Annotated in this window: 51 protein-coding genes and 1 tRNA gene (1 of these 52 only partly in view); 36 read left to right on the top strand and 16 right to left on the bottom strand. The window is 71.6% G+C overall.

All coding sequences use genetic code 11. From position 1 onward, the window contains the following. Positions 1–555, bottom strand: partial view of an ABC transporter substrate-binding protein gene (locus ACWD38_RS17895; protein ID WP_450124485.1) — the 5' portion only. It extends 1,095 nt beyond the left edge of the window; only the first 555 of its 1,650 coding nucleotides appear in the window; it begins with the start codon at positions 553–555; the stop codon falls past the left edge of the window. A gap of 206 nt (positions 556–761) precedes the next feature. On the opposite strand from ACWD38_RS17895, the gene ACWD38_RS17890 reads away from it, so the two are divergent. The 3 genes from ACWD38_RS17890 to ACWD38_RS17880 all read left to right on the top strand — a co-directional run bounded on the left by ACWD38_RS17890 (position 762) and on the right by ACWD38_RS17880 (position 5,290). Further along, positions 762–2,117, top strand: coding sequence for an LLM class flavin-dependent oxidoreductase (locus ACWD38_RS17890; protein ID WP_184478609.1), 1,356 nt, complete (start codon positions 762–764; stop codon positions 2,115–2,117). A gap of 258 nt (positions 2,118–2,375) precedes the next feature. Beyond that, on the top strand, positions 2,376–3,602 hold the full coding sequence (locus ACWD38_RS17885) for an acyl-CoA dehydrogenase family protein (protein ID WP_450124484.1): 1,227 nt from the start codon (positions 2,376–2,378) through the stop codon (positions 3,600–3,602). Between the two features lie 449 nt (positions 3,603–4,051). Beyond that, positions 4,052–5,290, top strand: a complete 1,239-nt coding sequence (locus ACWD38_RS17880) for an ROK family transcriptional regulator (RefSeq protein WP_184478608.1) — start codon at positions 4,052–4,054, stop codon at positions 5,288–5,290. A gap of 81 nt (positions 5,291–5,371) precedes the next feature. On the opposite strand, the gene ACWD38_RS17875 is transcribed toward ACWD38_RS17880, so the two are convergent. Then, positions 5,372–5,965 carry a TetR/AcrR family transcriptional regulator gene (locus tag ACWD38_RS17875; protein WP_450124483.1) on the bottom strand — a complete coding sequence of 198 codons (594 nt, stop codon included), beginning with the start codon at positions 5,963–5,965 and terminating at the stop codon, positions 5,372–5,374. A gap of 84 nt (positions 5,966–6,049) precedes the next feature. Here ACWD38_RS17875 and ACWD38_RS17870 point away from each other — a divergent pair, with 84 nt between their 5' ends. Then, positions 6,050–6,178 (top strand): hypothetical protein, encoded by a 129-nt coding sequence (locus ACWD38_RS17870; protein WP_450124482.1) that lies wholly within the window; start codon positions 6,050–6,052, stop codon positions 6,176–6,178. A gap of 120 nt (positions 6,179–6,298) precedes the next feature. Continuing rightward, complete coding sequence (locus ACWD38_RS17865; protein WP_450124481.1) at positions 6,299–7,153, top strand: alpha/beta hydrolase; 855 nt, start codon at positions 6,299–6,301, stop codon at positions 7,151–7,153. A 99-nt stretch (positions 7,154–7,252) separates the two neighbouring features. Here ACWD38_RS17865 and ACWD38_RS17860 read toward each other — a convergent pair whose 3' ends face one another. Continuing rightward, positions 7,253–8,023 carry an SDR family oxidoreductase gene (locus ACWD38_RS17860; protein ID WP_184478605.1) on the bottom strand — a complete coding sequence of 257 codons (771 nt, stop codon included), beginning with the start codon at positions 8,021–8,023 and terminating at the stop codon, positions 7,253–7,255. A 130-nt stretch (positions 8,024–8,153) separates the two neighbouring features. Further along, complete coding sequence (locus ACWD38_RS17855; RefSeq protein ID WP_184478604.1) at positions 8,154–9,083, bottom strand: amidohydrolase family protein; 930 nt, start codon at positions 9,081–9,083, stop codon at positions 8,154–8,156. A 48-nt stretch (positions 9,084–9,131) separates the two neighbouring features. Here ACWD38_RS17855 and ACWD38_RS17850 point away from each other — a divergent pair, with 48 nt between their 5' ends. Together ACWD38_RS17850 and ACWD38_RS17845 are read left to right on the top strand one after the other, a co-directional pair. Continuing rightward, positions 9,132–9,623 (top strand): MarR family winged helix-turn-helix transcriptional regulator, encoded by a 492-nt coding sequence (locus ACWD38_RS17850; RefSeq protein ID WP_184478603.1) that lies wholly within the window; start codon positions 9,132–9,134, stop codon positions 9,621–9,623. A 71-nt stretch (positions 9,624–9,694) separates the two neighbouring features. After that, the gene (locus ACWD38_RS17845) at positions 9,695–10,981 is read left to right on the top strand and encodes a lactate 2-monooxygenase (protein WP_450124480.1); all 1,287 of its coding nucleotides are present in this window, start codon (positions 9,695–9,697) and stop codon (positions 10,979–10,981) included. Here the strand turns inward: ACWD38_RS17845 and ACWD38_RS17840 are convergent, their stop codons facing one another. Further along, complete coding sequence (locus ACWD38_RS17840) at positions 10,982–12,514, bottom strand: GMC family oxidoreductase (RefSeq protein WP_184478599.1); 1,533 nt, start codon at positions 12,512–12,514, stop codon at positions 10,982–10,984. Between the two features lie 254 nt (positions 12,515–12,768). Here ACWD38_RS17840 and ACWD38_RS17835 point away from each other — a divergent pair, with 254 nt between their 5' ends. The 10 genes from ACWD38_RS17835 to ACWD38_RS17790 all read left to right on the top strand — a co-directional run bounded on the left by ACWD38_RS17835 (position 12,769) and on the right by ACWD38_RS17790 (position 23,450). Beyond that, positions 12,769–13,467 (top strand): FCD domain-containing protein, encoded by a 699-nt coding sequence (locus ACWD38_RS17835; RefSeq protein WP_184478597.1) that lies wholly within the window; start codon positions 12,769–12,771, stop codon positions 13,465–13,467. 110 nt (positions 13,468–13,577) lie between these two features. Next, positions 13,578–14,444, top strand: a complete 867-nt coding sequence (locus ACWD38_RS17830) for an NAD(P)-dependent oxidoreductase (RefSeq protein ID WP_184478595.1) — start codon at positions 13,578–13,580, stop codon at positions 14,442–14,444. A 75-nt stretch (positions 14,445–14,519) separates the two neighbouring features. After that, on the top strand, positions 14,520–15,818 hold the full coding sequence (locus ACWD38_RS17825) for an MFS transporter (RefSeq protein WP_450124479.1): 1,299 nt from the start codon (positions 14,520–14,522) through the stop codon (positions 15,816–15,818). 232 nt (positions 15,819–16,050) lie between these two features. Continuing rightward, positions 16,051–16,938: a transketolase gene (locus ACWD38_RS17820; protein ID WP_184478590.1), complete on the top strand. Its 888-nt coding sequence runs from the start codon at positions 16,051–16,053 to the stop codon at positions 16,936–16,938. Beyond that, positions 16,935–17,927: a transketolase family protein gene (locus tag ACWD38_RS17815; protein WP_450124478.1), complete on the top strand. Its 993-nt coding sequence runs from the start codon at positions 16,935–16,937 to the stop codon at positions 17,925–17,927. The genes ACWD38_RS17820 and ACWD38_RS17815 overlap by 4 nt, the downstream gene beginning before the upstream one ends. A 520-nt stretch (positions 17,928–18,447) precedes the next feature. Then, positions 18,448–18,717, top strand: a complete 270-nt coding sequence (locus ACWD38_RS17810) for a hypothetical protein (protein ID WP_450124477.1) — start codon at positions 18,448–18,450, stop codon at positions 18,715–18,717. Continuing rightward, positions 18,710–19,345: a DUF6879 family protein gene (locus ACWD38_RS17805; protein ID WP_450124476.1), complete on the top strand. Its 636-nt coding sequence runs from the start codon at positions 18,710–18,712 to the stop codon at positions 19,343–19,345. The genes ACWD38_RS17810 and ACWD38_RS17805 overlap by 8 nt, the downstream gene beginning before the upstream one ends. A 22-nt stretch (positions 19,346–19,367) precedes the next feature. Then, entirely contained in the window at positions 19,368–21,728 is a 2,361-nt protein-coding gene (locus tag ACWD38_RS17800; protein ID WP_450124475.1) for an ATP-binding protein, read from the top strand. Positions 21,729–21,873: 145 nt separating this feature from the next. Next, a complete protein-coding gene (locus ACWD38_RS17795) occupies positions 21,874–23,037 on the top strand; it encodes an MFS transporter (protein WP_450124474.1) in 1,164 nt (387 codons plus the stop codon). Continuing rightward, positions 23,034–23,450 carry a Dabb family protein gene (locus tag ACWD38_RS17790; RefSeq protein WP_450124473.1) on the top strand — a complete coding sequence of 139 codons (417 nt, stop codon included), beginning with the start codon at positions 23,034–23,036 and terminating at the stop codon, positions 23,448–23,450. Before ACWD38_RS17795 ends, ACWD38_RS17790 begins: the two co-directional genes overlap by 4 nt. A gap of 1 nt (position 23,451) precedes the next feature. Here ACWD38_RS17790 and ACWD38_RS17785 read toward each other — a convergent pair whose 3' ends face one another. From ACWD38_RS17785 to ACWD38_RS17765, 5 genes are all read right to left on the bottom strand, one after another. Beyond that, the gene (locus tag ACWD38_RS17785) at positions 23,452–26,043 is read right to left on the bottom strand and encodes an ATP-binding protein (protein ID WP_450124472.1); all 2,592 of its coding nucleotides are present in this window, start codon (positions 26,041–26,043) and stop codon (positions 23,452–23,454) included. A 107-nt stretch (positions 26,044–26,150) separates the two neighbouring features. Then, positions 26,151–27,056, bottom strand: a complete 906-nt coding sequence (locus ACWD38_RS17780) for an NADP-dependent oxidoreductase (protein ID WP_184478576.1) — start codon at positions 27,054–27,056, stop codon at positions 26,151–26,153. A gap of 153 nt (positions 27,057–27,209) precedes the next feature. Next, the gene (locus ACWD38_RS17775) at positions 27,210–27,848 is read right to left on the bottom strand and encodes a Type 1 glutamine amidotransferase-like domain-containing protein (RefSeq protein ID WP_450124471.1); all 639 of its coding nucleotides are present in this window, start codon (positions 27,846–27,848) and stop codon (positions 27,210–27,212) included. Positions 27,849–27,879: 31 nt separating this feature from the next. Beyond that, entirely contained in the window at positions 27,880–28,056 is a 177-nt protein-coding gene (locus tag ACWD38_RS17770; RefSeq protein ID WP_450124470.1) for a DUF397 domain-containing protein, read from the bottom strand. Beyond that, positions 28,053–28,892: a helix-turn-helix domain-containing protein gene (locus ACWD38_RS17765; protein ID WP_450124469.1), complete on the bottom strand. Its 840-nt coding sequence runs from the start codon at positions 28,890–28,892 to the stop codon at positions 28,053–28,055. The genes ACWD38_RS17770 and ACWD38_RS17765 overlap by 4 nt, the downstream gene beginning before the upstream one ends. Positions 28,893–30,181: 1,289 nt before the next feature. On the opposite strand from ACWD38_RS17765, the gene ACWD38_RS17760 reads away from it, so the two are divergent. The 3 genes from ACWD38_RS17760 (at position 30,182) to ACWD38_RS17750 (ending at position 32,720) form a co-directional block, all read left to right on the top strand. Further along, positions 30,182–30,808, top strand: coding sequence for a DNA alkylation repair protein (locus tag ACWD38_RS17760; RefSeq protein ID WP_450124468.1), 627 nt, complete (start codon positions 30,182–30,184; stop codon positions 30,806–30,808). 155 nt (positions 30,809–30,963) lie between these two features. Beyond that, on the top strand, positions 30,964–31,509 hold the full coding sequence (locus tag ACWD38_RS17755) for a helix-turn-helix transcriptional regulator (protein ID WP_184478568.1): 546 nt from the start codon (positions 30,964–30,966) through the stop codon (positions 31,507–31,509). Continuing rightward, the gene (locus ACWD38_RS17750; RefSeq protein ID WP_184478565.1) at positions 31,506–32,720 is read left to right on the top strand and encodes a cytochrome P450; all 1,215 of its coding nucleotides are present in this window, start codon (positions 31,506–31,508) and stop codon (positions 32,718–32,720) included. Before ACWD38_RS17755 ends, ACWD38_RS17750 begins: the two co-directional genes overlap by 4 nt. Positions 32,721–33,371: 651 nt before the next feature. On the opposite strand, the gene ACWD38_RS17745 is transcribed toward ACWD38_RS17750, so the two are convergent. Continuing rightward, positions 33,372–34,241, bottom strand: a complete 870-nt coding sequence (locus ACWD38_RS17745; protein WP_450124467.1) for an aldolase/citrate lyase family protein — start codon at positions 34,239–34,241, stop codon at positions 33,372–33,374. A gap of 430 nt (positions 34,242–34,671) precedes the next feature. Here ACWD38_RS17745 and ACWD38_RS17740 point away from each other — a divergent pair, with 430 nt between their 5' ends. The 4 genes from ACWD38_RS17740 to ACWD38_RS17725 are packed head-to-tail and all read left to right on the top strand — an operon-like array spanning position 34,672 to position 40,124. Then, a complete protein-coding gene (locus tag ACWD38_RS17740; RefSeq protein ID WP_450124466.1) occupies positions 34,672–36,669 on the top strand; it encodes an AAA family ATPase in 1,998 nt (665 codons plus the stop codon). A 20-nt stretch (positions 36,670–36,689) separates the two neighbouring features. Next, entirely contained in the window at positions 36,690–38,132 is a 1,443-nt protein-coding gene (locus tag ACWD38_RS17735; protein ID WP_184478559.1) for an ABC transporter substrate-binding protein, read from the top strand. A 40-nt stretch (positions 38,133–38,172) separates the two neighbouring features. Beyond that, a complete protein-coding gene (locus ACWD38_RS17730; protein WP_184478557.1) occupies positions 38,173–39,189 on the top strand; it encodes an acyl-CoA dehydrogenase family protein in 1,017 nt (338 codons plus the stop codon). Further along, positions 39,186–40,124 (top strand): iron-siderophore ABC transporter substrate-binding protein, encoded by a 939-nt coding sequence (locus ACWD38_RS17725; RefSeq protein WP_450124465.1) that lies wholly within the window; start codon positions 39,186–39,188, stop codon positions 40,122–40,124. The genes ACWD38_RS17730 and ACWD38_RS17725 overlap by 4 nt, the downstream gene beginning before the upstream one ends. Before the next feature lie 9 nt (positions 40,125–40,133). Here the strand turns inward: ACWD38_RS17725 and ACWD38_RS17720 are convergent, their stop codons facing one another. The 3 genes from ACWD38_RS17720 to ACWD38_RS17710 form a co-directional block, all read right to left on the bottom strand. Continuing rightward, positions 40,134–40,910 (bottom strand): MerR family transcriptional regulator, encoded by a 777-nt coding sequence (locus ACWD38_RS17720; RefSeq protein ID WP_221315762.1) that lies wholly within the window; start codon positions 40,908–40,910, stop codon positions 40,134–40,136. A 76-nt stretch (positions 40,911–40,986) separates the two neighbouring features. Beyond that, positions 40,987–42,138: an MsnO8 family LLM class oxidoreductase gene (locus tag ACWD38_RS17715; RefSeq protein ID WP_184478553.1), complete on the bottom strand. Its 1,152-nt coding sequence runs from the start codon at positions 42,136–42,138 to the stop codon at positions 40,987–40,989. A 126-nt stretch (positions 42,139–42,264) separates the two neighbouring features. Next, a tRNA-Cys gene (locus tag ACWD38_RS17710) sits at positions 42,265–42,335 on the bottom strand. Positions 42,336–42,657: 322 nt separating this feature from the next. Between ACWD38_RS17710 and ACWD38_RS17705 the strand changes: the two genes are divergently transcribed. The 3 genes from ACWD38_RS17705 to ACWD38_RS17695 all read left to right on the top strand — a co-directional run bounded on the left by ACWD38_RS17705 (position 42,658) and on the right by ACWD38_RS17695 (position 45,616). Then, positions 42,658–43,584, top strand: coding sequence for a pseudouridine synthase (locus ACWD38_RS17705; protein ID WP_450124464.1), 927 nt, complete (start codon positions 42,658–42,660; stop codon positions 43,582–43,584). 125 nt (positions 43,585–43,709) lie between these two features. Further along, entirely contained in the window at positions 43,710–44,828 is a 1,119-nt protein-coding gene (locus ACWD38_RS17700) for an NDMA-dependent alcohol dehydrogenase (protein ID WP_450124463.1), read from the top strand. 344 nt (positions 44,829–45,172) lie between these two features. Beyond that, positions 45,173–45,616 (top strand): hypothetical protein, encoded by a 444-nt coding sequence (locus ACWD38_RS17695; protein ID WP_184478534.1) that lies wholly within the window; start codon positions 45,173–45,175, stop codon positions 45,614–45,616. A gap of 117 nt (positions 45,617–45,733) precedes the next feature. On the opposite strand, the gene mftR is transcribed toward ACWD38_RS17695, so the two are convergent. Continuing rightward, a complete protein-coding gene (gene mftR / locus ACWD38_RS17690; RefSeq protein WP_184478532.1) occupies positions 45,734–46,357 on the bottom strand; it encodes a mycofactocin system transcriptional regulator in 624 nt (207 codons plus the stop codon). 82 nt (positions 46,358–46,439) lie between these two features. Here mftR and mftA point away from each other — a divergent pair, with 82 nt between their 5' ends. From mftA to mftE, 6 genes are read left to right on the top strand one after another with little or no spacing between them, the layout of a single operon-like run. Then, complete coding sequence (mftA, locus tag ACWD38_RS17685) at positions 46,440–46,550, top strand: mycofactocin precursor MftA (protein WP_184478530.1); 111 nt, start codon at positions 46,440–46,442, stop codon at positions 46,548–46,550. After that, a complete protein-coding gene (mftB, locus tag ACWD38_RS17680) occupies positions 46,528–46,833 on the top strand; it encodes a mycofactocin biosynthesis chaperone MftB (RefSeq protein WP_184478528.1) in 306 nt (101 codons plus the stop codon). Before mftA ends, mftB begins: the two co-directional genes overlap by 23 nt. A gap of 29 nt (positions 46,834–46,862) precedes the next feature. After that, positions 46,863–48,059, top strand: coding sequence for a mycofactocin radical SAM maturase (gene mftC, locus ACWD38_RS17675; protein WP_184478526.1), 1,197 nt, complete (start codon positions 46,863–46,865; stop codon positions 48,057–48,059). After that, positions 48,060–48,848, top strand: coding sequence for a mycofactocin-coupled SDR family oxidoreductase (locus tag ACWD38_RS17670; protein WP_184478524.1), 789 nt, complete (start codon positions 48,060–48,062; stop codon positions 48,846–48,848). Continuing rightward, a complete protein-coding gene (mftF, locus tag ACWD38_RS17665; RefSeq protein WP_450124462.1) occupies positions 48,845–50,200 on the top strand; it encodes a mycofactocin biosynthesis glycosyltransferase MftF in 1,356 nt (451 codons plus the stop codon). The genes ACWD38_RS17670 and mftF overlap by 4 nt, the downstream gene beginning before the upstream one ends. After that, positions 50,197–50,892 (top strand): mycofactocin biosynthesis peptidyl-dipeptidase MftE, encoded by a 696-nt coding sequence (gene mftE, locus ACWD38_RS17660; protein ID WP_184478522.1) that lies wholly within the window; start codon positions 50,197–50,199, stop codon positions 50,890–50,892. The genes mftF and mftE overlap by 4 nt, the downstream gene beginning before the upstream one ends. Before the next feature lie 575 nt (positions 50,893–51,467). Here the strand turns inward: mftE and ACWD38_RS17655 are convergent. Next, positions 51,468–52,826: a pyridoxal phosphate-dependent decarboxylase family protein gene (locus ACWD38_RS17655; protein WP_184478520.1), complete on the bottom strand. Its 1,359-nt coding sequence runs from the start codon at positions 52,824–52,826 to the stop codon at positions 51,468–51,470. Between the two features lie 403 nt (positions 52,827–53,229). Here ACWD38_RS17655 and ACWD38_RS17650 point away from each other — a divergent pair, with 403 nt between their 5' ends. The 3 genes from ACWD38_RS17650 to ACWD38_RS17640 all read left to right on the top strand — a co-directional run bounded on the left by ACWD38_RS17650 (position 53,230) and on the right by ACWD38_RS17640 (position 56,607). Further along, on the top strand, positions 53,230–53,385 hold the full coding sequence (locus tag ACWD38_RS17650) for a hypothetical protein (protein WP_184478518.1): 156 nt from the start codon (positions 53,230–53,232) through the stop codon (positions 53,383–53,385). Positions 53,386–53,520: 135 nt separating this feature from the next. Continuing rightward, complete coding sequence (locus ACWD38_RS17645) at positions 53,521–55,329, top strand: ABC transporter ATP-binding protein (RefSeq protein WP_343071312.1); 1,809 nt, start codon at positions 53,521–53,523, stop codon at positions 55,327–55,329. A gap of 57 nt (positions 55,330–55,386) precedes the next feature. Continuing rightward, positions 55,387–56,607, top strand: coding sequence for an FAD-dependent monooxygenase (locus ACWD38_RS17640; RefSeq protein WP_184478514.1), 1,221 nt, complete (start codon positions 55,387–55,389; stop codon positions 56,605–56,607). Positions 56,608–56,718 lie beyond the last annotated feature (111 nt).

Genomic DNA, 56,718 nt, shown 5'->3' with positions numbered 1-56,718 from the left:
GGTGGGCGATTGGATGCCGAAGTAGCCCTGGGTCAGCACCGTCAGCAGCGGCGCGTACGGCTTGGTCAGGTGCATCCGGAAGGTGCGGGCGTCGACGGCCTCGCCCCGCTCGTAGTACTCGCCGATGTAGGCGAACACGGTGCTGTTCTGCGTCTCCGGGTCGAGGTAGCGCTCGAAGTTCTCCCGCACCGCCGCCGCGTCCAGCGGCGTTCCGTCGGTGAAGCGCACGCCCGGCTTGAGGTGGAAGGTGTAGGTCCGCTGGTCCGGGGAGATCTCCCAGCGCTGCGCCAGCCACGGCACGACCTCGCCGCCGGAGTCCAGCGACACCAGGTTGTCCAGGTACTGCCGCGCCAGGTAGGCGTTCTGCACCCAGCCGCCGTGCACGCAGGGCGGTTCCTGCTCGTGGGCGTACTCGATGACCCCGTCGTCGTCCGGTGCCGCGCCGTCGGCGGCCGAGCAGCCCGCGGCCAGCGCCACCACCAGGAGCGCGGCCGTGGACTCGGCCACGAGGCCGGGCAACCGGGCGGCGCGGCCGGGCAGCGATGTGAAGCCCATGTCCCTCCTCCTCCGCGACCGGTGCACCCGCCGGACGCGGGTGTGCTCCGAAAGTTAAGGAGCGCCGGTGGCGGCGCCAAGGGTTGCGATCAGGGAGATGCCAACCCTCGGCCGGGCACCGCGCGGGCCCTAGCGTCGGCGGAGCCGGACAGCCGAGAGCCGGCCCGCGCGACGCGGGAGGAACCCGACGCCCGGGAGGGAATCCGATGCCACGCCCATTGCAGTTCTCCGCGTTCGTCATGAACACGACCTCGCACATCACCCACGGGGCCTGGCGGCTGCCGGAGGCGCGGCAGACCGAGTTCAACTCGCTGGAGCACTGGGTGTCGCTGGCGCGGGAGCTGGAGCGGGGCAGGTTCGACTTCATCTTCTTCGCCGACGTCGTGGGGCTCTACGCCGATCACCGCTCGTCGTGGGAGAAGTTCGTCGAGTCCGGGTTGCAGATCCCCAGCAACGATCCGTCGGTGCTGGCCTCGGCCATCGCGCACGCCACCTCGGAACTGGGCATCGCGATCACCAGCTCGATCCTGCAGGAGCACCCGTTCAACTTCGCGCGCAAGATCTCCACGCTGGACCACGCCTCGCGCGGGCGGATCGCGTGGAACATCGTCACGAGCCTGTCGCCGAACGCGTGGCGCAACTTCGGTTACGACGACATCACCCCGCACGAGGACCGCTACGCGTGGGCCGACGAGTACGTCGACGTCGTCTACAAGCTCTGGGAGGGGTCCTGGGACGACGGCGCGCTGCTGCAGGACAAGGAGCGCGCCGTGCACGGCGACTTCACCAAGATCCACAAGATCCACCACGCGGGTGAGCGCTACCGCGTGGAAGGCCCGCACCTGGTCGCTCCCTCGCCGCAGCGCACGCCGCTGCTGTTCCAGGCCGGTTCCTCCCCCACCGGGCGCCGGTTCGCGGCCCGCAACGCGGAGGCCCAGTTCATCCAGTCGCCCAGCCCGAAGGACGCGAAGGCGCTGATCGACGACACCCGCCGCCTGGTCGTCGAAGCCGGGCGCAAGGCGGAGGACCTGAACTTCTTCCAGGGCCTCTCGTTCGTCATCGGCAGCACCGAGGCGGAGGCGCGGCGCCGCGCCGACGAGGTGGACGAGTACATCGACGACGACGCGATCATCGCGCACGCGGCGGGCGGTATCGGCGTCGACCTCGGGCACTACGACCTGGACACCCCGATCGGCGACATCGAATCGGAGGGTTCGCGCAGCCACCTGCTGTGGTTGCGGGAGGCGGTCCCGGACCGGGAGCCGACGGTGCGCGACCTCGCGCGGCTGCGCACCCGCAACGGCCGCGTCGTGGGCACCCCGGAGCAGATCGCCGACCGGCTCGCCGAATGGCGCGACGCCGGAGTGGACGGCATCAACGTCACAAACTACACGATCCCGGGCAGCTACCTGGAATTCATCGAGCACGTGACGCCGGTGCTGCAGGAACGCGGGCTGGCGCAACGGGAGTACCGCCCCGGCACGACCCGCCGCAAGCTCACCGGTGCCGACCTCCTCGACGACCACCACCCCGCCGCCGCCTACCGCGGCGCGTTCTCCTGACCGGGCTTCACGTCCGGTGCACGATCCCGGATTCAGATCTTCACCCGTGCCCGTTCGATTTCTCGCGAAGTTGCCGGACACCAGGGAAAACGTGATCACGATCGTGGAGGCGGTCACGGTGTGATTCCGGAGTTCACCCCGCAGGGACGCCCCCTCCGTGAGTTCTCGGGGCGTCGTCCCGTCCCCGGCCCGACGGCGGTGGAGCCGGGGTTCCCGCCACCGAACCGCCGGACATCCGAGCACCCCCGAGGAGCAGCAGTGAGCATCGAAACCCCGATCGCCCCGCACGTCGACCCGGTGCTGCCCGGATCGGCGGAGTTCTCCGCGCTGGTGGCGAAGATCGCCGCCGGAGCCGAGCACCGCGCGGCGCACGACCTCAACGCGCACGAGCAGATCGACTGGATCCGCCAGGCCCGGCTCGGCGCGATCACCTTGCCCGCGGCCGACGGTGGCCCCGGCGTCTCCGTGCGCGCGCTGCTGTCGCTGGTGATCGACCTCGCCGAAGCCGACCCGAACGTCGCGCACATCCTGCGCGCGCACTTCTGGCAGGTCAACGAGATCCTGCGGGCGCTGCCGCCCGGGCCGCAGCGCCAGCACTGGGTGGCGGAGATCCGCGCGGGCAAGCTGTTCGGCAACGCCAGCAGCGAACGCGGCGACCGAGCCGCCGGAACGCTCTCCTTCGCGACCGGGCTCACCCGCGCCGGCGACGGTTTCCGGCTCAACGGCGAGAAGTTCTACAGCACCGGCACCCTGTTCTCCGATTGGATCGGGGTGTCGGCGCAGCTCGACCTGAACACCGTCGCGGCGGTCCTGGTGCCGATCGACCGGGCGGGCGTGACCGTGGTCGACGACTGGGACGGCATCGGTCAGACCCGCACCGGAACCGGCACCACCACCTTCGAGGACGTCGTCGTCGAGGAGCACGAGGTGCTCGACGTGCGCGTGAACGACGGTTCGGCGCGCGGCGCGAACGATGTCGCGCTGCTCCAGCTCTACCTCCAGGCGATCATCGCCGGCATCCTGCGCAACGCGGCCGAGGACGCCGCGCGGCTGGTCCGCGGGCGCACCCGCTCGTTCCAGCACGCCCCGACCGCCTCACCGGCCGACGATCCGATCCTGCACGCCGAGGTCGGGCGCATCACCAGCGCCGCCTACGTCGCCGAGGCCGCGGTGCTCGCCGCCGCCGACGAGATCGACGCCGCCTACCGCTCCGAACGGCTCGGCGAGCCCGATCCGGCGCTGTTCACCGCGGCGTCGCTGGCGGCGTCGAAGGTGAAGGTGCACGTGGACGAGGTCGGGCTGCGCGCGGCGAACGCCCTGTTCGAAGTGGGCGGGGCGTCGGCGGCCTCCCGGTCCCGGAACCTGGACCGGCACTGGCGCAACATCCGCACCCTCACCCTGCACAACCCGACGTCGTACAAGGCCGCCGCGGTCGGCGACGTGTTCATCAACTCGACGCCGCTGCCGGTCAACGGCTACTTCTGAGCGGCGGGTCCCGCGTCGCCCGCTCCCACATTCCAGGACGACGACCCGGCCGGAACCCGCGCCGGCGTGCGCGGCGGTTCGCTCCGCAGCGCGCCTCGGCACGTGGCTGCTGGCGGTCTTTTCCCAGTTCGGAGCGGAGTTCCGGGGCTCGCAGCCCGTCCTCGCCGGGCTCTCGGCACCGGTGCGGCCACCACCGGAGCGGTCGGCGAGGTGCGTCACACGGTTCGTCAAAACCCGTCCTGGCACGGTAGTTTTCGGCCGTGCCCAGCGATCCGACCGTCCTGCCGACCGTCACGTACGTGACCGTCGCGCTCGGTTGCCGCCTGCCGCTGGTCCGGGTCCTCTGTCGCGGTTCGTCGCCGCTCTCCTGACGAACTCCGCCGACCGCACGGCACCCCGGCCCGATCCGCTCGCGCTCGTGGTGCCGTCCCCGCACGTTGCGAGGACCCATGACCGCAGCCCTGCACGCCGTCGCACCTGCCCGCACCGCTGATGTCCCCGTCGTAGCGCCAGGTCTGCGCATCGCGGACACGCCGGCCGCCGCGGTGCTGCGGGTCGCCCGCCGCGAGGGCCCGATCTTCCGCGACGCCGCCGCGGCCCGGACGGGGTTGAGCCTGCCCACCGTCAACCGGCACGTGGTGGCCCTCGTCGAGGCCGGGCTGCTGCGCGAGCGGGCCGATCTCGCTCCCTCCGGCGCGGTCGGACGTCCGCGGTTGCCGTTCGAGCTGCGCCGGGAGCCGCACCTGACCGTCGGGATCCACATCGGCTACCGCACCACCACCATCACCACCCACGACCTGCACGGCCGGGTGCTGGGCGGCATCCGGACGAGCACCTCCGGCGACGACGCGCCCGACGTGCTCGCCGCCGTCGGGGATCGCGCTCGGCGCTTCCTGGCGCGCTGGCCGGGCAGGCGACCGTTGTGGGCCGGGGTCGCGCTCGGCGGGCGGGTGGACGAGCACGGGCGGGTGGAGCACTCGCGGCTGGGCTGGCGCGAGGCTCCGGTCGGCGAGCTGATCGGCGCGCGGCTCGGGCTGCCGATCTCCGTGGCGCCGCACGTGGAATCGATGGCGGCGGCGGAGCTGTCGTTCGGACCGCCCCACGAGCCGCACGGCAGCACGTTGTACTGCTACGCCCGCGAGACGATCGGCGTCGCGCTGACCATCGACGGCGCCGTGCACAACCCCCGCACCGGGCCGGGCGGCATCGGGCACCTGCCCGCGGGGCCGACGGAACTGCTCGATCCGCGCCGCACCGGCAGGCTCGACGACGCCGTGAGCGACACCGGAGTCGTCGAGGCCGCCCGAACCGTAGGCCTGCCCGTCGGGTCCACCGCGGAACTGGCCGCTCGGGGCGAGGCCGGCGACGGGTCGGCGCTGGCGCTGCTGCGCGAGCGGGCCCGCGTGCTGGGGCGCTGCATCGGGCAGGTCGCCGACGTGATCAACCCGGATCGGATCATCCTCGGCGGCCAGGCGTTCACCGAGTTCTCCGGGACGCCGCGCGAGGTGGCGCGGTCCGCGGCGGAGAACTCCGCGGTACCGCAACGGGAATTCCAGGTCACCGCCGCCGGGAACGGGATCCAGCAGCAGGCGGCGGCGGCCGTGTCGCTGGACTTCCTCTACGCCGATCCGCTCGCCGCGCTGCGCCACGCGAACCGCGCGACCTCCGCCCGGGGCCTGCGCCGGTGAACCGGTAACGCGACGGTGCGCAGCGGCTCGCGCTACGCCGCTCGGCTCGCCGCGCGGCGAGCACCGCCGTCAGGTGCCGCGTCACCCCGGATGTGACCGCGGAACGGATCGCCCCTTGCTCAGGCGCAGGATCGAGGTGACCGCGTCCTCCGAGCGGATCGCCGGAGCGAGGACCTCCTGCAGGAGCAGGCCGCGAATCGCCGCGATGGTGACGGAGGCCGTCAGCAGCGCTTCCTCGGCATCGAGCCCCTCGCGTTCCGCGAGCGCGGCCAGGATCTTGGTCAGATCGTCGAGCGAGTCGATGAACTCGCGGAAGTTCTCCGGGTCGTGCGCGGCCAGGCCTGCGACGTGGAAGAAGCCGCGAACGCGCGACAGCTGCTCCGGACCGGTGTAGGTCCGCCAGATCGCCACGACGAGGTCGTCGAAGGTGCCTTGCTCGGCGGTTTGCACGAGCGCCGCGTTGTCACGGGAGCGCTGCGCGTCGAGCATGGCCGCGAGCACGCCCGGCAGGGAACCGAAGTGGTACCGCAGGAGGGCGTGGCTGGTCCCGGCGCGGGCGGCGATCTCGCGGAGCGACACCTCCGGCGCGGGAAGGGCCTCCGCGAAGGCGTCGAGGAGCCGCGCCAGGAGGCGCTCGCGTGCGTCACCGGTGCGTTCCGTGCTTGACAGGGTCACTCCCGCAGTTTATCCATTGGAAAAGAAAGCCGGTGCCGTGGTGCTCGAACCATGGTCGCAGTCGGCTCACCGACGGAGGAGGACATGACTCGTGAGGTTCTGCAGATCACCGGTGCGGCGGTCATCGACGGGGCGGGTCGCGTGCCCGCCGACGTCGAGGACGGGCGCACATCCCGGCTCGACACCTCCGGCGAGCGCATCGGCTTCGCCTGACCGACGCCCACGTTCACCTGAGCTTTCCCTCGTGCTCCGCAACGACGATCCGAAACTCTCCACCTCCCCCGCCCATGCCGTACCGACCGTCCGAACCGGACATGCTGTGAAGGACCCCCGATGAGCACCATGTGGCACGGCTGCCTCGCCGACACCGACTACTTCGAGATGCGCTCCGGCGGCGGGCACGACTACGGCGTGTGGGTCACCACGCCACCGGGCTACGACCCCGCCACGACGCGAGCGCCGGCCCTGTACGTGCTCGACGGCAACTGGGCCGTGGGCATGACGGCACCGCTCATCGTGGCCCAGGCCGATCCGATGCAGCGGATCCAGCCCTACATCCAGGTCAGCGTCGGCTATGCGGGCGAAGACGCGCAGCACTGGGATCGGCTGCGCAACAGGGACCTCGTGCCACCCGGCGAGCCCATCGCCGCGGAGCTCGTCGACGCCGCGGAAGCGGGATTCCGAGCGGGTTCGAGGACGCGCGAGGAAACCGACGCCTACCTCGCCGAACTGCGCGACACCCACGCCGACGCGTTCCTGAACTTCCTCACCGCGGAACTGCACCCGCGGATCGAATGCGACTACGGCACCGCCACCAGCGGCCACGGGCTCTTCGGCTACTCCTACGGCGGCCTGTTCGGCCTCTACACCTGGCTCACCGGTTGCCCGCTCTTCGAGAGCATCGGAGCGGGCAGCCCCGGCGTGGCCGGCGCGGACAGCCGGATCTTCGCCCGGCTCCAGGAGCTCGGCGACGGGCAGCGAGCCGCGCGGCTCCACGTGACCCTCAACGAGCAGGAGCTGCTCGGCGACATGGCGATCTACCAGGCCATGTCGAAGAACACGGCCACCGTCCTGCACCGCCTCACCGCGCGCGGCGAAGCCGTCACCAGCGCGATCATGCGCGAAACGCACGTGACCGGCCTGCAGGCGTCGTTCCTGAGCTACCTCAGGACCTGCCGTGCCCGGTGAGCGGGTAGCCGCCTCGTCGGCGGTGGCTGAGGCGGGCTTGGTGCTGTGAGCGCTGGAAGCGCGACCAGGTCCGGCTCAGCCACCACCACCCGCGCGCCACTAGTGCGCGCGGATCAGGCCGCCGTCGCAGCGGAGCTGTTCACCGGTGATGTAGGACGCCTGGGCGCTCGCCAGGAACACGACCGCCGCCGCGTACTCCTCGGGAGTGCCGAACCGGCCCGCCGGGATGTCCGCGCGGGACGCGTCGCGCACCTCGTCGGCGGCGACGCCGCGCCGCTCGGCCATGGCGGCGTTGAGCGAGTTGAGCCGCTCCGTCTCGATCCGGCCGGGCAGCACCATGTTCGCGGTGACCCCGTCGGCGGCGACCTCACCGGCGAGGGTCTTCAAGTACCCGGCGAGCGCGCCGCGACCCACGTTGGAGGCGGCGAGCCCGTTGATCGGCTGCTGGACGCCGCTGGAACCGATCGCGACGATCCGGCCCCAGCCGCGTTCGCGCATGCCCGGCAGGACCGCTTCGACCAGGCGGATGTGCGCGGACAGCAGCAGTCGCACCGCGTCCTGCGCGGCTTCGGCGCTCATCTCGGCGGCGGTGCCGGGCGCGGGGCCGCCGCCGTTGAGCACCAGCACGTCCACCGGCCCGAACACGGCGGCGGCGTCGATCAGCGAGCGCGGGCCGTCCGGTTCGGTGATGTCCACTCCGATGCCCACCGCGGACGGCAGCTCGGCGGCCTGCTGCGCCGCGAGTTCCCCGCGGCGCCCGCCGAACGCGACGTGCGCGCCTTCGGCCGCCAGCCCGCGCACGACCGCCGCGCCCAACCCGGAGGTCGCACCGGGCACGACCGCGACCTTGCCGGTCAGTCCGAGATCCACTGAACCCTCACCTGCTTCCGCGCGCCGTCACCGCAGCACCTGCGGCATCGACGAGCAACGATAGTGATCACCGCTCCGCCGGGCCAGCCGCGTCGAGGTCGATCCACTGTGGACCGACCTGGCCGGACGCTCAGCCCCGGCGAGGCAGCAGGCGGGCGGCGTTGGTCCGGTCGATCGCGGCGTGGTCGATCCCCGGCGCCGCGTCCAGGCGCTCCGTCATGAAGGTGGCGATTTCCGCTGGCGCGTAAGGGAAATCGCTGCCGAACAGGATGCGCTCCGGGTCGGCGAACGCCGTGAGACCGGGCAGCGAGTACGGCGAAGCCGACAGCGCGGTGTCGAAGTAGAACCGGCGCAGGTCGCCCAGCAGTTCCGCAGTGCCGCGCTCACCGCCCGCCATCTCCAGGCAGGCGGCGATGCGCTCCGCCGCGTACGGCAGGAAACCGCCCGCGTGGGACAGGACGACCTTCAGGCCGGGATGGCGGTGCACGGTGCCGCCGGCCACCAGGTTCGTCGCGGCCCGCACGGTGTCGAGCAGGAAGTCCGCCGCGAACGGCGGGATGCCGGGCACCGGCTCGGCGGGCAACGCCGAAGGGTGCACGAACACGACCGCGCCCCGCCTGCCCAGCTCGGCCATCAGCGGCTCGAAGGCCGGGTCGCCCAGGTAGGTGCCGCCGCTGTTGGCCAGCAGCACCACGCCGTCGGCGCCCAGCTCGTCGAGCGCGTAGGCGGCCTCGGCGAGCGCGCCGTCCACGTCGGGCAGCGTCAGCGTCGCCCAGAAGCCGAACCGGCCCGGGTGCTCGGCGGCGAGCTCGGCGCAATACTCGTTGACGGTGCGCGCCATCGCTCGGCCGTCCTGCCCCGGCCACGGTTCGACGCCCGGCGTGGTCACGGACAGGATCGCGGTCTCGATGTCGTTGCGGCCCATCAGGTCCAGCGAGGCCTGCGGGCTCCAGTCCGGCGTGCCGCGTCCTCCGGCATCGACGCCGTCGCGTCGCAGCCGCTCCCGGTACGCGGGCGGAACCACGTGGTGGTGGACGTCGATGCGCCGAGCCGAGGCCATGATCGCTCCTATTAATTAGCTTGCTAACCAATTGGTAAGGTAGCACCCATGACCGGCAGCCACCAGCGCCCCGAGCCCGAGGAGCCCGCCGACGACACGGGCGTCGACGAGCTCGCGCAGGCGACCGACGCCCTGTTCCTGGCCATGCGCCGCGCCCGCGCCGCGCACGCCGCCGAGGTGGGCGGGCTCTCGCTGGCCCAGCTCGCGATGGTGCTGCCGCTGGCGACCGGCGCGGAACTTCCGGTGGGCGACCTGGCCGCGGCCGCCGGGGTCACGCTGCCGACCGCGACCCGGATGCTCCAGCAGCTCGAAGGCAAAGGGCTCGTGTCCCGCCGCCGCAGCCCCGAGGACGAGCGCCGGGTGCTGATCACCCTCACCGACGCGGGAACCCGGGCGCTGCAACGACTCCGCGCCCAGCAGCGCCGGGCGCAGGCCCGCGGCTACGCGGTGTTCACCCCGGAAGAACGCCTGCACCTGGCCACCGAACTCGGACGCCTCACCGAGGTCATCAACGCGGGCTACCGCCGGAACCGCGGCTGAACGTCCGGTATGGACTCGGCGCGCGCCGCCGGAGATGATCGGACGCAGCCGACCACGAACAGGAACTTCGCATGCCCGACGAACCCGCCGCCGGAATCGGCCGCGACCGGCAGTCCGCGATCTACCGGGACGGCGTGTCCGGGCGGAAACCCGCGGTGCCCACCGATTTCCGCACCCTGGAGCGCCGCGCGCGGCGGAAGTCCTCGGCGCGGGGCTGGGCCTACGTGGCCGGTGGCGCGGGCGACGGCGCGACGATGCGGGCGAACCGGGCCGCGTTCGACCGCTGGTCGATCGTGCCGCGCATGTTGCGGGACGTGTCCCGGCGGGACTTGAGCGTGGAGCTGTTCGACCGCCGCATCCCGGCGCCGGTGCTGTTCGCGCCCGTGGGCGCCGCCGAGCTGATCCACCCCGAGGCGGACCTGGCCGTCGCGAAGGCCGCTGCGGAGCTCGGCCTGCCGTACGTGTTCTCCAGCCAGGGCTGCGTCCCGATGGAGGAGTGCGCCGCCGCGATGGGCGAGTCGCCGCGCTGGTTCCAGCTGTACTGGAGCACCGACGAGGAGCTGGTGGACAGCCTGCTGTCCCGCGCGCAGCACTGCGGGGCCGACGCGATCGTGGTCACGCTGGACACGACGCTGCTGGGGTGGCGCCCGCAGGACCTCAACCTGGGATCGCTGCCGTTCGCGCGCGGCCAGGGCATCGCCCAGTACACCTCCGACCCCCGGTTCCGCGAGATGGTGCGCGAGCGGGTCGCGCGCGGCGCGGACGAGGCCTCCGACGTGCGCGTCACGGTCGCCGCGATCCGGGCGCTGCTGTCGATGAGCCGCCGGTACCCCGGTTCGCTGCTGCGCAACCTGCGCTCCCCGGAGCCGCGCGCGGCGGTGCAGACGTTCCTCGACACCTACTCCCGGCCGTCGCTGAACTGGTCGGACCTGGCGACGCTGCGGGAACGCACATCGCTGCCGATCCTGCTCAAGGGCGTGCTGCACCCCGACGACGCGCGCCGGGCGGTGGACGCCGGGGTGGACGGGATCGTCGTGTCCAACCACGGCGGTCGCCAGGTCGACGGTTCCGTCGCGGCGCTCGACGCGCTGGCCGAGATCGCGCCGGTGGTCGACGGCGAGCTCACCGTGCTGTTCGACAGCGGCATCCGGTCCGGCGCCGACGTCGTCAAGGCGCTGGCCCTGGGCGCGGACGCGGTCTGCCTGGGCCGCCCGTACCTCTACGGACTGGCGCTGGCCGGGGCGGAGGGCGTGCGCGCGGTCGCGGCGAACGTGCTCGCCGAGCTCGACCTCACCCTCGGGCTCACCGGCCACGCCTCCCCCGCCGAGCTCACCCGCGACGCCCTCCGCCCGGCCTGATCAGCCCCGCATCGCGGCGGCGATCTTCTCCCCGACGAGCACGGCGGTCAGGTGCGGGTTGGCGCGCGGCACCCACGGGAACACGCTCGCGTCGGCCACCCGCAGCCCTTCGACGCCCTGCACCCGGCCGTCCGGGTCCACCACGACGTCCGGTTCTCCCGGCGCGCCCATCCGGCAGGTGCCGGAGGCGTGCGCGGTGTCGATGACGTTGGCCAGGGCGAACTCGGCGAACTCCGCGGCGGACATGGCCGTCTCCGGCGGGACCATGGCCGTGCCCAGCCCCATCCCGGCGGAGATCTTCTGCAGTTCCGGCTGGGCGGCGATCTCGCGCAGCTCGTCGACGACGACGCGGAACCGGCGCAGGTCCACGGAATCGGCGAGCAGGTTCAGCTCCACCGCCGGGTCGATCGACGGGTCCGTGGAGGTCAGCCGCACCCGGCCGGTCGAGCTCGCCCGGTTGTTCCAGCCGACGATCCCGGCGACCGGGATTCCCTCGCCCAGCGCGCCCGGAGTCGCGATCACACCGTCGTTGACGTCCTCCCCGACTCCGGTGGTGAAGCGCAGGAACAGCTGCCCGCGCGCCGGCAGTCCGCGGTAGTCCGGCGGTTCGTGCAGGCCGAGGACCAGCATCATCGCCGCGTGGTCCTGCAACCCGCGCCCCACGGGCAAGTCCACCACGGGCTCGATGCCCAGTTCACGCAGCTCCGCGGCCGGACCGATCCCGGAGCGCTGCAGGATCGCCGGGGAGTGCACCGCGCCGGCCGAGACCACGACCTCGTCGGCGTGGAACTCGGTGACCTCGCCGTCGACGATCGCCCGCACCCCCGTCGCGCGCCCGCCGCCGATCAGGATCCGGTCGACCAGCGCGCCGCCCACGACGTGCAGGCCGGGCCGTTCGCGGGCCGGTTCCAGGTAGGCGTCGTTGGTGGAGACCCGGCGCCCGCCGCTGCCGTTGTAGGCGTAGGGCGACACCCCGGTCGCGCCGGGCGCGTTGTGGTCGGGCGCCCACGGGTGCCCCATGCGTTCGGTGACCTGATCCAGGGCGGAGTCGACGGTGGCGAAGTCCTCGCGACGCGGCCGCAGCACCGGGATCGGGCCGTCGGCGCCGTGGTGGGCCTCGGTGCCGAAGTCCTGGTCGTCCTCCAGCTTCCGCAGCAGCGGTAGCACCTCGCGGTGGCTCCACCCGGTGCAGCCGTTCGCCGCCCAGCCGTCGAGGTCCTCCACGGTGGGCCGGATCGCGAACAGCCCGTTCACGGCGGAGCTCCCGCCGACGCCGCGCCCGCGCGGGTAGCTCGCCGGTTCCTGCACGGCGGACCTCGACGCCTGCAGCCGCGGGAAGGTGTGGGAGTGCGCCAGCTGTTCGACGAGGCGGTGCTTGCCCGGTTCGACGCCCTGGATCTCCGGCGGCGTCTCGGCGGAGCGGTAGTCCGGGCCCGCTTCCAGCACCAGCACCCGCCGCTGCTCGTCCTCGGTCAGCCGGGCCGCGAGCGCGGCCCCCGCCGATCCGGCGCCGATGATGATGGTGTCGTACATCCGGTCCCCTCCGTCGTGCCGCCTGGCCGACCGATCGGATCGGTCGCCGCACGGAGCAGAACAACCCGTGCCCCAACGGCATGCTCAACCCATTGTGCGTCACGTCACAGCATCGGCCTCCGGCGAAGCCTCTTCAGTCCGCCCCGCCCACGTCCGCAAGCCAAGGAAACGCGGCAAAGGTCTAACCAAAGCGTTGACACCTCGGTAGCCGCCGCTTAACGTACGCCACATTGGTTTTACCAAAGGAGGATTCCGTGGGTGTGGATCTGTCGTTCCTGGTGCGCAGCCTGGCCGAACAGGCGACGCCGGAGCCGGGCACGGACCTGCTGCGCCTGCCCACGGAACGGGAACTGGTCGCCTCCCTCGACATCAGCCGCGGCACGCTGCGCGAGCAGCTGTCGATGCTGGAGATGCTGGGCTTCCTGACCCGCACCCAAGGCCGGGGTTCCTACCTGGGCGTGCCGGACTCGAGCTTCATCCAGCTGTACTTCGACCTCTCCAGCGAGCTGGGCCAGCTCGGCGGCGGCCAGTTCCGCTCGGCGCGCGAGATGCTGGAGATCTCGATGACGGAGGCCGCCGCCCGCCTGGCGACGGCCGACGACGTGGACGTGCTGCGCGGGCTGGTGGACGAGATGGTGCGCGCCAGCGCGGCAGGTGAGGACGAACGCGCGCTGGAAGCGGACCTGGACTTCCACCGCCACCTGTGCACCGTGGTGAACAACCCGATCTTCACGTTGCTGCACGACGGGCTCAGCCACGTGCTGCGCGACGAGGTCGTGGACCGCCGCCGCATCGCCGTCGAGCGGGAACCGCTGCGGCCGGGCGAGAACCGCGTCATCGACACCGTCCACTACGGAATCGTCGACGCCGTCGAGAACCGCGACGGCGAAGGCGCTCGCTCGGCGATGCGCCACCACTTCGAGGTGTGGTCCTCGCTGACCGGCGAGGCCTGACCGCACCCACCCCGGCCGACCGCCGGGACCGGAACTCCAGGAATGCGCGCCCGCACGACCGGGCGCTGACGCGTGCTGCCCGGAAACGGGCCGGAGCAGGAGGTTGACTCATGGGCGAACCCGACGTGGTGTTCGTGGGAATCGGCGCCATCGGCAGGCACATGGCGAGCAGGCTGGTCGCCGCGGGCCGCACGACCACGGCGGTGGATCCGACGCCGAGCGCACGGGAATGGGCCGCGGCGCAAGGGATTCCGGCGGTCGCGTCGATGGCGGAGGCTCCCCGCGCGGAGTTCGTCGTGGTCATGGTCGCCACTCCCGACCAGCTCGCCGCGCTCGTCGACGAAGCGCTCACCCGCGCCGACCTGGACGGGCAGCGCTGGATCGTGATGAGCACCGTCGGCCCCGACGCGGTCCGCGAGCAGGGCGCCCGCCTCACGGCGGCCGGAGCGCTGGTGCTGGACGTGCCGGTCACCGGCGGCGTCGCGCGGGCCCGCACCGGTGAGCTCACCCTGTTCGCCGCCGGGAACCGGTCCACAGTGGAGTTCGCGCGCCCGGTGCTGGACTGCTTCGGCTCGGTGCGCGAAGTCGGCGAGCGGGTCGGCGACGGCCAGTCGATCAAGGTGGTGAACCAGCACCTGTGCTCGGTGCACATCGTCGCCGCGGCCGAAGCGCTGTCGCTGGCCGGTGAGCTCGGACTGGACCGCGAGCAGGTGCTGTCGCTGGTCGAGGGCGGCGCGGCCGGGTCGTGGATGCTCTCCGACCGGGGGCCGCGCATGGTGCAGGGCACCGACGTCGAGGTCACCAGCACCATCGGCATCTTCGTCAAGGACAGCAACCTCGTCGCCGACGCCGCCCGCCAGGCCGATGCCGACACCCCGCTGCTGGACCTCGCGCGGGAGCGCTACGAACGCGCCGCCGACGCCGGATTGGGCGCCCGCGACGACTCCCGGGTGATCGAGACCTACACCTCCGCCTGACCGAACCTCCCCGCACATCGCGGGAATCCCGCCGCCCGGTCATCCGGCCCCGGCGGTCGCTGCAAAGGAGCAGACATGTCCGCTGCGCCCACCGCCGCCCGGCGCGACGACCCGACGAAGGTGTCGGTCGCGTCGATGATCGGCACCGCGGTCGAGAGCTACGACTTCTTCATCTACGGCACCGCTTCCGCGGCGTACTTCGGGTCGGTGTTCTTCCACACCGGCAACGAACTCCTGGGCGTGCTGGCCTCGTTCGCCACGCTCGCCGTGGGCTTCTTCTTCCGCCCGCTGGGCGGATACCTCGCCGGGCACTACGGCGACCAGCTGGGACGCAAGACGGTGCTGATGTGGTCGCTGGCGATCATGGGCTTGGGCACGGTGCTGATCGGCGTGCTGCCCACCTACGCGCAGGCCGGGCTGCTGGCTCCGGTGCTGCTGATCCTGCTGCGCATCGTGCAGGGCATCGGGTTCGGCGCCGAATGGGGCGGCGCGGTGCTGATGTCGGTGGAGCACGCGCCCGCACGCAAGCGGGGCTTGTTCGGCGCGGTCCCGCAGATCGGTATCCCCGCCGGGCTGCTGCTGGCCAACGGCGCGTTCCTGGCTTCGGAGGCCGTGTTCGAGGGCGACTGGGTGTGGCGGGTGCCGTTCCTGCTGTCGATCGTGATGGTCGGCGCGGGCATGTTCATCCGGATGAAGGTCTCCGAGTCGCCGGACTTCACCGCGATGAAGGACCGCGGCGAGATCCACAAGGCCCCGGCGCTGGAGGTGCTGCGCCGCGACTGGCGGGCCATCCTCAAGATCGTGGCGCTGCGGCTGGCGGAGACCGGCGGCTACTACATCACCACCAGCTTCATGCTCTCCTACGTGGTGCTCGCCGGGCTGACGGACAAGCAGAACGTGCTGATCGGCACCATCGTCGGTTCCGCGCTGGGACTGCTGAGCCACCTGCTGTTCGGCGCGCTGTCGGACCGGATCGGGCGCAAGCCGGTGTTCCTGCTGGGTGCGGTGTTCACCATCGCCTTCGGCGTCCCGATGTTCCTGCTGGTCAACACCGGCGCGGGCATCGCCGTGGTGGTCGCGGTGTCGCTTGGGCTGCTGCTGAGCCACGACCCGATCTTCGCGGTGGAGTCGTCGTGGTTCTCCGAGCAGTTCCCCCGCGACGTCCGTTCCTCGGGGATTTCGCTCGGCTACAACGGCGCGTCGATGGTGGCGGGACTGCTGCCGTTCCTGGCGACCGCGCTCTACGGCGGTATGGGCTGGATCGGGCCCGCGCTGCTGTTCGTGCTGCTGGGCGTGATCTCCACCGTCGCCGCCGCGTTCACCGCCGAGACCGCGCCCGCGAAGCTCACCGAGCCGGACCGCGTTCCGGCCTGAGTCGGTCGCGCGGGTTGATCGTGATCTCTGTCTTGTCAGCGGCGAAGCCGCTGAGCAGTGACCACGCATGCAACCGGCAGCGCGGCGGGTTCTCAGCGGCCTTCTCGCGAGGACAGCGATTTCGCCGTGTAGGGGCCTACATAAGAAATCGATCCCGCAGCGAGAAGGCCGCTGAGGTTCCGCCACCCGCCCCACCAAGCAGAACGAGCTCGAAGACAAGTAAGGAGTGAACATGACCGCTGTGAGCGCGTCACGCACGGAAGGGCTCGACCTCGCCGCGCGGGCGGATCGGGTGCGCGAAGCCGCGTACCGGATGCGCCACCACATGCTCGACATGGGCGAGGTGCAGGGCCAGGGCTACGTCGGCCAGGCGCTCGGCGTCGCCGACATGCTCGCGGTGACCTACGTGGACCAGCTGCGGCTGAAGCCGGAGGATCCGCACTGGGAGCAGCGGGACCGGTTCCTGCTGTCCACCGGCCACTACGCCATCGCGCTGTACGCGGCGCTGGCGGAGGCCGGGATCGTCCCCGTCGACGAACTCGACACCTACGGCTCGGACGGCTCGCGGCTGCCGATGTCCGGCATGGCCTCCTACACGCCCGGCATGGAGATCTCCGGCGGCTCGCTCGGCCACGGGCTCACCGTCGCCGTCGGGATGGCGCTGGGGTTGCGGCTGCGGTCGTCGTCCTCGCGGGTCTTCAACTTCCTCTCCGACGGGGAGCTCGACGAGGGCTCCACCTGGGAGGCGGCGATGGGCGCGAAGCACCACGGGCTCGGCGGGCTGACCGCGATGGTCGACATGAACGCGTTGCAGGCCGACGGCAGGACGGAGTCGGTCCTCAGCATCGAACCCGCCGAGGAGAAGTGGGCCGCGTGCGGCTGGTTCACCCAGCGCGTCGACGGCAACGACGTGGAAGCGCTGCTGGCCGCCTTCGACGCCGCCGCCGAGCAGGCCGAACCACACGGCACGCCGTCGGTGATCCTCTGCGACACCAAGATCGGCCGCGGTGTTCCGCTGCTGGAGACCCGCGAGAAGGCCCACTTCATGCGGATCGACGAGCACGAGTGGCAGCAGTGCCGCGACCAGCTCACCGCCGGTTTCGAAGGAGCGAGCGCATGAGCACCCCCACCAAGAAGCGCCTGACGACCTCGGCGATGATCGCGTCCTTCGCCGACCCCGGCCAGCCGACGAGCTCCGCGCCGTTCGGGCACGCGCTGGCGGCGCTGGCCGAGCAGGACCAGCGGATCGTCGGCCTCACCGCCGACCTCGGCAAGTACACCGACATGCACGTGTTCGCCGAAGCGCACCCCGACCGCTTCTTCCAGATGGGCATGGCCGAGCAGCTGCTGTTCGGCGCCGCGGCGGGCATGGCCGAGGTCGGCCTGGTGCCGTTCGCCTCCACCTACAGCGTGTTCGCGGCGCGGCGGGCCTACGACTTCCTGTGCCTGGACATCGCCGAACCGAACCTCAACGTCAACATCATCGGCGGACTCCCCGGGCTCACCACGGGTTACGGACCGAGCCACCAGGCGACGGAGGACATCGCGATCTTCCGCGGAATGCCGAACCTGACGATCGTCGACCCCTGCGACTCGGTGGACATCGAGCAGGCCGTGCCGCAGCTCGCGGCCGCCGACGGCCCGACGTACCTGCGGCTGCTGCGCGGCAAGGTGCCGACGGTGCTCGACGAGTACGACTACGAGTTCCGGCTGGGCAAGGCTTCCGTGCTGCGCGGCGGCACCGACGTCGTGTTCGTCTCCAGCGGCCTGATGACGATGCGCGCATTGCAGGCCGCGCAGGACCTCGCCGAGCACGGCGTGGACGTCTCGGTCGTGCACAGCCCCACCATCAAGCCGTTCGACGCGGAGACCGTGCTGCGCGAGACCCGCGGGGACCGCCTCGTGGTGACGCTGGAGAACCACACCGTCGTCGGCGGCCTCTTCGAGACCCTGGCCGCGGAAATGGCCAAGGTGGGCGAGCAGCAGCGCGTCGTGCCGATCGCACTGCCGGACCGGTTCCTCGACGCCGGCGCCCTGCCGACCCTGCACGAGCGCTACGGCTTGGCCCGGGGCTCGATCGTGTCGAAGGTCCTCGCCGAACTCGCCTGACCCGCACCCCGCCACGACGACCGGCGCCCCGGACCCCACACCTCCGGGGCGCCGCCGCATTGCGGCGCATTCGGCAGGCGCCTTTCGCGCTTCTCCGATTGCGCCGAACGGCGGAGGTCGCGCGAAAGCGGTAACGATCTCGCTTCGCCGCTCGAACAACAGGATGCGGGACGTTATCCTCACCTGCGCTATGCGTATTCCACTTGGCTTATTCGCGGATCACCGGATTTGCCAATCCGCCCCGAATCGATTCTCACTTTCGAAATCATCGAAGCAAAACCCGCATTCGCGCATGTTCGAGCCATCGATCAGTCCATTTTCCATCGCCCGTTCGAGTGAGACACTCAGACGGCGAGACCGAGCAAGTCGCGCTCGCAATTACACTGATCTTCCGCAAGGTGAGCAGCACCGCGAACAACGGGAATGTTCCAGCGAATCGATTCCTTGTGGGAAATTACCCACGAGGTCTGGGATTTTCGCGACTTCTCCCGTTGGCGCGCCGATGGGCGGAGGGATTGCCATGCCACGACCTTGGGAAGCAGACCCGTCAGCGACCTTCCGGAGACGCCTGGGCAAGTCAGCGCTCGAACTCGGCGCCAGCGACAACGAACTGACCTGCCCGGACATCTGGGAGCTCGACAACGGCGACATCGCCGTGATCGGTCGTGATCTCACGGCCAGCTACACGGCCACGCTGCCCGACGGGGTGAGCGTGGGATCCGACGAACGACTCGTCGTGATTCCCGGAATCATGCTCAAGTCCGCGAAGGGGGACATACCCCATGGCTGACCTGACCGGCGCTCCCGGCCGAATTGCCTCCGGGGACAGGTTGACGCTCGATGAATACGCCGACGACTTCAACGAGCGCTTCTGGAGGCCCCGGAACACCGGAGCGTGGAAATTCGAACGCGCGCAGACCTTCCGGCAGCCGGAAAGCGCCAGCTGGAATGCGTTCCACGACGGGAATTGGGAGCTGTCGCTGCGGTTGCTCGAACAGCGGCGGCCGGCGCTCCAGGAATACTTCGACCGCGTCTCCGCACACGGGTTCTTCGTGCGCCGGGTCCGAGTGGTGGAGGAGCCGCTCAGCTCCTACCTCGTCTGGGAGCTGAACTCGTTGCTCACCCGCCATCAGTGCGGAGCGTCGGTCAGCATCGTCGACGCGGGCGCGCTGGAAGCGCACGAGCGCGATGTCGCGCTGCCGGAGATCTTCGTGATCGGTCCGGACACCGTCTACGAGGTCCGCTACGACTCCGACGGCGTCGCCGAAGGTGCGGTCCGGTACGTCGACGAGCGGACCGCCCAGCGCTGGGCGAACTTCATCGACCGGCTGCACCGGGCAGGCGAGCCGATCGACGCTTACTTCGACCGGGAAGTGGCGGGGTTGCGGCCCGCGGAGTGCACGACTCCCACCGCCTGACGGCGAAACCGAGATGGGTGACATGCCGACGCGGGACGGCGACGAATCCAGGAACGAGCTCTCCGGCAGCGCGCGGGAAGTGATCCAGGCCGGGAGCGTCAGCGGTGGCATCCACTTCCACCGCACCGCGCGCGGTGACGACGGCGTCGTCCGGCAGCTCCCGGCCGACGTGCCGGGTTTCGTCAACCGGCACGGCGAGCTCGAACAGCTCGACCTGCTGCTGCCGGACGAGGGCGCGATGGCTCCGTGCGTGGTGGTCGGCACCGCCGGGGTGGGCAAGACGTCGCTGGCCGTGCACTGGGCGCACCGCATGGCGCCGCGCTTCCCGGGCGGGCAGCTGTACGTCAACCTGCACGGCTACGATCCGGGGCCGCTCGTCACGCCCGATCAGGCGCTGGATCGCTTCCTGCGCGCGTTGGGCGTGCCCGGTGATCGGATTCCGGGCGACCTCGAATCGCGCGCGGCGCTGTACCGCTCGGAACTGGCCGGGCGCCGGATGCTGATCGTGCTCGACAACGCGGCGACCGTCGGGCAGGTCCGGCCGCTGCTGCCCGGCAGCGGCGAGTGCCTCACCCTGATCACCAGCCGAAGCAGGCTTTCCGGGCTCGTCGCGCGCGACGGCGCCCGCAGGGTGACGCTCGGCGTCCTGCCCGAACAGGAGGCCGTGCGGCTGCTGCGGAGCCTGTCCGAGGGCCATCGGGGTCCCGACGACGGTGCGGAGCTCGACGAGCTGGCCCGGCTGTGCGCGCGCCTCCCGCTGGCGCTGCGCATCGCGGCGGAACGCGCGATCAGCAGGCCGAGCGTGCCGCTGGGCGACCTCATCGAGGAACTGCGGGACGAATCCGCGCTGTGGGACGCGCTCACCGCGGGCGACGACGACGATGCGGACGCGGTCCGTTCCGTGTTCGCCTGGTCCTACCGCGCGTTGTCGAAGGACGCGAGCCGCTTGTTCCGGCTGCTCGGGCTGCATCCCGGTCGTGATTTCGGCTCGGCCGCCGCCGCCGCGCTGGCCGACCTGCCAGTGGTGCGCGTGCGCCGGCTGTTGGACGACCTGGTGGGCGCGCACCTGCTGGAGCAGCGGCGGCCGGACCGCTACGAGTTCCACGACCTGCTGCGCGCCTACGCCACCGACCAGGCCCGCACCGAGGAATCCGTCGAGACCGCCCGAGCCGCGCTCGACCGGTCGGTGCGCTGGTACGCGGGGTGCGCCGACCAGGCGGTGCGGGTGCTCGCTCCCGCGCACCGGCGCCCGCCGATCGGCGGTTCCGGCTCCCAGGACTTCGCGACGCCGGAGGAGGCCGTGCAGTGGTACGAGCGCGAGCGGATGAACCTCGTCGCCGCCACGCGGGCCGCCGACGAAGCGGACCTCCCCGAGCTCGCGTGGCTGCTTCCCGCGCTGCTGCGCGGGATCTACGCGAGCCGCAACCAGTTCGACGACTGGTTCGCGACCAGCACCATCGGCCTGGGCGCCGCCCGTTCCTCCGGCGACAGGCACGCCGAGGCCGACATGCTGGAGAGCTTGGGCAAGGCGCACACGCAGTTCTCGAGGCGCGCGGAGGGAATCCGCTTCCAGAGCGCGGCGCTCGACATCCGCCGCGAGCTCGGGGATCGGCGGGGCGAACTGGCCTCCACCAACGCCGTGGGCATGGCGCACCTGCGGGGCCACGAACTGCACCGGGCGCTGATCATGTTCGAGCAGACCCACCGGCTCGCCGTCGAGGTCGGCGACGAGTACTGGATCGCGGTGTCGTCGAACAACACCGCCAACGTCCACTTGGGACTGGAGCGCTTCGAGGAGGCCGCGAGCCTGCTGCGGGACGCCGTGGAGCGCTACACCCGGCTCGGCACTCCCGGTGGCCGGGGCGACGCGCTGCGCGGTCTCAGCCACGCCCACCGGGGACTCGGACGCCCCGAGGACGCGCACCGCTACGTCGAGGAGGCGCTGGCGATCGCCCACGCGCACGAGAACCGCGCGTGGGAGGCGTACTGGTCGCTCGAACTCGGACGGGTGCAGGTCGACCTCGGACGGCCGTCGGAGGCGTTGATCTCCTTCCAGCGCTCGGCTTCCATGCAACGCCGGTTGTCCGACCGCGCCAGGGAAGCCGAAGCGCTCGACGTCACCGGAACGGTCTACTCGGAGCTGGACCGGGCCGAGGAGGCCGCCGGATTCCACCGCTTGGCGGCGAACACCTTCCGCGAACTGGACGACCGGTGGCAGCTGGCCCTGGCGCTGGCCCACCTCAGCACCGCCCTCGACGGCACCGGCGACACCGCCGAAGCCGACCGGTGCCGACGTGAGGCGACGGACCTGCTCGCCGACTTCACCGACCCCACCGCCGAACGCACCCGAGCCCGCCTCCGCGACGCCCCGGACGGCGCGTAGCGGGTCCAAGACCGCGAGAACCCGCGCCACCACGACTGATCATCTCGCTGTACCCGGTGAGCGGTTCGCCTAGTCGCCCGCCGCGTTCCACGTAGGTGGTTTTCGCCGACGCGCTTCCTACGGTGCCGCTGCCAGGGTCGACGTCGTGAGCACAACGACGGTTCGGGGGACGCCGACGCGGGCGGCGCAGGTGACGGTGCTGGGCGCCGCCGGGTTGACGATCATGTCGGCGGCGCTGATCGCACCGAGCCTGCCCGCGATGGCCGGCGCCTTCGCGGGCGCCGACGTGCTGGTGCGGCTGGCGTTGACGATCACGTCGCTGGCGATCGCGATCAGCGCGCCGCTGTCCGGCGCGGTCGCCGACCGGCTCGGCCGCCGTCCGCTGCTGGTCGGTGCGCTGGCGTTGTACGCGGTGGCGGGCACGGCGGGCTATTTCGCGACGGGTTTGGGACTGCTGTTGGTGACGCGGATGCTGCTCGGGGTCGCGGTCGGCGGCCTCATGACCGCGATCAGCGCGCTGATCACCGACTGGTTCGACGGGCGGCGGCGCGCCGCGTTCCTCGGGAGGCAACAGGCCGCCGCGAGCCTCGGCGGCGTCGTCTTCCTGCCGCTGGCCGGGGTGCTGTCGGCGGTGGAATGGCGACTGCCGTTCTGGCTCTACGCCGCCGGTGCGCTGGTGCTGCCGTTGGCGTGGCGGACGATCGAGGGGACCCGGCGCAGCTCGGCCCCTCCCGCCGCCGGGCGGGAGCGGAACGGCCGGCGCATCGGCGGGATCTACCTGTTGGCGCTGGTGGCGACGCTCGTGTTCTACATGGCGCCGACGCAGCTGCCGTTCCTGCTGGCCGGGTTCCACCTCGGCCCGGCGGTCACGGGTGCCGTCGTCGCGTGCAGCACGCTGACCGGCGCCGTGGGCGCGCTCGCGTTCCCGGCGTTGCGCGCCGGGCTGGCCCCGCGAGTGCTCACGGCGGGCAGCATCGCTCTGCTCGGGCTGGGCTGGGTGGTGATCGGCACGGCCGGTTCCGCCGTGCCGATCGTGTTCGGCCTGCTCGTCGGCGGCGTCGGAGTCGGGCTCGTGGTGCCCGACCTGAACCTGCGGCTCGCGGAACTGGCGACGCCCGCCAGGCGCGGGCGGGTGCTCAGCGGGCTCGTCACCGGGATCTTCCTCGGCCAGTTCCTGTCGCCGCTGGCGGCGCAACCGCTCATCGAGGTGGCCGGGATCTCCGGCGCCTTCACCTGGACCGGCGCGGCGCTGGCCGTGGCCGCTCTCACCGCAACGACGTGGCACCGAAACGAGAGGGAAACACGATGATCTACCACGGAAACCGGTTCACCTTCAGGGCCGACGCGGCACCGGAGCGGGTCGAGGAGGCGCTGGAGAGCCTGCGCGAACAAGGCCGGGCGATTCCGGCCGTGCGGGCCTTCGTCGTCGGCCCGGACCACGGCGGCGACTACGACTTCGGCGCCGTCTTCGTGCTGGCGGATCTGGACGGCTACCAGGAGTACCTGGTGCACCCGGCGCACCTCAACACCGATCGCGTCGGATTGCCGCTGGTGGACCGGTTCGCGTCGTTCGACATCACCGACGACCCGGATCCCGGGCTCGCCGGGAAGATCGCGCAGCTGCACCGGCGGCGGTACGAGGGCATGCCGGACATCGCCGCGCTCGTCTCCGGCCTCGGCGAATACCGCGGCAGCGCCGCCCCCGGTCCGCACGGCGGGTAGGTCAGGGCGTGAAGTCGGGCAGGTCGCGCAACCGGCGGCGGGAGGTGACGCCGAGCTTGCGGAAGATGTTGCGCAGGTGGGCGTCGACCGTGCGTGGGCTGAGGAACAGCCGTTCCGCGACCTCCTTCGTCGTCGCGCCCGTGGCCACGTGCCGCGCGATGTGCCGTTCCTGGAACGTGAGCTCGTCGGCGGCGGGTGCGGGGCGTTCGGTGATCCGTCCTCCGGCCGCGCGCAGCTCGACGGCCGCGCGGTCGGCGAACGCGGTCATCCCGAGGTCGGTGAGTTCCCGGTGCGCGGCGCGGAGATGTTCGCGGGCGTCGAGCCCGCGGTGGCGCCTGCGCAGCGATTCCCCGTACAGCAGCCGGGTTCTCGCCCGGTACGGGGCCGCCGGGGAGGCGTCGAGGTGGTCGAGGGCTTCCCGGTAGTCGTCCTCGTCGTCGCTGATCAGCGCGCGGGCGCAGGCGGCCACGCCGAGGCCCCACGGCGAGCCACCGGCCCGGGTGCGTTCGGCGAGCGCGCCGGCCGCGGTTTCGGCGGCGGCGCGCGCGCCGCACCGGGAGGCGGCTTCGACCAGTTCGGGCAGCGCGACCCCGGCGAGGAACAGGTCACCGGGCGCCGTCGCCTCCTCGGCGGCGGGCAGCGCCGCCCGGTAGTCGGCGCGGCCGTTGTGCAGCAGCGCGGTGGCCCAGTGCAGGTTGGCGGCGAGCTGTCCGCCGCCGTCCCCCTCGGTGCCGAGCCTCGCCAGTTCCTCGTGGTCCCCGCGCATCGCGGCCAGGTGCAGACGCGGATATCGCAGCGGCGCTTCCCCTGCGGCGTCGGCGATGGCCTCTTCCTCAGCGATCGCCGACGCGGCGGTGGCGAAGTCACCGGCGAGCACGGCACCGGACGCGGTCTGGGCGAGGCCGAGCCGCACCACCATCGGCGATCCGGAGGCGCGGCCGGACCGCACGATCCGGCCGGTGACGTCGGCGTGCGCGTCCAGGTCCCAGAGCTCGGCCGCGAGCATGGCGGCCAGCGCGGGGCGGGCGGCGATCGCGGTGTCGTCGGCGACGGCGGCGCGCAGCAAGGGGCCTGCCGCCAGGTGGCCGCGCGTCTCCAGCGCCACCAACGCGTCGAGGACGTCGGGCGGTCCCGGTGCGGGCGCGGCGCCGTTCAGCACCGCGTCGAGCACCCCGGAGGCCCGGCCGACGACCAGCGCCATCTCCAGCGCGTCCAGGTGGTGCTCCCGCGACAGCGCCGGGTCCACTTCGGACAGTCGCAGGGCGGCGCGGAGCATGAACGCGGGTCCGTCGCCGCCCGAGGCGAACGCGATCCGGCCGCGCAGCAGGTCCGCTTCGGCTCGCCGCCGCTCGTCGAGCCCGCCGGTGTCCACGGTCGCGAGCAGGTCTGTCGCCGCGTCGACCCCTCCCGCCGCGAGCCGCGCCCGCGCGGCCGCGAACGTGCGATCGGTGCGGTGCACCGGGTCCAGCGACAGCGCCGCCGCGCGTTCCAGGACGGCGGCGGCCGCCGCGACACCGCCGCGCGCGCCGGCGCGGGAGGCGGCCGATTCCAGTTCCGCCGCCACCTCCTCGTCGGGCCCGGTGCCGGACTGGCCGCGGTGCCACGCGCGGCGGTCCGGATCGGCGACCGGGTCGGTGGCGGCGGCGAGCGACCGGTGCGCGGCGTGGCGCTGTTCGGCGTCGGCGGCGCGCAAGACGGCGGATCGAGCGAGCGGGTGGCAGAACCGGATCCGCGTGCCGAACTCGGCCAGACCGGATGCCTCCGCCGTCGCGGCCGTCGCACCGTCGATGCCGAGTTCGCCTGCGGCGGCCCAGACCAGCGCGGGATCTCCGGCCGGTTCGGCCGCGGCGACGACCAGCAGCGTCCGAGCGGTCGCGGGCAGTTCCGCGAACCTGGCGCGGAAGGACCGCTCGATCCGGTGCGGCACCGACGACGCCACCGGCGGCTCGCCGCTCTCCTCCGGCAACTCCAGCAGTGCCAACGGGTTCCCGCGCGCCTCGGCGAGGATGCGGTCCCGCACCTGCTCGTCGAGCGTGGCGCGCAACAACCGGCGCGCCTGCGTTTCGGGCAGGCCGCCGAGCTCCAGCCCGGGGAGTTCGTCGAACCCGTCCCGCGCCGCGAACACCATCGCCACCGGTTCCTCGGCGATCCGCCGCGCGACGAACGCCAGCACCTTCGCCGAGGCGTGGTCCAGCCAGTGGGCGTCGTCGATCACGCACAGCACCGGCCGTTCCCGCGCGGCCACGTCGATCAGCTCCAGCACCGCCAGCCCGACCCGGAACACGTCCGGGGCGCCCGTCGAACCGAACGCGTCGCGCAGCGCCTCCGGCGTCTCGGCGGCCCGACCGAGCAGCGGCAGGCACAGCTGGTGCAGCCCGGCGAAGGGCAGCTCCGATTCGAACTCGACCCCGGAGGCCGCGACGACCAGGAAGCCGCTCGCCCGGCGGACGTGGTCGAGCAGCGCGCTCTTGCCGATGCCCGGCTCCCCGCGCAGCACCAGCGCACCGCCGCGCCCGTCGGCCGCGGCCGACGTCAGCCGCCCGAGCAGGCGGAGCTCCTCATCGCGTCCGACGAGCGGCGAATCCGTGCGCATGCGGCGAGATTACCGGCGCGGCGGGAACGATCTCTTTTCCCGACCGGCGTTCTCGTCGACCGGAGCACCGCGCAGGCCGAGTGCGACGGCGAGCGTGCGAGGCCGGATCACAACAGGATCGCTACTTTGCCCCGGGTGTGCCCGCGCTCGACGTACGAGTGCGCCTCGGCGAGTTCGTCGAGCGAGAAGGTCCGCTCCACCTGGGGCGTGTAGCGGCCTTGCGCGCCGAGCTCCGCCGCCTCCGCCAGGTACGCGGGGTTGTTCTCCGCGTTGGCCTGGTGCGCGCCCAGGCGCGCCGCACCGGCCTGGTCGGCGACCGTGGAGACGCGCGCGGGGTCTCCCACGATCGCGACGAGGTCGGCGAGCGAACCGGAGGCCGCGGTGTCCAGCGCGGCGTCGACACCGCCCGGCGCGAGGGCTCCGACGCGCTCGGCGAGGCCGGGACCGTACGTCGTGGGGACCGCGCCGAGCGACGCTAGGTAGGCGTGGTTGCGTTCGCCGGCCGTGGCGATCACGGTCGCGCCGCGGGCGATCGCGATCTCGATCGCCGCGCTGCCCACCCCACCGGCCCCGCCTTCCACGAGCAGCGTCCGCCCTTCGAGCGGGCCGAGCGGGTTCAGCCCGCCGATCGCGGTCACCGACGCCAGGCCCGCGCTCGCGGCCTGCGCGTCGTCCCAGGTGTCGGGGGCGGCGGCCCAAGCGGACAGCACGGCCGATTCCGCCGACGCACCGGTGACGCCACCGAGCCCGAACACGCGGTCACCGACGTTCACGCCCGACACGCCGGTGCCGATCTCGTCGACCACTCCGGCGGCGTCGCGCCCCGGGATCGCGGGCAGCTCGACGGTCAGGAAGTCGCGGGCAGCGCCGGAACGCACCTTCCAGTCGACCGGGTTGACGCCGGCCGCCGCGACGCGGATGCGGATTTCACCGGCTCCCGGATGCGGTTCGGGCGCCTGCTCGACCACCAATTCCTCCACGCCGCCGTACTCGTGGTACCTGACCGCACGCATGACGCCTCGCCTCTCCGGCGCGGCCCACCGGCGCGCGCCGCTCTCCGTCCGAGATCAGCGGCGGCGCTCCCACGCGTCGCCCAAGATCACGGTAAGCCGGGAATCAGCGGTGCGCTGTGACCAGCGGTTCACCGCTCGCCGGGAGCCGGGAAGTCAGGCGGCCGGGCCGGTGATGTCGTGGACGTTGACCGCCTCCCCGTCCCGGAGGCATCGGTGCGCCGATCCGTGCTCGGCCAGGTGAGCGGCGGCGTTCTCCGCGCTGTCCGATTCGGGGTGGCCGGAGCGCCAGTGCGGGACGATCCGATAGGGCACCAGGCCGAGGCACTCGGGCGCGGCGGTCGACGAGTACCCGTCAGGCAGGACCGCCGGGTCGTCCATGAGGTCGATGCCCCGGAGGTCCGGTCCGGCGACGCAAGCACCCGCCGAGTAACCGCCGTAGGTGAACTCGCGCCGGGGGAACTGCGCGGCGAGGGCGTCGCGGAATCCTGCCTGCGTCATGGCGCGGGCCAGGACGAAAGCGTTGCCGCCCACGACCCAGACGAGGTCGAGTCCGGCCAAGCGCCGCGGCAGTTCCTCGCACCCGGCGAAGTGGTCGCGGAGGTCGAGCTCGTCGCACGAGTACCCGAACTCCTCGAACGTGCGCCTTTCGCGGTCGTGCACGCGGGAACGCGCGACTCCGTCCGCATCGAGCGCGTTCAAGACGATCCCCGCGCGGACGGGGTGGGAGGTGCCGGGCAGCGCTACCGGGCGGATGCCCGGAGGCAGGAACCACGAGCTCAGCACCAACTTCATCAGCACCTCCCGCAGAAATCCCGAGCGCGCGCTAGCTCCCGAAGCGACCGGCCTTGATCGCGCGCACCAGCGGTGCGACGGCGGCTTCGAGGGTGGGGCCGTTCGGGTCCTTCGAGTCGCGGATCTCGTCGAACGTCGTCGTCACCTCGACGCACGTCGCCGTGTTCTGACTGCGGCTCGACTTGATCCAGGTACGTTCCGCGCTCATCGGCGCTCCTCCATCCTCCTGGCGAGGTCGGCGATGATGGATCGAGACTTTTGCGCGTTCCTCGACACGCTCTCGACCATGCCGACGGCTTCTCGGTAGATCTTCACATCCGCCTGCTCGTGCAGGAAGAGCCCAGACTTGCGATTCTCCAAATGGACGACCTCTCCCAGCTCGGACCGGATGAGGAGAAAGAGACCTTCCAGCCCTGGATGCCATCCGCTGGCGAGCGGAACGACGCGGAGCTCGATGTTCGGCTTAGCCGCGACCTGATCCAGGAAACGCAGCTGCGCACGCAGGACGGACCGATCGCCGATCACCTGGTGCAAGGCTGCCTCGCCGATGAACGCGACGAGCTCTGCGGGCTGGTGCCCGATCACCGATTCCCTGCGACTGATCCGGCGGGAAGTTCGCGCAGCGAGCTCGGATTCAGGTACGCCACCCCCTTTCATCACCGCGCCGATGTAGTCACTCGTTTGCAGCAGCCCTGGAATCATCAGCGGCGATACCTCGATGATCTTCGTCGCTCGCCGCTCCAAGTCGATCAGCGCTTCCAGCTGCTGCCGTTGCGCGGGAAGTGTCGTCGCGACCCAGTTCGGGTCGTCGGCACCGTGCGCGAGCGCCACCACCTCCTCGTACCGCTCGCCGTTGATCCCGAGCGAGGTCAGCGCTTGGGCCACCTGCTCGGGCCGAGGAGTGCGGTCACCGGTCTCCCACCGCGAGAGCACTCCCGGATCTCGTTCCAGCCGCTTCGCGAACGCGCGCAACGTCAGCCCGTGCTCTTCGCGCGCCTGCCGCAGCGCCTTCCCCAAGGCGTGATTCTTCGGAGTTCTCGCCATCCGCGCTCCGTGTCGTCGTACCCGCGCCATCATCAATGGCCGCGAGTGCACCTACCTGATCACCCGATGCGGTTAAGAGCACGCCGTTGTCGGCGAATCCCCTGCCGGTGCATCGTTTTCGAACATCAGCAACGCGCTGACCGCCTCTCCGATGATGATGCCACTCCACCCCGACAGCCCCGGAAGCCGAGTGCCGGAACGAGAACCCGAAGGAGCATTCCGATGAACCCCCAGAACGCCACAGCTGGAAATTCCCGGTACGGCGGTGAAATCGCAATGAGAGAATTCCACTTCGGAAGTCGTCGCCCCCGAGAAGATCACGCCATCACGGCGACGGTCTCGGTGTGGGCGGCCTCGCGCGGACCGGTGGACACGCGCTGGCACGCGGTGCGGCGGGCCGGCGGCGGGGCGTTGGCCGCGTTGTGCGGAACCTACGTCTACGGCCCGGTCCACCTGCGGCGCGCGGGTTTTCCGGACGGTGAGGCGGATCGGGAGGTGTGCGGCGGGTGCGCTGCTCTCCTCGCAACGGCCTGCGTTCGGCCGCAGCACCGGTCGTCGTGCCGGAGGTTCCGGTGGGCGGCGTGAGCGGGCGGCACTTCTGGCGCCCGGCCGGGGACGGGGTTCGGCACGCTTTCCGCGGTCCACGGTGGAACGGCCGCCCGAAAGCCACTTCCATGTGCGGGGTGGAGGTTTCGCTGGCCGAGGAGATCACCGAGGAGGAATGGGTCCGGGCGCCGTCCTGCGACTCGTGCAACTCCGCACTGCACGCCGCTAGGAACAGCGCACCACGGGAATCCCGCCTGGACACAGAATTCTAGACCAGCGAATAGGAATTCCCCGCAATACCAAAGAACTTCCCTGAGCCCGCGCGAGTTCTCCGCGCGACGGCTCGACGAACTCGGCCCGCCGCCCCGCACCCCCGGCCCGGCGCGGGCCGGGACCTCGCCGGTGGCGAGGTCAGGCCGGGTGCGGCTCCTCCCCGCCCGCCCGGCCGCCGTTGCGGAGCCCGGCCGGGTGCACCCCGACAACCCCGGCCGGGCTCCCACGCGGGTCACGCTGACGGACTCACCGAACGGTGCCGTCGAATGGCTCATCCACCGGCCACGCGGTCCGGAACCGCCGAACTCAGCACCACCGACCCGGACCGCTCCCCATCACGGCGGCCGGGGACCCGCGAATCCGCACGTACGCTGGGGTGGGCACGGGCAGGAGAGCAGAGGAGAGCGTCGTGGCGACCGGTTCCGAATCGAACACCAGCGTCGAGGACGTCCTGGCCGGAACTCGCGGCCTTGGAAGACCCGAAGACCCGCGCGGTGAACGAACGCCACGGGGACGACCACGCCGTCAACCTCACCAAGCTGCGCGCGGTGGCCAAGCGCCTCAAGGTGCAGCACGACCTCGCGGGCGAGCTCTGGAGGACCGGCGACACAGCCGCCCGGCTCGTCGCGATCCTGATCAGCCGCCCCAAGTCCTACGGCGCGGCCGAACTCGACGCGATGCTCCGCGACGCCCGCACGCCCAAGGTGCACGGCTGGCTGCTGAGCAACGTCGTGAAGAAGAACCCGCACGCCGACGAACTCCGCGCCGCCTGGTTCGCCGACCCCGACCCGGTCGTCGCGAGCGCCGGGTGGGCGCTGACCGGCGATCGAGTGGCGAAGGCCCCCGCCGGGCTCGACCTGGACGAGCTCCTCGACCTCATCGAGCAGCGCATGCAGGAGGCGCCGGAACGCTTGCAGTGGGCCATGAACGAATGCCTCGCCGCCATCGGCATCCACCACCCCGAGCACCGCGCCCGCGCGATCGGCATCGGCGAACGGCTCGGAGTCCTCAAGGACTACCCCACGCCGCCGAACTGCACCTCGCCCTACGCGCCGATCTGGATCACCGAGATGGTCCGCCGCCGCGCCGACGGGTGACGAACGCGCGCCGCCGCGAACGCTGAGCTGCTCGCGCCCCCGTTCGCGCCACCCGCGGCCTCTCACCAGGTACGACCGCCGCGGTCGACCCTCGCCCGCCCGTCGTCCCCGTCACATCATCGACGGTCACGCTGACCTAGGTTATCGTGACATAGGTGTGGATCGATGTGCTGCTGCTGGCGAACCTCGCGAAGCAGTCCTCGCACGGCTACGAGTTGCGCAAGCGCGTGGAGGAGGGCACCGGCTACGCGCTGTCGAACAACTCGCTCTACCCGGCGCTGCGGCGGTTCTCCGAGGCCGGGGCGGTGCTGCGCAACCCGGAACCGCAGGAGGGCAGGCCGCCGCGCAACGTCTACACGATCACCGAGGTCGGCCGGGAACTGCTGCACGACATGCTCGCCGACCTGCCCGCCGAACTCGCCGGTGACGAACCGGAGTTCCTGGCGCGGCTCGCCCACTTCGACTGGCTGACCGTCGACGAGCGCGCGGTCGTGCTCGACGCCCGCCGCCACGCCCTCGAACAACGCCGCGACCGGCTCATCGCGCTCGAACGCGGCAGCTCCGAAGGATGGGGGCAGGAAGCGCTGCGCGAAGCCGCCCGCCGAGTGCACGCCGAGCTCGACTGGCTCGCAGGCATCCACGCCCGCGCCACCGGCGCACCACCGATTTCCGCACCACCACAGGAGAAGGAGCGCCGATGACCACCACCGAACAGCTGCCGCAACTGCCGTTCGACCGGCCCAACGTGCTGGAGACCGCTCCGCTCTACGACGTGCTGCGCAAGCAGGCGCCGATCGCGCGGGTGCGCACGCCCGCCGGGGACCCGGCCTGGCTGATCACCTCCTTCGAGGTGGCGCGCACGGTGTTCGGCGACCCGCGCTTCGGCCGCTCGCACCCGGCCCCCGAGCAGGCCGCCCGAGTGTCCGACGCGGGCATCCTCGACGGGCCGTCCGGCAGCTACGACACCGAGAAGGCCGCGCACACCCGGCTGCGCAAGCTGCTCACCCCGGCGTTCTCCGCGAAGCGGATGCGGCTGCTCACCGAGCACGTCCGCGAACTCGTCGCCGGCTGCCTCGCCTCGCTGGAAGCCGCTCACGAGGCCGATCCGAACGGTGTCGTCGACCTGCACGAGCACCTGTCGTTCCCGTTGCCGGTGCTGGTGATCTGCGAACTGCTCGGCGTGCCGTTCGAGGACCGCGAGTACTTCCACCAGCTCTCCGACCGCATCAGCCGGATGGGCACCGGCGGGGACGCGCTCGCCGCGCGCGCCGAGTTCGCCGCGTACATGGGCCGGCTCGCCGAGGTGAAGCGCCGCTCCCCCGGTGAGGACGTCGTCACCGACCTCGTCCAGGCGCAGCGCGACGACCCCGACTTCGACGACGACGAGATGACCAGGCTCGCCTCCGGGCTGCTGTTCGCCGGGCACGAGACGACCGTGACCCGCATCGACCTCGGCGTGCTGATGCTGCTGACCGAGCAGGACCGGCGCGACGCCTTCGTCGCCGACCCCGAAGGGCTCGCGCAGCAGACGGTCGAGGAGATCCTGCGGCTGGCCGACCCCGGCGGGCTCGGGCTGCTGCGCTACGCGCACGAGGACGTCACCTTCGGCGAGCAGACCATCCCGTCCGGCGACGCGGTGATCATCCCGACGGGCGCGGCGAACCGCGACACCGGCGCGTTCACCGACCCGACCGAGTTCGACCCGGAACGCAAGCCGAACGTGCACCTGTCCTTCGGGCACGGCGCGCACTTCTGCATCGGCGCGAGCCTCGCCCGCACCGAACTCCGCGTCGTGTTCACCGAGCTGTTCCAGCGCTACCCGAACCTGCGCCTGGCCGTCGACGTCGACGACCTCGACGTCCGCTCCGACCGCGTCACCGGCGGCGTGAAGTCCCTCCCCGTCACCTGGTGACCCCCTCGGCCACCGGAACCGAGTGAACGGACCGTTCGTCCAATCCCGTTGGGCACACGGTCCGTTCACCCGATCCCGGCCACCCGTCACCGGCCTGGCGGTTCGAACATCCTCGAGTGAACGGACCGTTCGTCCAATCCCGTTGGACGAACGGTCCGCTCACCCGATCCGAACCATCCGCACAAAGCCTTGGCGGTGCGCGCACGCGGTCCCCCGCTCGAAGCATCAGCGAGTGAACGGACCGTTCGTCCAATCCCCTTGGACGAACGGTCCGTTCACTTCGGTCCGTCGGGTGTCGTCGTTCAGGGGTCGGAGAATTCGCGGCGGTACTGGTGGGCGTGCCTCGTCCGCCGGGGCGAGCGGAGGGAGCGAGCGGTGGAGCGCGGGGAGATCGGCCCGCGGTACTTCGGCGACCAGCTCGGGTACGAGCACGCCGTCCTGGCCCGCAACGGTCGCTCATGATCACCGGACACGAGGCGCGGGCGGACGACGGCACGATCGCGCACGCCGGGGACGCGCGGGTAACTGGTCGCTCTGCGGAACCTCAGCGGCTCCGCCGCTGGCAGGACAAAGATCAAATGATCATCCTGCACGGACCTCCGAGGGAGGGCGGTGCGTTCGTGCGTTCGGGGGCGTCGAAGTCGCTGGGGCCTACGCGGGGCTGAGGGTGTCGACGGACAGGTTCCGGCGGAGGTAGCGGCGGGCGCGGTGGGCGAGCGCGTCGTCGACCACCTCGCCCGCCAGCTCCCCTCCCCCGGCGGCGTAGAGCGACATGACCTGGTGCGCCCAGGTGAGCTGGTCCTCCGTCGGCGCGAACGCGGTGTTGATCGCGCGGGCCTGCTCGGGGTGGATCGCCGCCTTCGCCGAGAAGCCCAGCTTCGCGGCGCTGCGGGTCTCCGCCGCCAAGCCGATCGGGTCGCCGGAGTCGAAGAACGGCGCGTCGATGGCGACGACGTCCACGGCGTCGGCGGCGAGCACGATGGAGCCGCGCACGGACCGCAGCGACTCCCAGTCCCCGGCCACGCCGAGGCTCGTGACCAAGCCCGCGGCACCGACCAGCACGGCCACCACCCGGTGCTGCGAAGCGAGGATGCGCGGCAGCTCCCGGAGTCCGCGCGCCGTTTCGATCAGCGGGACCAGCATCGTCCTGCTGCTCGCTTCGAACAGCAGGTTCTCGATGACGCCGAGCGCGCCCGCCGACTCCATCTTCGGCAGCACCAGCACGTCCGGCGCGACGCTCGCGGAGATCAGCGCGGTGAGGTCTGCCAGCCCGGCGGCCGTCGACGCCGAGTTGATCCGCACCGCGGTCACCAGGTCTTCGCGCCGCGCGGTGGTCACGTGGTCGATGACCATGCCGCGGGCGATCGCCTCGTCCTCGGGCCGCACCGACTCGTCGAGGTCGAGGATCACCGCGTCGGCCCCGTTGCGCGCGGCCGAGTCGACGAGTTCCGGTTTCGTGCCGGGCGTGTACATCCAGCTGCGCGCGGCGCGCACGGCGGTTTCCACATCGCCTTCGATCATGTCCGCTCCCCCCAGATCGGCCGAATCCGACGGTACGAGCCGACCGGATCGACTGCCATTCGACGACCGGTTCGATTCATCCGCTCCGGGGATGCGTCGAGCATCGTGGTGCTTTCGTGGACGGTTCTCCCGCACCGGCGCTCCCCTTTCCAGCGACGGCGAATGCGGACGCGGGGGTGCCTCGAACCTGATGCAGGACCTGCGCGGCAACCGTGGTTGATCAGCGTTTTCCTCCTTCCACGGCCCGGACCGGCGATCTGTCGATCAAGCACAATGGACGGTCCTCGGATTGATCTCCCGGTGGCGCCCGACCGGGTTCGCCGATACCGCAATTCGGCGGGATTTCGTTGACGCTTCGCTGACGTGTGACTACGTTGGGTCGCCTGCCAACGGGGAATGCGGTTCAACTGAATGAGTCGGGGGACTTTTCGTGACACTGCGCGCTACCGAGGAAAGACCGGATGCAGAGGGATACCTCTTCGGCCGGGAACCCGCGATGCGCCTGGTGCGGGAATTCGCCGACCGCCCCCGCCACGACGGACGCGCCCAGAGCAGGCCGCTACCGGTGCTGCTGTTCACCGGCCCGCGGGGCAGCGGCAAGACCGCCTTCCTCGCCGCCCTCCAGCAACGCCTCGACCAGCAGGTTCCTTATGCGCGCATCGACTGCGACGAGCTCGGTTCGATCCGGGACACGCTCGCAGCGATCGTCTACGAGCTGAATCGGAACGGCTCCGGGCACGACCGGATCGCCTTCCCCCGCTTCATCACCGGGCAGATCGTCGCCGAGCAGGACCTCGACACCGATCCGGCCCTCGCGCGGCTGCAAGCGGAACACGCGCTCGCCGAGCACCGCAGCAGTGACAAGCTGCTGAACTTCCTGGCCGAGTTGGCGCCGGACCCGAGCACGGATCGGACCGCGGCCGGACATCACGTCCCCGACCTGCTCCGGCGCGGACTCATGTCCTGGCGGCGCGGCCGCAGAGTGGTGCTCACCGAAGGCCAGGACTGGTTCGCGCACCAGGATCGCGGCCTGGCCCGGAATTCCCTGGACGTGCTCGTCGAGCTGAACCGGTGGGCGCGGGAACCCGGCAGCGCCGACAGCGCGAGCGAAGCGGGCGAACTGCTGTGGGCGGCGTTCCTCGCCGACCTGCGCGAGAACTTCGACCACGGCAACCGCGGCGCCCGGCGCCCGCTGAACTGCTTGGTGCTGCTGGACAACGTCGACTCGCCCGCCGCCAAGATGCTGCTGGACGGGCTGGTCCAGGCCCGCAGGCAGCACGCCGCGCACGTCCCGGACGGAGCCGACCCGCTGACGGTGGTGGCCACGAGCCGCGGGAAGCGCTCCGGAGCGGTGATCGCATCCGGCGAATCCGCGCCCATGCGCGAACTCGACGCGTTCGACCTGACCCGCGACGAGCCGTACTACGCGGATTATGCCGAGCAGGGCCACAAACCGTGGTACCCGATCCGGCTGCGCGACCTCGTGCTCGACGAGATCGCCAACATGGTCGACGAACTCGGCCGCTACGCGGGCAACCAGAAGCGGCGCGTCAGCGAAACCGTTTTCCGCTTCACGCACGGACATCCGGGCGCGACCCGCCACGTGCTGGACGAGATCCAAGTGCGCAGCACCGATCCGATCGACCTGCGCGACCTGCTCCACCCGCCGGAAATCGCCGCCGCGCAACAGGATCCGGCCGTCGCCGCGTACGGGCCCGCCGCGCCCCTCCTCGCGGGCATTCCCAAGGAGGTCCTCAACGACCTCATCACCTGCTCCGCCGCCCGAACCCAGGACGAAGCTGAACGGCTCGTGGCGAGCAGCGGGCTGGTCAATGCGCGCGGCGGCCGGTCGGTGTTCGCGCCGGAGCTGTGGGTGACCGGCGACGACGGCGTGAACAACGTGCTGCCCCCGGTGCTGCGCAGGTTGCTGCTGCAGGAGCTCGCGGCCCGCGCCCCGGAGGACACCGCTGCCGACTGGATGGAAGTGCACACGTGGTTGAGCCATGATCGCGTCAGGCAAGACGACGAAGTGGGCGAGTTCCACCACGCGCTCGCCGCGGGCGAACTCGAGTCCGTGGCGCTCCGGCTCTCGAGCCTGCTGAACAGCACAGATCCGGCCACCTGGCTGGACATCCTCGCCCGAATCACCGCGGCACCCAATCGACTCGATCACGACGAATCCCAGCTGGACCTGGTGCGTTCGCTGGCGAACTGGACGAAACCGGGCAGCGCCCCGTTCGCCCCGGTCGCTCGGCTGGTGGCGGCGCTGTGGATCGCCGCCGACCCGCTGGGCGACGGCAGGCGCCACTCGCTCTACCTGGAGATCGCCGCCTGCTTCGACGAGATCGCGCCGTTCGCCGACAGCGGTCTGGCGACGCTGCGCGCCGAATCCGAGAAGTACCGCAGGTGGTCCGAACTGACCGATTGACGCCGGACGAAAGGAACAGCGTGAGCTTCGAAACGCCACCCCGCCCCCGATGGCTCTTACGAGTCTCGCTGGCGCTCGGGACCGTACTCGCCCTCGCACTCGGCGTCGTCGTGGTCGTCGGGCTCGTGCAGCGGTGCGACACCGGCGTGTGGCACGCGGGCGACGAGGGTGAGTGCGTCGGAGTGACCGACGGCTCGTTCCCGTTCTCCTCTGAACTGGCCGATGTCGAGGACAAGATCCGGCAGGAGAACGAGCGCGTCGCTCAGGAACCCGAAGTCGTCACCGTGGCGGTGCTGATGCCGATGACCGCCGAACCCGGCGCCAGCTTGTCCATCGAGCAGATCAACGACTACCTGCGGGGCGCCTACATTGCCCAGCTGTCGGCGAACGCCGGTGGACCCGGCTTGAAGTTCCGCTTGGCACTCGCCAACGAAGGACGCGACGAGCACGCTTCCGAACAGGTCACCGATGAGCTGCTCAAGATGGTCGACGAGCCGGAGAACCTGGTCGCCGTCACCGGACTCGGTCTCAGCTCTCCCGAAACGGAGAAAGGCGCCCGCAAGTTGTCCGCGGCGGGCATCCCCATGGTCGGTTATCTCAGCGCCGACAGGTTCAACAGCACGTCCGAGGAGAGCGGCCCGCCCATCAAAGGACTCACCCGCGTTTCCCCGAGTCTGCACCAAGAACTGGAAGCCGTCGCCGAACACCTCGGCGATCCGGCCGCCACGGCGATCCTCGTCCACGACGAGAGCCGCAACGACTACTACACCGCGGACCTGCAAAAGAACTTCGAAGACACGTTCTCCGAGATCGTGACGAGAACCGGGAGCATGTCCGCTCCCTACGGCGGTGGATCGGACGCATTCGGACTCGACACGCAGTTCGGGACCATCGCCTCCCGGTTGTGCAGCGCGGACGCTCCGCGCACGGTGCTGTACGCGGGTCGCAGCAACCTGCTTCCCAAGTTCATGGAACAGATCAGCAATCGCGGCTGCATACGCGACCGGCCGATCACCGTCGTGACCGGGTCCGAATCGACCGATCTGCCGAAGAACGAGAACGCATCGGCCGCAGTTCTCTACGCATCGGTGTCCGACCCCACCGCGCTCCGCGACCAGCGCAATCTCCACCGCGATCTGTACTTGCGCTTCACCGGCGAGATGGAGAGGCGGTTCGGCGGAAACGTCCGCGAGTCCAATTGGACCGTGATGGGCCACGACGCCACCTACGCGGCCGTCACGGCCGCGAAGAACTCGGTGAGCGGCGTTCGTACCGTGCCCACCCCCGGCGGAGTGCACGACAACCTGTTCCTGCTCAACCATCCGACGAACCTGGTGTCCGGAGCCAGCGGACGTTTCATGCTGGACGGCGACTCCGGCGACCGGATTGGCGACATCCCGGTGCTGCGGCGCGACAAGACGGGGCACGTGGAGGTGTTGGACCTCGGTGGGCTCGATGACTGAAACGACCTCCGTCGCGATCTGCCGGAGGTAGCCTCGCGGCGTGGTCACCATTGAGCGTGCGCAGGCCCTGGCCGACGAGGTGCTGTTCCCCGCCGCATCCGCGGTCGACGCCGCAGGCGAGGTGCCGCGCAGCCATTTCGACCTGCTGGCGCAGGAGGGCTTCTACGGGCTCACCGCGCCACCGGAGCACGGTGGTCCCGGCCTGGGCCTCGTCGACTCCGCGCGGGTCTTCGAGGCGCTCGCCGGGGGCTGCCTGACGACGGCGTTCGTGTGGGCGCAGCACCACGGGGTGGTGCACGGGATCGCCACCACCGATCGCGCCGAGCTGCGAGAACGCTATTTCGCGGACGTCGTGCGGGGAGCGGTGCGCGGGGGCGTGTCGTTCGCGGGAGCGGTCCCGCAGCCGCCGCGGCTGCACGCGACGCCCGTCGACGGCGGCTACCGGCTCGACGGTGAGGCACCGTTCGTCAGCGGGTGGGGGCTGGTGGACGTGCTGCAGCTGTCGGCGCGCCAAGACGACCTCGTCGTCAACGGGCTCGTCGATGCCCGACCGGACACCGGGATCCGCGTCGAACCGCTCGAACTCGTCGCGGCGCAGGCGACTTCCACGGTGCGGCTGTGGTTCGAGGACTTCTTCCTTCCCGCCGAGCGGGTGCTCGGCGTGCTCCCGCACGCCGACGTGCTGTCCGCGCAGGCACGCGGTTCCTGGCTCAACGGCTCGCTCCCGCTCGGGTTGACCGGCCGCTGCGCACGCCTCATCGCCGAAGCGGGACGGCCCCGCGTCGCCGAGCGGCTGGAGGCGTGGCGCGACGACGCGCGCGAGGAGCTCAACGCGGCGTTCGCGGCGGGCGCGGACATCGCCCCGGCCCGTGCCGCCGCGGCCGATCTCGCGCTGCGCGCGGCCGGGGCGCTCGTGACGGCGGCCGGTAGTTCCGCGCTGCTCGCCGGTGCCCACGGGCAGCGGTTGGTGCGCGAGGCGACGTTCACCCTGGTCGCGGCCTCTCGACCGGCGATCAAGGACGAGTTGCTCGAACTGCTCGCCGGAGGTGCGCGGTGAAGAGGACGGCTTTGCTCGTCGTGCTGCTGGGGCTGGTCGCCGGGTGTTCCGCGGTGCCTGCTCCGCCGGAGGGGGTGGGGACGGCGGTGCCGCATCGGCTGGGGACCGCTTTCGCACCGCCGCATCCGGCGCGCGTCGTCGCGCTGGGGCCGGCCGACGTCGATGCCGCGCTCGCCTTGGGAGTGCGGCCCGTCGGGGTCGGGCTGCCGCTGTCGGAGGAGGTCCCGCCGTGGCAGCGGCGCCCCGACTGGCATCCGGTGACGTTGCGGCCCACCGACGGCGGCTACTCCACCGAGGCCATCGCCGAACTGCACCCGGACCTGATCCTCGCGGGCAGCGACTACTACATCGACCGCGAGTACCCGGCGCTGTCCGCGCTCGCGCCGACCACCGCGTTCGAGAACGCGCCCGACGAGGAGCCGTGGCAGGTCACGACCCGCCAAGTGGGCCGGGCGCTGGGCGAGTCCGCCGCGGCCGATCGGCTCGTCGCCGAGACCGAGCACCGGGTCCGCGCGGCTCATCCGCAGCTGGCGGGCGCCGAGTTCGCGGTCACCCTCGCGCACGGTCCCGGTGGTCTCGGCGTGATCCGCTCGGCGCGGGACGTCACGGTCCGCACGCTCACCGAGTTCGGCCTGCGCCTGTCGCCCGCGGCGGCGAACCTGCCGGGCGAGGGTTTCTCCGCGCAGGTCAGCGCCGAGAACCTGGCGCAGGTGGACACCGACGTGCTCATCACCGCCTACCCGAGCCCGGCGCTGCGACCGGCGCTCGAATCCGCTCCTGTGTTCGGCACCCTGCGCGCCGTCCGCGACGGCGGCTACCTGCCGGTCGACGGCGCCGACTGGTTCGCGCTGCGCGAACCGGGCGTGCTCGCGCTGCCCTACCTGATCGAGCACGTGCTGCCCGCCCTCGGCGAGGCGGCGACGCACCGGGGTTAGAGCACCCGGTCAGCCCCGGTGGTCCTCGATGAGCGCGTGCAGGCGGATCAGCACGTCGACCTGGGCCGGGTTGTAGAGCTCGACCAGTCCGCGCCCCACGGCCGATGACGCCAGCGCCTCGCCGCCCTTCACCCTCGCCACCGGGTTCTGCAACGACGGGTGGTCAGCGAGCTGCTGGATGACCTCCGGCGCGAAGCGTTCCGCGAGCTGCTGGCGAGCCTCGTCGCTCGCGTCCGCGGGCAGCGCGTCGAACTCCTCGTCGACCGGGGTGCGCGGAGCCGCGTGCAGCTCTTGCAACGCCGCCATCTCCGCCGGCCCGAGGATCTGGGCGCAGATCAGCAGGAAGGACCGGTCGGCGTCGCTCATCTCGCGGGCGAACGCGTCGAAACCCGTCGGCACTTCGCCGGAGGTCCGGTGTTCGAGGAGCACGGCGAGCTCCTGCCGCATCCGCTGCTGGCGGTCGATGCTGGCGGCGAGCTCCGCGTCGAGCGCGCGCAGCGTCTGCTCCGCGTTCTCCCCCGCTTCCTCCACCGCCGCGATGTCGGACAGCGGCACCCCCAGGTCGACGAGCCTGCGGATCCGCAAGAGCCGGATGAGGTGCGTGACCCCGTACTGCTTGTACCCGTTCGCCGCTCGCTCGGGCTCGTTCAGCAGCCCGATCTTGTGGTAGTGCCGGACCGTCTTCAGCGTCGTGCCGGCGAGCTCCGCCACCTGGCGCGTGCTCCACCCCACCGGTTCCCCCTCGTGCTTCGGGCTCGGGACCGAGCCGTCGAGTTCCTCCGGCAATGAAAAACCGTGCCCCCAGGTCACGGTCAAGCGGGAACTCGGCGGGGTGGTGCGCGGGCGGGTGCTCCGAGGCGTTTCAGTGCCCGGCGGCGGCCCAGGCCTTCGCCAGCAGTTCGAACGAGCGGAGGCGGTCCTGGTGGTCGTGGGTGATGGTGGTGATCAGCAGCTCGTCGGCCCCGGTGACCCGGCGCAGCACCTCCAGGCGTTCCACCGCGGTGTCCGGGGAACCGACGATGCGGGTCTGCAACCGGTCGGCGACGACGGCGCGCTCAGGGGCCGTCCAGGTGCGCCGGTCCGCTTCGGCCGGGGTCAGGTACGGCTGGGCGCCGTCGCCGTAGCGGATGTCGTGCACCCATCCGGCGAACGGCTTGGCGAGCTCCCGCGCGGTGGCGTCGTCGTCGGCGACGAGCACGTCCGCCGACACCACGAGGTACGGCCGGTCCAGCCGCGCGGAGGGCACGAACGACTCGCGGTAGGACGCGGCGGAGTCGAGCACGGTGCCGGGCGTGACGTGGTAGTTCGACACGAACGGCAAGCCCAGTGCGCCCGCCGCGCGGGAGCTGGGGCCGGCGCTGGCGCCGAGCACCCACACCTGCAGCAGCGCCTGCTCCGCGGTGACCGCGCGCGCCTCCTGCCCGTCGGTGTCGCGGAACGTGCCGTCGAGGAACGCGAGCACGTCGCGCACCTGCTCGTCGTACTCCGGTTGTCCGGTGCCGCCGAGCAGCCGGACGTGCGCTTCGAGCCGCTGCGCGCGGGCCCGCGACAGCGAACCGCCGCGCGCGGTGCGCGGCACGGGCAGCCCGTCGACGAGCACCGGTTCCGGCGGGGTCGCGGGCACGTCGTCCGGTTCCCGGTCGAGCGCGGCCTTCGCGAGTTCGACGAACTTCGCCAGGCCGGAACGGCCGAGACCGAGGTCGATGCGGTCCGGGTGCAGCTGGGCGATGGTGCCGAAGTCCTCCGCGACCTGCAGCGGCGTGTGCTGGCCGAGCAGCACCGCGCCGGAACCGACGCGGATGCGCCGGGTCGCGGCGGCCACGGACGCGATCAGCACCGCCGGGGAGGACGACGCGACTCCCGGCACCAGGTGGTGTTCGGCCAGCCAGAAGCGCCGGTAGCCGTACCGCTCCACGTGCTGGGCGAGGTCGACGGTGTCCCGCAGCGCGCCCGCGGCGGTGCCGCCGGAGGGCACCGGTGCGAGGTCGAGGACCGAGAGCGGAACGGATGTCATCACTGCCTCCCGTGTACCCGCTGCGCGCGGGTGAAACGGGCCGCCGGGGGATTGCGCCCGCGGCGACCGCGTCGAGAACGCGACGAGGCGCCGCGGGGACGCACGAGCTCGCCGGAGGGGAAGGGGAGGCGGAGACGGGATTCGAACCCGTGTGCAGGGCTTTGCAGGCCCTTACCTAGCCACTCGGTCACTCCGCCACGATCCGATTCCGGCCACCGCGCCGGACGATCGGAAACAAGTCCACATAGGACTGACAACGGCCGGGTGGTACCGGCCGGTCACCAGGACGCTGCTCAGGGCAGCGCGGGGGCACAGATCGCGCTCGCGTGCCGCCGGAGATCGACGTGCAGGCGAGCGAAGAAGAACCGCGCCGCGACATCCACACGACGATTCTTGCCCCGCCCCGAGTCGTGGTCAACCGCGCGAACGACCGTCCCACGGACTGGACGGCCTCCCCCGGCACCGGGTTCGCCCCGGCGTGGCACGACGTCCCCGCGCGGCGGCCTACGCTGGCCGGTGATGCGACGCAAGCTCCGGTCTCCCCTGCCGCAACGCGACGGCCTCGACGCCGCGCGGATGCGCCTGCCGGACACCGGCACGTGGCCGACGGTGCGGGACCACCTCGTCGACCGGCTGCCGGTGGCTCCCGGCGAAGTCGACCGGATGCTGCGGGAACGACGCGTCGCGGCGGTCGACGGCAGCTTCGTCGACGCGGACACGCCCTTCGCACCGGGCTCGTTCCTGTGGATCCAGCGCGCACTGCCGGTGGAGACGCCGGTGCCGTTCGAACTCGACGTCCTGCACCGCGACGAGCACCTGCTGGTCGTGGACAAACCGCACTTCCTGGCCACCACCCCGCGCGGCGGGCACGTCGCCGAGACGGCGCTGGTCCGGTTGCGCCGCGCGCTGGACCTGCCGGAGCTCAGCCCCGCGCACCGGCTGGACCGGATGACGGCGGGCCTCGTGCTGTTCACGGTGCACGAAGCGGCCCGCCGGGAGTACCAGCTGCTGTTCCAGAACCGCGCGGTGCGCAAGGAGTACGAGGCCATCGCCCATCGCGCACCGGATCTGGTCGTGCCGGACGTCGTGCGCAGCAGGATCGTCAAGGAGCGCGGCGTGCTCCAAGCCCAGGAGGTGCCGGGGCCGGTGAACGCGGAGACCCGCGTCGAACCCGTCGAACGCCGCGGCACCGCCGCCCGCTACCGGCTGCTGCCGACGACGGGGCGGACCCACCAGCTCCGCGTGCACCTGGCCTCGGTGGGCGCGCCGATCGTCGGCGACGACCTCTACCCGGTGGTGCGGGACCGCGCGCCGGACGACTTCGCGGATCCGTTGCGGTTGCTGGCGAAAGTCCTCCGCTTCACCGATCCGATCACCGGCGCCCCGCGGCACTTCGAGAGCCGCCGGGAGCTCGATTGGCCCGACGACGCACAGCCCCCGCGATAGCGCATTTGCGCCGATCGGGGTGAATTTGCAGCAACGTTGATCAACACCGGCACCCGGTCGGCTAGCGTCCCGGCCCGAACGATCGGCGGCCGCACGGCCGATCCAGCGCCGGGAGGACCAGGCCCATGAAGACCAGAGGCGCCCTGCTGCGAGAACAGGGACGACGCGCCGGGTACACCATCGACGACATCGAGATCGGCGAACCGCGCGCCGGGGAGGTCCGGGTCAAGCTCGCCGCGGCCGGGCTGTGCCACTCCGACTTCCACTACGACGCCGGGGACGGCTTCGTCGACGCGCCGCCGCTGCTCGGCGGGCACGAAGGCGCGGGCATCGTCGAGGAGGTCGGGCCCGGTGTGGCGGACCTCGCCGTCGGCGACCGGGTGATCACCACGTTCATCCCGTCCTGCGGGCACTGCCGGTGGTGCCGGGACGGCCGCGGCAACCTGTGCGACCGGGGCGCGGACCTGCTCACCGGGCGCGCGCTGGACGGATCGCGGCGGGTGCACTCGCACGGGGAACCCGTGACGCCGATGACGTTCCTCGGCACCTTCGCGCCCTACACCGTCTGCCCCGCCGACTCGCTGGTGAAGTTCGGCGACGACATCCCGATGCCCGTGGCCGCCATCGCCGGGTGCGCGGTGCCCACCGGGTGGGGAACCGCCGTCAACATCGCGCAGGTGCGGCAAGGAGATGTGACGGTGGTGATCGGCACCGGCGGAGTCGGGATGAACGCCGTGCAGGGCGCCCGCCTCGCCGGGGCCGCGGTGATCGTCGCCGTCGATCCGGTGCGGTGGAAGCGGGAGAAGGCCCGCGAGTTCGGCGCCACCCACACCGCCCCCGACCTCGCCGAAGCCCACGCCCTGGTCGCCGACCTCACCGCCGGCGTGATGGCCGACCGGGCGATCATCACCGTCGGCGTGGTCCCCGGCGACATGATCGAACCGGCGCTCGGGCTGATCAGCAAGGGCGGCGTGCTCGCGCTCGGCGGCGTCGGCGCGATGAGCACCCACCAGGTGTCGCTGAGCCTGTTCCCGTTCGTCATGTTCGAGAAGCAGCTGCGCGGCGGCGTCTACGGCGGCTGCAAGCCCCGCAACGACGTGCCGAAGCTGCTCGACCTCTACCGCGCGGGCCGTCTGAAGCTCGACGAGCTGATCACCCGCACCTACCGCCTGGAGGACATCAACCAGGGCTACCGCGACATGGAGGAGGGCGACACGATCCGCGGCGTGATCACCTTCGAATGACGGACGGCGTCCCCTAGGACGCCCATCCCGGTGAGCCCCGGCTGCGCTCCGCGAGCACCGCCAGGATTTCCCTGGCGGACGCCGATTTCTCGCGAACTCGCGCAGGGTCGGGTGAAGTTCCGAACGGCGCAAGGCTCCATCTCACCGAACGTGATCGGCCGCGCACGAACCCGGGTACGCCCGCGATCTCGCGCCACCGGCCCACGCACTACGGTCGGTGCACTGTCGGCCGCATTCCGCGTCGATCGCGGCGAGTGCACAGCGGCCGAGAGCGATTTCGTACGATTGCGCGAGTCGTGACTGGACGAGCGACGAAGGAGACATCCGCTGCGGGAGGCGTCCGGATGAACTGGAAATCGCAAGGGGCAATCGCCGGTGGCGCAGTGGTGCTGGTCGCCGTCCTCGCTTACCTGACCGCCCCCTTCGGTTCGAGCTCAGGCGTGTCGATCGACACACCCGACGACGATTACCGATTCTCCAGGGACTTCCTGGTCAGGCTGGCCGGCGAGGTACCCGACTCGGATCGGATCTGGATCGTCGCCGAGGACGAGAAGGGAACCTGGCGGCCGCTCGCGGAGGCGACCCCGAGCCCGAAGGGCGGACGGAGCGCCACGGTGCGCGCGGGCAAGGTGACCTCCCCGGTCCGGCTCTGCGCGGTCCGCACGGACACCGCGGCCGCCGACATGTTCCACGGTTCCACGGTGGACAACAAGCCCACCCCCGGGGCGCCCGAGCTACCGCCCGGATCCGAGGAACTCGACTGCACGGATGTGGAACCCGCCCGCTGAGCGGCTGAGCCTTCAGGCGTCCTTTCAGGATGACCTGCATAGCCGGTCGCTCAGCGGAACCTCAGCGGCTTCCTCGCCGACAAGACACCGATCGAAAGATCACTCCGCAACGGCCCCCTACGTACCCCGCGGCGCGAATCCCACTGCCAGCCGGCGAAGGGCGACGTCGAGGGTGGCGCAGAGGTCGGAACCCGGCCGTTCGAGCCAGTGGTCGTAGGCGGCCAGTGCCGCCCCCAGCGCCGCGTGGGCGATGGTCTGCGGTTCCAGCGCGCTCGGTGACGTGTCGAGGCGATCGGCGGCGAAATCGGCGACCACCGCTCGCCATTCGGCGTAGCGCAGCGTGGAATGCGCCTGCAGCGCCGGAACGCGCAAGATCAGTTCGAGGCGGCGGCGGTGCCGGTCGGTCTCGGCGGGCTCGACGCGGTTGAACTCGACGACGACCGCGCGGATCGACTCCATCAGCGGCTCGTCGGCGGGCCGGGCGCGGAACCGCTCCCGCATCCCGTCCAGCTGCTCGGTGAACGCGCCCCACACGACGTCGTTCTTCGACTCGAAGTAGCGGAAGAAGGTGCGCCGCCCGATCCCGGCGGTGCGGGCGATGCGCTCGACGGTCGTGTGCTCGAAGCCGTCGGAGTCGAACAGGGCGAACGCGACGCGCTCCAGCTCGACGGGGCTGGTGGTGCGGCGCCGCCCAGGTCCCGTGCCTGCGCCGGTCGGGTGAACGGATGCTGGCCCGGCCATCGATCCCTTCCATTGTGACACTCGGTGTCGTTATTGTGTGCCCGCCATCACAATTCAGCAGGTGATCGGGAGGAAGCATCCCATGAGCGATTCCCAGCACGGCGCACCCGCCGACACCGCACCCGTGGACGGCGTCGAAGACGACCTGCTCGTCGAGGAAGTGTCGATCGATGGCATGTGCGGCGTCTACTGAGCCCGGCGCGGCGGCCGGCTTCGACCCCGGCCGCCCGCACCGCCTGAGCCCCACCGTCTCGCTGCGCCCGGAGCGGTTCGGCGCGCTCGTCTACGACTTCACCACCCGACGGTTGTCGTTCCTCAAGACGCCGGAACTCGTCGCCCTCGTCCGCGAACTGGAGAACCAGCCGGACGTGCACGCCGCCCTCGCCGAGACCGGCGTGCCCGCCGAACAGCACCCGCGCTACCTCCAGGCCCTCGCCGGGCTGTGCGACGCGGGCACCATCCGGCCCCGCGGCTGAACGGCCGACCTCCACGCAAGGAGACGCCCATGCGGCTCATCGAGCACTTCCAGCACGGCCTGGACTCCCCGATCTGCCTCACCTGGGAACTGACCTACGCCTGCAACCTGTCCTGCGTGCACTGCCTGTCCGCCTCCGGGCGCCGCGATCCGCGCGAGCTGTCCACCGCCGAGTGCAAGGCGGTCATCGACGAGTTCCAGCGCATGCAGGTGTTCTACGTGAACATCGGCGGCGGTGAACCGACCGTGCGCTCCGATTTCTGGGAGCTCGTGGAGTACGCCGTCGACCACCAGGTGGGCGTCAAGTTCTCCACCAACGGCGTGCGGCTGACCCCGGAGCGGGCGCGCTGGCTCGCGGGCACCGACTACGTCGACGTGCAGCTGTCCCTGGACGGGGCGACCGCCGAGGTCAACGACCGGGTGCGGGGCGCGGGCTCCTACGACACGGCGTTGACCGCGATGGCGAACCTGCGCGACGCCGGGTTCCGCGACTTCAAGATCAGTGTCGTGCTGACCAGGGAGAACGTCGGGCAGCTGGACCGGTTCAAGGAGATCGCCGACGAGTACGGCGCGCAGCTGCGCATCACCCGCCTGCGGCCCTCCGGTCGCGGCGCCGACGTGTGGGACGAGCTGCACCCGACCGCCGAGCAGCAGCGGGAGATCTACGACTGGCTCGTCGCGCACGGCGAGGGAGTGCTCACCGGCGACTCGTTCTTCCACCTCAACGCGCTGGGCTCCACCCCGCTGCCGGGGCTGAACCTCTGCGGCGCGGGGCGCGTCGTGTGCCTCATCGACCCCGTCGGCGACGTGTACGCGTGCCCGTTCGCGATCCACGACGAGTTCCTCGCGGGGAACGTGCGCGATGACGGCGGATTCGGCTCCGTGTGGCGGGAATCGGAGTTGTTCGCGCGGCTGCGGGAACCGCAGACCGGCGGCGCCTGCACCTCGTGCTCGGCCTACGACGCCTGCCAAGGCGGGTGCATGGCCGCGAAGTTCTTCACCGGGCTGCCGCTGGACGGGCCGGACCCGGAATGCGTGCTCGGCAACGGGGAACGCGCGCTCGCCGGGGTCGCAACGAGCATCCCCAAGCCGGACAAGGACCATTCGCACCGCGGCAGGCGGAAGAAGCAGCCGGTGACCGTCGGCATCGGCTGGGGTCCGCCGGAGCCCGAGGCGATCCCGGACCGGGCGTGCGACACCAGCCCGCTCGCCGGATTCCGGCCGTAGATGGGCGAGCCCAGGGTCGCCGTCGTCACCGGAGCCGCGCGCGGCATCGGGGCCGCCGTGGTGCGCCGGCTCGCCGGGAGCGGCTGGCGGGTGGTGGCGGTCGACCGGTGCGCCGACGACCCCCGCGTCGACTATCCGCTGGGGACGGTCGAGCAGCTTTCCGCGCTCGCCGCGGAATTCCCCGGTTCCGTCGTCGACGTCGCCGCCGACGTGCAGGACCTCGACGCGGTGCGCGACGTCGTCGCACTGGCGGAGCAACGGTTCGGCGGACTGGACGCGGCGGTCGGCGCGGCGGCGCTGATGGCGGGCGGGACACCGTTCTGGGAAGCCGAGGACCGCGAGTGGGACGCGCTGTTCTCCGTCGGCGTGGACGGCGTCGCCCACCTCGCCAAGGCCGCGGTGCCCGCGCTGCTGCGGCGGCCCGCACCGCGCTCCGGCCGGTTCGTGGCGCTGGCCTCCGCCGCCGCGCACACCGGGCTGTGGCGGCTGACCTCCTACAACGCCGCGAAGCACGCCGTGGTCGGGCTGATCCGCGGCCTGGCGACCGACCTGCGCGGCACCGGGATCTGCGCCACCGCCGTGTCTCCGGGCTCCACGCGCACCGACATGCTCGACGCCACCGGCGCGCTCTACGAACTGTCCGATGTGGACGAATTCGCGCGGCACCAGCTGACGGAGCGCCTGCTGGAACCGGACGAGGTCGCGGCCGTGGTGGCGTTCCTGTGCTCTCCGGAGTCATCGGCGATCACCGGAACCGTGGTGCACGCCGACGGCGGTTTCACCGCATGACCGCCCCGGTGCCCGCGGGTACCCGGCTGGTAGCGGACTCCTCGCTGCGGCGGACCGGCGACGGCAGGGTGCTGCTCGGCGGGTCTCCCGTGCGGTTGCTGCGCGTCGGGGAGACCGCGGCCCGGCTGATCGACCGGTGGCTCGACGGGGAACCCGTGCGTTCCGGTGGGGCCCTGGCGCGGCGGCTGATCGAGGCCGGGCTGGCGCACCCGGAGCCACCGCCCGGCACGCTCGGGCCCGCCGACGTGACCGCTGTGATCCCGGTGAAGGACGACCCGGCCGGGCTCGCCGCGCTGCTGGCCGCGACCGAGGAGCTGCCGAGCCGAATCGTCGTCGACGACGGTTCCACACCCCCCGTCCCCGAAGCCGCCCTGCGGCACCGAGCTCCGCGGGGTCCGGCCGCCGCCCGCAACGCCGGGTGGCGGCGGGCCACCACGGAGCTCGTCGCGTTCCTCGACGCCGACGCGCTACCGGAACCAGGGTGGCTCGACCCGCTGCTGCGCCACTTCGCCGACCCGGCCGTGCGGGCGGTCGCGCCCCGCGTCCGCGGCGCCAGGACCGGCGGCCGGATCGCGGCCTACGAAGCGGACCGCTGCGGCCTCGACCTGGGGACGACGGCAGCGGCCGTGCGGCCCATGAGCCGGGTGAGCTACGTGCCCAGCGCCGCCCTCGTGGTGCGCCGAGACAGCCTCGACGACGTGGGCGGGTTCGACGAGGCGCTGCGGTTCGGCGAGGACGTCGACCTGGTGTGGCGCCTGCTCGCGGACGGCGGATCCGTGCGGTACGCGCCGGAGTCGGTGGTGCGGCACCGGGCGCGGCCCCGGCTGCGGGCGTGGCTGCGCCAGCGCTTCGACTACGGCGGCTCCGCGGCACCGCTGTCCCGCCGCCATCCCGGCTCGCTCAGCTGCGCCCGGCTCTCGGCGTGGAGCGCCGCGTCGTGGACGGCCCTCGCCGCCGGGCGCCCGGTGCTGTCCGCCGCGTTGGCGGTGGCCGGGGCGAGCGCGCTGCCGCGCAAGCTGCGGGCGCACGGAGTGCCGGACTGGGAGTCGTGGCGGCTGGCCGCGCTCGCGCACCTCGGCGCGGGCCGGTTGCTGGCCGAGGCGGTGCGCCGCGACTGGTGGCCGCTGCTGGCGCTGCCCGCCCTGGTGAACAGGCGGGCCCGGCTCGTCCTGCTCGCGGCCCTGCTGCCGTGCCTGCTGGACGCGCTGCGCGGTCCCCGACCGACGCCGTCCTGGCTCGCACTGCGAGTGCTCGACGACCTCGCCTACGGGGCCGGGGTCTGGGCGGGCTGCGCACGGCACCGCACCCCGGCGGCCCTGCTGCCGCGACTCACCGGAGGATCAGCGCGATGAGCGAGCACCTGGGGGCGATGCGCTGGCCGGAACTCGCCGCGCACGCCCCGACGCTGGCGATCCCGCTGGGCGCCACCGAACAGCACGGCCCGCACCTGCCGCTGCGCACCGACACCGCCATCGCCGAGGAGCTGTGCGCCCGCCTCGCCCGTCGAGTCGCGGACGTCGTCGTGGCACCCGCCGTGCCCTACGGCGCCAGCGGGGAGCACGCGGAGTTCCCGGGCACCCTGTCGATCGGCCACGAGGCGCTGCGGCTGCTGCTGGTGGAGCTGGTGCGCTCCGCCGACCACTTCGCGGGCGTGGTCCTGGTCAACGGCCACGGCGGCAACCTGCCCACCGCGCACCGGGCCGCCGCGCTGCTGCGCTCCGAGGGCAGGCGGGTGCTCGTGTGGTCACCGGACGCCCCGGCTGACGACAGCCACGCCGGGCGCACCGAGACCTCCGCGATGCTGCACCTGCACCCGGGCGAGGTCGCCGCGGACGTCGCCGCGGCCGGGAACACCGCGCCGCTGCCCGAGCTGATGGACCGCCTCCGCTCCGGGGGCGTGCGCCCGGTCAGCCCCAACGGCGTCCTGGGCGACCCGACGACGGCCGACGCGACGGCCGGTGACGCGATCCTGCACCGCTGGGCCGATTCCCTCACCCGCGCGGTAGCGGAGTGGCGCGGCGAGACCCCAAACCTCACCGGGTGACCTCCACCTACCAGGAGCCCCCTGGCAACGGCCCGAACCCCCGAGTCGATCGACCAGTCCCCGAGATCTCGGTGCCGTCCCCACACCACCTGATGCGAACCTCGTTCATGCCCCGCAATTTCGCGAGAAATTGAAGCGTCCCCGCGTGTCGGACACCCCGCTCCGACAACCTTCTGCACTGATCAGGAGCGTGCGAGGGCGGGGTTCACCTCGTTCGAGTGGTTGGATTTCTCGCGAAATCGCGGCAGAACGGCCCCGTGCCGGAAAGGCGGTCGGGGCCGTTCGCCGGAGGCGGTTGCGAGGTCACCGTTGGGTCGGGACCGCCTGTCCGCCGGGGTTCGCCGGAGGTCCGCCGCGGACGAAGCGGTGGCGCGCGTCGGCGATGGTGCGGGACTCGGTCCACATGGTGTGCAGGAACGCCGGCCGGACTTTCCGGGCGCGGACGGACGCGCGAACTGACATTCGGTGACCCCCAAGGAATTCGGATTGGCACGACCCCGCGCCCGTCCGGACCCCAGGCGAGCGCCCCACCCGGGTGCCCCACCGCCGTCCGGCGCAAACCGGCGCCGCGCAGGTCATCCGGCGGCTCGCCGCGCCAGGTCTTCGATCTCGTCGTGGCAGCGCCCGATCCAGTGCTCGTGCTCCGGTTTCAGCAGCACGCTGCGCAAGATCCGGGCGCCCGGCGCGTCCTCCCGGACCGGGTGCCCGCGCGCCCGCAGCTCCGCCGCGGAGACTTCGAGCGCGGCCAGGTAGGCGCCGCCGCCCCGCATCCCCTCGTGCAGCATCCACGTCGTCCGCTGATCCACGGTGGACATGTCGGGGGCTTCGGGCAGGACCGCGACGATGTCCAGCTCCGGGCGCTGGTAGGCCGACAGCACCGGCGACTCGGCCAGCAGCTCGGTCCAGCGCAGGGCGGCCCGCCGACCTGCCCGCAGCACCCGCCCGAGCCCGTCCGGAGTCGGCGGTAGCAGCCGGAACGTCAGCCACAGCGCCGCCGCCGGAGCTCCGGAACGGGAGCACTCCAGCGAGATCTCCCCCAGGTGCGGCTCCGCCGACGTGTAATACGTGGCCGGTGAATCGTGCCGGTAGAACCGCGCCACCGACCGGTCCGCGAACAGCACCGCCCCGCACCCGTAGGGCTGCAGGCCGTGCTTGTGCGGGTCGACGACCACCGAGTCGCACTCGGCTAGCGCCCGGAACGGCGCGGACGCGACCCCGTCCGGCGCGTCGTCGGCGATCAGGGCGAAGAATCCGCCGCAGGCCGCGTCGACGTGGATCCGGAACCCGTGGCGCCGCCGCAGTTCCAGCACCTCGTCGATCTGGTCCACCGCACCCAGCGAGGTCGTTCCGGCCGTGAGCACCACCGTGCCGATGTCCTCCCGCCCCAGCAGCACCTCCAGCTCCGCCAGGTCCATCCGCCCCAGCCGGTCCACCGGGACCGGCACCGACCGCACGCCGAGCAGGTGGCAGTTGCGGGCGTGCGAGTAATGCGCGTGCGCGCTGTGCGCGATCGCCGAACCGGGACGCGTTTCCCGTGCCACGAAAAGACCTTCGAGGTTCGCGACGGTCCCGCTGGTGGTGAGGTGGCCGAGCGCGTCCGGCATCCCCAGCATCGCCGCCAGCCGCGCCACCGCCTCCCGCTCCAGCGCGGTCGTGGACGGTCCGCCGTCGAGCGCGTGGTTGTTCGGGTTCAGCAGCATCGTCGCCAGGTAGCCCGCCACCGCCGCCGGGTGCGGCGGCTTGATCAGCTGCCCCAGGTAGCGGGGGTGGTGGAACGGGTAGGTGTCGCGCAACCGGCCGAGCAGCTCCTCGAAGGCCACCGCGAAATCGGCGTCGGAGACCACCGCGTCCGGATGCGGTTCGACCTCGCCGAAACCGCGCTGCCACCCCGAGATCTCGTCGACCGCCCGCCCTGCCCACGCTCGCAGATCCATGCCCGCCCCCTCTCCGCCACCATGGTCCGCGTTCGGCCGCGTTCGGCACGGCGACGCGGATTTCCGGAGATCAGCGGCAAATCAGGGCCGATAGTCCTCTGGGCACGCTCCGCTGCTTGGGGTCTACTCGTTGGCAGGTCGGGTCGTTCGCCGAATGGGGGGCACCTACCTTCTGGAAGAGAACTGGAGAAGCGCGGCAGTCCGGAAAGGACACCGGGCACCCACGGGCCGGTGCGGAACGCGCCGGTTTCGCCGACATGGGGCGAGTGAACCAACTCGTTCGGCGGACGTGATGCATCCGGGGTCGCGACCCGGAATCGAGTTTTCCCGGCACCTGCCGGGGGAACATCACAGGAGAACGCTCTTCTCTGGGGAAATCGGCAATGCGGAAAGGTGCATGGCGATGAGCAGCATCAAGAGCGTGTTCGTGTACGTGAACAACCGTCGTCGCAAGCACGGCTGGGGCTGGGGCTGGGGCCACGGCTGGGGCTGGGGCCACGGCTGGGGCTGGGGTCACGGCTGGGGCTGGGGCCACCACCACTGGGGCCACAAGAAGTAGCGGCACGGCTCATTTCCGGATGACGCCCGCACCTTCCGGGGTGCGGGCGTCACTCCCGTCGGCAACAGGGGGTACGACGTGCGGGGACCGATACGGTGGTTGTTCGATCCACCGGCCGCCGAGGAGGCGGGGTTGGTGGAGACCGCGCCATCGATCGGGGTCCGGGAGATCTTCCGGCGGTTCTGGCCCGATGCGCGGCCGTTCCGCTGGTACATGGCGCTGAGCCTCGCGCTGGTGCTGGTGTCGCCGCTGCTGGACGCGGCGGCGATCTGGATGTTCAAGGTCCTCATCGACCAGGTCCTCACGCCGCGGGACTTCTCGCTGTTCCCGTGGGTGGCCCTTGCTTACGCCGTCATCACGATCGTCAACGGGGCCGTCGGTTTCGGCGAGAGCTACGTGACGGTGTGGATCGGTGAGCACTTCCTGAACCGATTGCGAATCCGGGTGTTCACCCACCTGCACACGTTGTCGGTGGACTTCTTCGACCGGCGCAGGCTCGGCGACACGCTGAGCAGGCTCACCACCGACGTGGCCTCGATCGAGGCCCTGGTGCTGTCGGGCATCACCCAGACCGTGGCCTCGCTGATCAAGATCGTGCTGTTCGCCGGCGTGCTGTTCTACCTCGACTGGCGGCTGGCCGTCGTGGCGCTGCTGGTGGTGCCGCTGTTCCTGTTCGTCGCGCGGTTCTTCGCGCAGCGCATCAAATCCGCGTCCCGCGAGGTCGCCGGGCGCACCGGTTCCATCAGCACGGTGGCGGAGGAGAGCCTCGGCAACGCACCGCTGATCCAGGCCTACGGGCGCGAGTCCGCGGAGGTGGGCCGGTTCTCCCGGCAGAGCCGGTCGAGCCTGTCGGCGGAGCTGTCCGCGGCCCGCATCGGCGGCCTGTTCGAGCCGCTGGTGGACCTGCTGGAGGTCATGGCCATCATGGCCATCGTCGGCGTCGGCATCTGGGAGTTGTCGGCGGGCCGGATCACGCTCGGCGGGCTGCTGGCGTTCCTCGTGTACCTCTCGCAGCTCTACCAGCCGGTGAGCAACCTCGGGCAGCTCTCGAACGTGGTGTTCGGCGCGGCGGCCAGCGCGGAACGCATCCTGGAGCTGTTCAACCAGCGCCCGCACGTCCCGGCTCCGCGCGAGCCGAAGCCGCTCACGCGGGTGGACGGCGCGATCCGGCTCGACCAGGTCGGTTTCCACTACCCCGACACCGTCGACGAGGTCCTCACCGACGTGAACCTCACCGCGGCCCCCGGGGAACGCGTCGCCATCGTCGGCGCCAGCGGCGCGGGGAAGTCGACGTTGACGAAGCTGCTGCTGCGGTTCTACGACCCGGACCGGGGCAGCATCACGCTCGACGGCGCGGACCTGCGCGAGCTGGACCCGAAGGAGCTCCGCTCCAAGATCGCCATCGTGCTGCAGGAGACGCTGCTGCTCGACGGCACCATCGAGGAGAACATCCTCGCGGGCAAGCCCGATGCGGACCGCGCCGAACTCGTCGATGCCGCCGTCGCCGCCGACGCCCACGACTTCATCGACGCGCTGCCCGAGGGCTACTCGACCCGCGTCGGGCAGCGCGGCCGGTTGCTCTCCGGCGGGCAGCGCCAGCGCATCGCCATCGCCCGCGCGATGATCCGCGACGCGCCGATCCTGCTGCTCGACGAGCCGACCGCGAGCCTGGACGCCGAGGCCGGGCAGCGGATCCTCGGCCCGCTCAACCGGTTGATGGCGGGGCGCACGACCATCGTCATCTCGCACAACCTGCTGACGGTGACCGACGCCGACAAGATCCTCTACCTGGACCACGGCCGGGTCACCGGCATCGGCACGCATTCGGAGCTGTTGGAGGGCAACAACGGCTACGCGCACCTGTACCACCTGCACCACCCGTCGACGGAGCTCGTCGACGGCGCCCCGGCGCAGCGCAACGGTGAAGCGCGGGAGCGCACGTGATCACCGTCGTCGAACAACAACCGGGCGGCCCGCGCCGTCCCCGTCCAGGAGGTGCCCATGAAGATCACGTGTGTCGGCGCAGGACCGGCCGGGCTGTACTTCGCGATCTCCGCGAAGCTGCGCGACGCCGGACACGACATCACCGTCATCGAACGTGATCCGCCCGGAGCCACCTACGGGTGGGGCGTCGTCTACTGGGACAACCTGCTGGACCCCCTCTACGCCAACGACGCCGAGAGCGCGCAGCAGATCCGTTCGGCCTCCACGCTGTGGCAGGAGCAGCAGATCGTGCTGGGCGGCAGCGATGTCGGTTTCCTCGGCGGCTACGGCTTCAGCGTGAACCGGTCCACGCTGCTGGACGTGCTCGCCGAACGCGCCACAGACCTGGGCGTGAACATCCGCTACGAGCACGGCGTGGACGACCTCTCCGAGCTCGCCGACAGCGACCTGATCATCGGCTCGGACGGGGCGAACAGCAAGGTTCGCTCGCTGCACGAGGCGGAGTTCGGCACCCGCGTGGAGACCGGCAACAATCCGTACATCTGGCTGGGCACGGACATGGTGTTCGACCGGTTCACGTTCGCCTTCGAGCAGACCTCGGCGGGCTGGATCTGGTTCCACGCCTACCCGTCCAGCGCCGGCATCAGCACCTGCATCGTGGAGTGCACCGAGCAGACCTGGAAGGCGCTGGGCTTCGACTCCCGCGACAACGAGGACACGGTGCGGCTGCTGGAGAAGATCTTCGCCGCCCCGCTGGACGGGCATTCGCTGATCAGCCAGTCCCGCGGGCAACCCGCGCGCTGGCAGCGGTTCACCCAGGTGCTCAACCGGACCTGGTTGCACGACAACGTGATGCTGCTCGGCGACGCCGCGCACACCACGCACTTCACCATCGGCTCCGGCACCCGGCTGGCGATCATGGACGCGGTGATCCTGGCGCAGAAGCTGCACGACCACGAGCACCTGGACACCGCGCTGCGCGACTTCGACCAGCAGGGCCGAGCCGCGCTGCGACCGCTGCAAGCGGCCGGGCGCACCAGCATGGCGTGGTTCGAACGCGCGGACCGCTACCTTGACCGCAACGCCGCCGACGTGGCCTACGCGATGGCCGCCCGGCACGGCTACCAGCCGCCGTGGCAGTACCGGGTGCACCAGGCGTCGCAGGTCTCCGCCGTCCGCAAAGGCCTGCGCTGGTACGACAACGGCCAGCGCTGGTACCTGGCGTGCCGCCGAGGCGAAGCCCTCGGCAGCCGCGCGGACAAGGCCACGACCCGCTGAGCGGTTGAAGTGAACGGACCGTTCGCCCAATCCCCTTGGACGAACGGTCCGTTCACTCCGGCTCCGGCACCGTCAGCCGCCGAAGTGATCAGCCAGATCCGAAGAGCGACG

Source organism: Saccharopolyspora sp. NPDC002578 (genome assembly GCF_053592695.1).
The sequence above is the reverse complement of the archived record's forward strand: the minus strand, read 5'-3'. Positions and strand labels throughout refer to the sequence as shown.

What these genes read in the sequence shown, in the direction of transcription:
- ACWD38_RS17820 (WP_184478590.1), top strand. Translation starts at nt 16,051, where the DNA reads ATGACCGCTGTGAGCGCGTCACGCACGGAAGGGCTCGACCTCGCCGCG.
- ACWD38_RS17640 (WP_184478514.1), top strand. Translation starts at nt 55,387, where the DNA reads ATGAAGATCACGTGTGTCGGCGCAGGACCGGCCGGGCTGTACTTCGCG.
- ACWD38_RS17850 (WP_184478603.1), top strand. Translation starts at nt 9,132, where the DNA reads ATGACCGGCAGCCACCAGCGCCCCGAGCCCGAGGAGCCCGCCGACGAC.
- mftB (WP_184478528.1), top strand. Translation starts at nt 46,528, where the DNA reads ATGGCATGTGCGGCGTCTACTGAGCCCGGCGCGGCGGCCGGCTTCGAC.
- ACWD38_RS17890 (WP_184478609.1), top strand. Translation starts at nt 762, where the DNA reads ATGCCACGCCCATTGCAGTTCTCCGCGTTCGTCATGAACACGACCTCG.
- ACWD38_RS17780 (WP_184478576.1), bottom strand. Translation starts at nt 27,056, where the DNA reads ATGCGTGCGGTCAGGTACCACGAGTACGGCGGCGTGGAGGAATTGGTG.
- mftA (WP_184478530.1), top strand. Translation starts at nt 46,440, where the DNA reads ATGAGCGATTCCCAGCACGGCGCACCCGCCGACACCGCACCCGTGGAC.
- ACWD38_RS17840 (WP_184478599.1), bottom strand. Translation starts at nt 12,514, where the DNA reads ATGTACGACACCATCATCATCGGCGCCGGATCGGCGGGGGCCGCGCTC.
- ACWD38_RS17670 (WP_184478524.1), top strand. Translation starts at nt 48,060, where the DNA reads ATGGGCGAGCCCAGGGTCGCCGTCGTCACCGGAGCCGCGCGCGGCATC.
- ACWD38_RS17745 (WP_450124467.1), bottom strand. Translation starts at nt 34,241, where the DNA reads ATGATCGAAGGCGATGTGGAAACCGCCGTGCGCGCCGCGCGCAGCTGG.
- ACWD38_RS17750 (WP_184478565.1), top strand. Translation starts at nt 31,506, where the DNA reads ATGACCACCACCGAACAGCTGCCGCAACTGCCGTTCGACCGGCCCAAC.
- ACWD38_RS17705 (WP_450124464.1), top strand. Translation starts at nt 42,658, where the DNA reads ATGCGACGCAAGCTCCGGTCTCCCCTGCCGCAACGCGACGGCCTCGAC.
- ACWD38_RS17870 (WP_450124482.1), top strand. Translation starts at nt 6,050, where the DNA reads ATGACTCGTGAGGTTCTGCAGATCACCGGTGCGGCGGTCATCGACGGG.
- ACWD38_RS17810 (WP_450124477.1), top strand. Translation starts at nt 18,448, where the DNA reads ATGCCACGACCTTGGGAAGCAGACCCGTCAGCGACCTTCCGGAGACGC.
- ACWD38_RS17785 (WP_450124472.1), bottom strand. Translation starts at nt 26,043, where the DNA reads ATGCGCACGGATTCGCCGCTCGTCGGACGCGATGAGGAGCTCCGCCTG.
- mftR (WP_184478532.1), bottom strand. Translation starts at nt 46,357, where the DNA reads ATGGCCGGGCCAGCATCCGTTCACCCGACCGGCGCAGGCACGGGACCT.
- ACWD38_RS17865 (WP_450124481.1), top strand. Translation starts at nt 6,299, where the DNA reads ATGAGCACCATGTGGCACGGCTGCCTCGCCGACACCGACTACTTCGAG.
- mftE (WP_184478522.1), top strand. Translation starts at nt 50,197, where the DNA reads ATGAGCGAGCACCTGGGGGCGATGCGCTGGCCGGAACTCGCCGCGCAC.
- mftC (WP_184478526.1), top strand. Translation starts at nt 46,863, where the DNA reads ATGCGGCTCATCGAGCACTTCCAGCACGGCCTGGACTCCCCGATCTGC.
- ACWD38_RS17805 (WP_450124476.1), top strand. Translation starts at nt 18,710, where the DNA reads ATGGCTGACCTGACCGGCGCTCCCGGCCGAATTGCCTCCGGGGACAGG.
- ACWD38_RS17855 (WP_184478604.1), bottom strand. Translation starts at nt 9,083, where the DNA reads ATGGCCTCGGCTCGGCGCATCGACGTCCACCACCACGTGGTTCCGCCC.
- ACWD38_RS17775 (WP_450124471.1), bottom strand. Translation starts at nt 27,848, where the DNA reads ATGAAGTTGGTGCTGAGCTCGTGGTTCCTGCCTCCGGGCATCCGCCCG.
- ACWD38_RS17700 (WP_450124463.1), top strand. Translation starts at nt 43,710, where the DNA reads ATGAAGACCAGAGGCGCCCTGCTGCGAGAACAGGGACGACGCGCCGGG.
- ACWD38_RS17655 (WP_184478520.1), bottom strand. Translation starts at nt 52,826, where the DNA reads ATGGATCTGCGAGCGTGGGCAGGGCGGGCGGTCGACGAGATCTCGGGG.
- ACWD38_RS17790 (WP_450124473.1), top strand. Translation starts at nt 23,034, where the DNA reads ATGATCTACCACGGAAACCGGTTCACCTTCAGGGCCGACGCGGCACCG.
- ACWD38_RS17770 (WP_450124470.1), bottom strand. Translation starts at nt 28,056, where the DNA reads ATGAGCGCGGAACGTACCTGGATCAAGTCGAGCCGCAGTCAGAACACG.
- ACWD38_RS17825 (WP_450124479.1), top strand. Translation starts at nt 14,520, where the DNA reads ATGTCCGCTGCGCCCACCGCCGCCCGGCGCGACGACCCGACGAAGGTG.
- ACWD38_RS17715 (WP_184478553.1), bottom strand. Translation starts at nt 42,138, where the DNA reads ATGACATCCGTTCCGCTCTCGGTCCTCGACCTCGCACCGGTGCCCTCC.
- ACWD38_RS17800 (WP_450124475.1), top strand. Translation starts at nt 19,368, where the DNA reads ATGCCGACGCGGGACGGCGACGAATCCAGGAACGAGCTCTCCGGCAGC.
- ACWD38_RS17815 (WP_450124478.1), top strand. Translation starts at nt 16,935, where the DNA reads ATGAGCACCCCCACCAAGAAGCGCCTGACGACCTCGGCGATGATCGCG.
- mftF (WP_450124462.1), top strand. Translation starts at nt 48,845, where the DNA reads ATGACCGCCCCGGTGCCCGCGGGTACCCGGCTGGTAGCGGACTCCTCG.
- ACWD38_RS17695 (WP_184478534.1), top strand. Translation starts at nt 45,173, where the DNA reads ATGAACTGGAAATCGCAAGGGGCAATCGCCGGTGGCGCAGTGGTGCTG.
- ACWD38_RS17830 (WP_184478595.1), top strand. Translation starts at nt 13,578, where the DNA reads ATGGGCGAACCCGACGTGGTGTTCGTGGGAATCGGCGCCATCGGCAGG.
- ACWD38_RS17880 (WP_184478608.1), top strand. Translation starts at nt 4,052, where the DNA reads ATGACCGCAGCCCTGCACGCCGTCGCACCTGCCCGCACCGCTGATGTC.
- ACWD38_RS17845 (WP_450124480.1), top strand. Translation starts at nt 9,695, where the DNA reads ATGCCCGACGAACCCGCCGCCGGAATCGGCCGCGACCGGCAGTCCGCG.
- ACWD38_RS17765 (WP_450124469.1), bottom strand. Translation starts at nt 28,892, where the DNA reads ATGGCGAGAACTCCGAAGAATCACGCCTTGGGGAAGGCGCTGCGGCAG.
- ACWD38_RS17650 (WP_184478518.1), top strand. Translation starts at nt 53,230, where the DNA reads ATGAGCAGCATCAAGAGCGTGTTCGTGTACGTGAACAACCGTCGTCGC.